This is a genomic window from Halogeometricum pallidum JCM 14848, from assembly GCF_000337095.1.
Classification (GTDB): Archaea; Halobacteriota; Halobacteria; order Halobacteriales; family Haloferacaceae; genus Halogeometricum; species Halogeometricum pallidum.
This window is the reverse complement of sequence record NZ_AOIV01000037.1, coordinates 57,162-114,832: the sequence shown is the minus strand read 5'-3', so window position 1 is coordinate 114,832 and position 57,671 is coordinate 57,162. Positions and strand designations below refer to the sequence as shown.

Genomic DNA, 57,671 nt, shown 5'->3' with positions numbered 1-57,671 from the left:
GGAAGACTCCGCCGGGCGCCGGCCGAGCGACAAAGACGCCATCGTGAGCGCGCCGTTGGGCGACGGAATGGAGGTGCTTGCGACGGTGAACCAGTACCCGGGAACGGGTCACCGCGACTGGAACGGCGCGCTCGTCGAAGACACGTCGGCGTTCAGGCTGGACGTCGAGCAGTTCTACGACATGCACACGCTCCTGTGGGACGCCAACGTCGGCCAGACGCTCGACGTGCGAAACGACGCCGTCGCCAGCGCGGTGTCCTACGAGTCGCCGCGCGTCCCCGAAGTGCACGTGCGCAACCAGTTCGAGTTCGACGACGGCGCGGCGGCGACGCTCGACCAAGACATCCTCGTCGCCGTCGACTCCGCGTCGCTGTTCGTCCGTAACCGCGCGCGGTTCTCCACGCCGTCGACGCGGACTCTCTACACGCTGTTCGGCCTCGGCATCCACGACGGTACCAGTGCCGACGACGTGGACGAGGCGTTCGTCGTCCACGACCACGGCTACGACTTCGTCGTCGCGCACGATTCGGGGCGCTATCTCGCCGTCGCGCAGCGCCGTCCCTCGACCGGACAGACGACGTTCGATGGGTGTCGAATCGGTCGACAGGGCGTCACCTCGGGTCCGGACAGGAGCGCGTGGCGCGACATCTACGAGGAGAACGACGGCCTCGTCGACGACAACCACCACTTGGACGGGAAAGTCGACGCCGGGTTCGGCCTGTTCGTCGACGACGTCACCGACGTGACGTGGTGGACGGCCGTCGGTTTCGGCGAGAGCGAACTCGAAGCGCGGGAGAACGCCCTGACGACCCTGTGGAGCGGCTATCGCGCCGAGCGCTCGACGTTCGCCGCCGTCTGGGAGAGTTGGCACGGAAACCGAGACGGCTGCCCGGTCGAGGACGCCTTCGCGGCGGAGACGTACGAACTCTCGCTGACGGCGATGAAGTGCGCGCAGGACCGTCGGGGCGGCATCATCGCCGGCGCATTCAAACCGAAAGAGTTCGCCTACCGCTTCGTCTGGCCTCGAGACCTCGTCATCTGCATCCAGGCGCTTCTCGCGGCCGGCGCCACCACCGAAGCGTTAGAGGCCCTCGATTGGCTCTCGCACGCCCAGATTACGAACGACGTGACCGACGCGCGCGGTATCGACCGTCGAGGGACGTGGTGGCAGAACTACTACGCGGATCAGACCCCTCACTGGCGGGCACTCCAACTCGACCAAGTCGGCGGACCCATCTACGCCCACTGGCTCTGTTGGCGGGCGACGGGCGACGACTCGGTGCTGGCGGCCTACTACGACACGAGTCGCCGCGCCGCCGACTTCCTCCTCGGCTGGGACGACGGCGGCTTTCCGGGGAAACACCAGGACCCCTGGGAGGAGATATGGGGGTACACGACCGAGGGAAGCGCCGCCGCGATAGCCGGTCTGCGTTCGATGGCCGCGCTGGCCGACTCGGTGGGCGAAGACGACTACGCGGCGGAGTGTCGCGAGACGGCGGCGATGTGGGCCGAGCGCTTCGACGACCACTGTTTTAAGCGGGGCGCCCTGCTCGGCGATCACTACGTCACCGCGGACGACCCCGAACCGCGGGACGACCCGCCCGCCGACCGCAGACCCGACGCGGCGGCGTTCATGGCCTACTGGCCGTGGAACGCCGTGCCCGCCGACAGCGAGGCGATGCAGTCGACCGTCGCCTGCGCCGACGACCCGGCGTGGCGCGCCGACCGCGACCCCTGCGTCGGGCGTTACCCGGGCGACGACTACACGCCGACGAACACCGCAGAGGACGGCGGATGGCCGCTCTGTGAGGCGTACGCCGACGTGGTGCGCTGGCGGAGCGGTGTCGACGAGGACGCCGTCGCGGACCACGTCTTCGAGCACAGTCGCGCGTGGCGGACCGCGGCGGGCCTCCTTCCCGAACGCGTTGACGGCGGCGGCCAGGTGCGGTGGAACGCGAACCTCCAGTGGAGTCAGGCAACGTACGTCCTCCTCGTAGAAAGCCTCGCACGCGGCGAACCGTACGGTCTCGCGCCGGGAGAGTGAGGTGCGGAGAAAAGCGACCCGTCAGTCCGACGCGGATTTCGGCTTCGATTCCGCGTCCGAGTCGGAGGTCGAGTCCGCCGCCCGCACCCCGACGGTCCGGGAGTCCCGGCCGGCGAGGAGTCGGTCGGCCCACTCGGCGTCGAGGAAGACGGCCCCTTCGCGGACCTCCGGTGAGAGCGACGCGACGGCCTCGACCGCTTCGGCGCCGTCGAGAACGACCCGGTCCCCGTTACGGATACCCCGCGACGCGGCGTCGTCGGGGTGGACGAGGAGTTCGGGCGCGTCGCCGTCGTCCGCCCCCGAACCGCCCTCGTTGACCTGTTTTCGGGTGAGCACGACGAGGCCGGGGGACGAGTCGTCGGCGTCGTCGGCGTCCTCCTCGGTGTCGTCGGTCGCGTCTACGGGGAGCAACGGCGCGCGTTTCTCGCCGTTCATGAACCGGTCCCGGTGGAGGACGCCGACGCCCTCCGTCGCCCCCTCGGGGAACGGCCAGCGCTGGCTGCCGGATTCGAGTCCCGCGTAGGACATCCCGGCGTACAGCGGGTTCACCCGCGTTATCTCCTCGAAGACCCCCTCGGGCGTCTCGGGCGCGAACGCGGTCCCCGTCAGCCGTCGGCCGAGTTCCCGCACGATGTCGAGGTCGCGCCGGGCCGAATCGGGGGGCGAGGCCGCCGCGCGCATCCGCTGGACCTGTCGGTCGAGGTTCGTCACCGTCCCGTCCTTCTCGGCCCACGCGCTCCCCGGCAGGACCACGTCGGCGTGCTCGACCGTCTCGCTCGGCGCGATGTCCTGCACGAGGAGGAAGTCCAGCGACTCGAACTTGCGCGCGACGAACTGCGTCTCCATCCGCGTCACCGCCGGGTTCTCGCCGAGGACGTACGCGCCGCGCACGTCGTCGCCGAAGGCGCGGACCGCTTCGAGTTCCGACAGACCGGGGTCGGTCGGCGGGTCGACGCCCCACTCGGCGGCGACGCGTTCGCGCGCCTCGGGGTCGTCCACGGGGTCGAACCCGGGAAGCGTCGTCGGCCGCATTCCCACGTCGTTCGCGCCCTGTTCGTTGTTGAGGCCGCGGAGAACGTTCATCCCGGCGCCGCGGCGGCCGACGTTCCCCGTCAGGAGCAGGAGGTTCAACAGAGCGTCCACCGTGGCCGTGCCGCGGTGGTCGGGAGCCTCCGCGCCCGTGCCGACGATGACCGCGGTTCCGTCCGCGTCGCCGACGGCGCGAGCCACCCGGCGGATTTTCTCTGCGTCGACGCCGGTCCGTTCGACGCCGGCGTCGACGTCGAACTCCTCGAAGGAGTCGGCGAACGCCTCGAAGCCGGTGGTCCGCTCTTCGACGAACTCGCGGTCGACCGCGTCGAGTTCGAGTAGTTCCGCGAGGAGGAGACGCACGAGAAGCGCGTCGGTTCCGGGTCGGGCCGCGAGGTGGACGTCCGCCGCGCGCGTCGTCCGATTCGCGCGGGGGTCGACGTGGACCAGCGTCGCGCCGTCGTTGACGGCGGGGCGGACGTAACTGTCGAAGGCGATGGGTTGCTGGGCCGCCGGGTTCGACCCGACGACGAGGAACACGTCCGCCTCCGAGATGTCCTCAAGCGTGTTCGTCATGGCGCCGCACCCGAAGCGGCGCGTCGTCGCCGTCACCGCCGAGCGGTGACAGATGCGCGCGCGGTTGTCGACGTTGTTCGTCCCGAGCGTCCGCGCCAGTTTGCCGAACAGGTAGTTCTCCTCGTTCGTACAACGGGGCGCGCCGAGGAACGCGAGCGAGTCCGGGCCGTGCGCGTCGACGAGGCCCCCGAGTTCCCGTTCGACGCGGTCCAGCGCCTCTTCCCACGACGCCGGCACGAGCGTCCCGTCCTCTCGAACCAGCGGCGTCGTCAGGCGGTCCTCGTCGAGGCCGTCGAACGCCTCGATGCCCTTCGGACAGAGGCGACCCTCGGGGTTGACCGGCGCGCCCTCGCGGCCGACGGCGCCGCCGGTGCGGTCGCTGTAGCGGAGGCCGCACCCGACCGAACAGGACGGGCAGACGGTGTCGACGGGAGCGTACCGTCGGGTCGTCTCGTCCGCGTCGGACGGGGTGTCAGCCTCGGATTCGGGGTCGGACTCGGATTTCGGTTCGGACGCGCGTTGCCGGCTCATGGTCGGTCCGCGTCACTCCTCCTTCGGCGACTCTTTCGGGATATCTCCGGTGAGGAAGTTGTAGACGACCCCCAGGCCGGAGACCACGAAGATGAGCAGCAGATTCAGCGCTGCGTTCGGAACGATGGTCTTCGTCCGGAAGATGCGACTCCCGCAGGAGGGACACTGCGCGTCCCCCGCGTCGAACCGCGTGTCGCAGACGGTGCAGTCGTGCACGTCGTGTTCGTCGTCGCTCTCGACCCCGACGGGGCCGTTCGCGAGTCCGAACAGTCGCTTGAACTGGTAAGTGAAGTCCATGGGTGAGTCTCAGCCGTCGTCCGAGGGCTGCTCCACGCTGGAGTGCTCCGATTCGACGTGTTCGCGCATCTCCCCTTCCGAGTCGAACGACTCGTGACAGAACTGACACTCGTGGTCCTGCGCGGTGGGGTTCTCCGGGTTCTGTTCGGGCGTATCCTTCTCGTCGTAGTCGTCTTCGGTCATGGTTGTATTGGATCTCTGGTTCAGTCGTCCGCGCTCTCGGGACTCGACGTGCTCGTGTCGTCGTCGACGGCCGTGGGGCGGTCCCGCGGCACCACCTTCACGTCCGTCACCTTGAACTCGGGGACGTGCGCCTGCTCGTCGAGGTGGCTCTCGTCGGTCAGTTNGGCACCACCTTCACGTCCGTCACCTTGAACTCGGGGACGTGCGCCTGCTCGTCGAGGTGGCTCTCGTCGGTCAGTTCGTTCACGACGTCGGTGCCGTCTCCGAGGACGTGCATCGGGACGAACACGGTGTCGGGGCCGATGCGGTCTGTCACCTGCGCCATCGCCTCTATCTCGCCCTTGCGCGAGGTGATGCGCACCGGGTCCTCGTCGGCAATGCCGAGCGATTCGGCCGTCTCGGGGTTGATTTCGACGAACAGTTCGTCGGTGTACGAGCGGATGCCCTCCTCGCGGTTGGTCATCGTGCCCGTGTGGTACTGGTAGAGGACGCGCCCCGTCGTCAGTTTGATCGGGTAGTCGCCGTCGTCCATATCGCGTTCGGCCGGACCCGTGATGTCCGTCGGGAACATGTGCGCCAGTCCGTCGGCCGTGTTGAACTGCTCTTTGTAGAGGTGCGGCGTCCCCGGGTGGTCCTCGTCCCAGACGGGCCACTGNGTGATGTCCGTCGGGAACATGTGCGCCAGTCCGTCGGCCGTGTTGAACTGCTCTTTGTAGAGGTGCGGCGTCCCCGGGTGGTCCTCGTCCCAGACGGGCCACTGTAGCTCCTCGCCGTCTTCGAGTCGCTCGTGCGTGACGCCGCCGTAGATGGGCGTGAGGTCGTTTATCTCGTCCATGATGTCGCTGGGCGAGTCGTAACCCCACTCGAAGCCGAAGCGCTCGGCGAGTTCCTGGGTGATGACCCAGTCGGGTTTCGCCTCGCCCGGCGGGTCGACGGCGCGCTTGACGNCCCCACTCGAAGCCGAAGCGCTCGGCGAGTTCCTGGGTGATGACCCAGTCGGGTTTCGCCTCGCCCGGCGGGTCGACGGCGCGCTTGACGAGTTGGACGTGGCGGGTCGAACTCGTGTACGTCCCGTTCGTCTCGACGTGACCCGTAGCCGGCAGGACCACGTCGGCGTACTCCGCCGTCTCCGTCAGGAAGATGTCCTGGACGGCGAGGAAGTCCAGTTCCTCGAGAACCTCCTCGGCGTGGTCGACGTTCGGTTCGGAGATGACCGGGTTCTCCCCCTCGACGAACATCGTCTTGATGTTCCCGCGGTCCGCGGCGAGGAACTGCTCGGTGATGGTGAGACCCACCTCGTCCGGCAGGTCCTCGACGCCGTAGTAGTCCTCGAACTTCTCGCGGGNGGGAAGTTCCCGGGGACCGGACCCATGTCGCCGCCGCCGCCCTGCACGTTGTTCTGCCCGCGGAACGGCGCCAGCCCCGACTTCTCGGTGCCGACGTGTCCCGTCACTAAGGCGAGGTTCGCCATCGAGATGATGTTCTCCGTCCCGTGGCTGTGCTCGGTCAGCCCGAGCGTCCAACAGAACGTACAGCTATCGGCCGTGGCGATGGCCTCGGCGGCCCTTTTCAGCTTCTCCGGCGGGACGCCCGCGTGCTCTTCGACGAACTCGGGCGTGAACTTCTGGACGCCCTCCTTCACTTCGTCGAAGCCGACGGTCCGGTTCTCGATGAACTCGTCGTCCTGCAGGTCCTCTTCGAGGATGTGTCGGGTCAGCCCGTTGATCCAGACCGTGTCGTAACCGGGCTGGACGCGGGCGTACTGCGTCGCGTACTCGGCTATCTGCACCTTCCGGGGGTCGAAGACGTACGCTTCGGCGCCCTCTTTGAGGTTCTGCTTGATGTCCGTCCCCAGCACGGGGTGGGCCTCGGTCGTGTTCGAACCGGTGATGAGATAGCAGTCGGTGTTGCTGAGCGCTTCGGTGCCGACCGAACCGGCGCCGTAGCCGACCGTCTGCGAGAGACCGGCCACCGTCGGCGAGTGGCAGAGCCGGTTGCAGTTGTCGATGTTGTTGGTCTTGAGAACCTGGCGGGACAGCTTCTGCATCAGGTAGTTCGCCTCGTTCGACGTCTTCGAGGAGGAGACGAGTCCCAGCGCGTCGGGTCCGTACTCGTCTTTCGTCTCCTGCAGTTCCTCGGCGACGCGGTCCAGCGCCTCCTCCCACGACGCCTCGCGGAACTCGCCGTCCTCCTTGATGAGCGGCGTCGTGAGGCGGTCCTCGTCGTTCGCGTAGCCGTAGCCGAACTTCCCCTTCACGCAGGTCGAGATGCCGTTGATGGGGGCCTTCTCGGCGTTCGGCCGGATGCCCAGCACCTCGTCGTCCTTCGAGAGCACGTCGAACCGGCAGCCGACGGCGCAGTAGCCGCAGGTGGTGTCGGTGACGTCGACGTCGTTGAGTCGGTAGTCGCTGATGGCGTCGGCCATGTCGAAGAGCCGACCCTCCGACATCGTGTTCGCCGCGAACGACTCCGCGAGGTGTTCGGCCGGTGCGAACGGGCCGCTATGTCCCTCGTTCGACCCGTGACTCGGCGTCGTCTCGCTTCGCTCCTGTGCGGACTGCGCCATCTCCTTCGCCTTGGCCATGTAGCCCGCGACGCCGGATTTCTTCTCTTCGGCGGCGTTCGTCTCGTCCGGTTGCTGTTTGCTCATTAGTTCTCACTCATGTTCGGCCGCTCGTCCTTCTTCATGGGGGTCATCTGGCGGGGCTGGTGCTCGTAGTCCCCACCGATGACCTTCCCGATGCTGTTCTTCTGGTTGAAGCCCGGAAGCGGGATGGTCGCCATGTCGGTCAGACCCTGTTCGACGAGCGCACCCGTCGGGCACACCGTCGCGCAGTGACCACAGGAGACGCACGTCGACTCCATCATCGTCTCCGCGCCGTTCTGGAACGCGATGCGCGTGTCCGGACCGCTCCCCTCGATACGGAGAACGCCCTCGACCTGCACGTCGTTGCAGGCTTCGACGCAGCGGTTACAGAGGATGCACTTGTTGCGGTCTATCTGGATGAACGGCGAGGAGTCGTCTATTGGTTCGTACGCGTCCCGGTCGTCGAAGACGCCGTAGCGCGGTTCCTCCACGTTTTCCTCGATGGAGGCGTCCTGCAGTTCACAGCGGCCGTTCTGTCCGCAGGTCGTACACCGCAGGTTGTGGTCGCCGAGGATGAGGTCGAGGTTCACGTCGCGCGCTTCCTCGGCCTCCTCGGTTCCCGTGTGGACGGTGAGTCCGTCCTCGGCCGGGAAACTGCACGAGGGCACCATCCCGTGCTCGTCCGTGTCGACCATGCAGGTTCGACACTCGCTTCGCGGACCGATTCGGTCGGCGTCCTCGTTGTCCTCGTCGTAGTTACAGAGGGCGGGGACGGAGCTATCGGGCTCTATCTCGTCGATGGCGTCGTAGATGGTCGCCCCTTCGGGCAGGGTGACCGTCTGGCCGTCGACGGTGATCCGCGTCTCCTCGGTGCCTCGGGTCCCGACCGTGGGGTCGTTCGCCGTTCCGGTCTGGAAGTCGTCGGACACCGGGGTGCCCGGTCGCGGGTCTGTGACGTTCGGCACGGACGGAAGTGGTTCGGTCTCGGTACTGCTCGTCTGGCTCGCGGATTGCTCCGTACTCATATTCTGTATCGGGTTCCCTGGTTCGGTTCGCCACCCGCGCCGGGTGCGGCGTCAGCGCGGTTCGCGCGCGAGTCCGCGTGCCCGACTGAGAACCACCGCGAGCGTCGGGTCGTCCGCCCCGACGCCGGCCCCGGTCCGGCACGAGAGACTCCGCTGGCGTTCGTCTCGTGGCCCGGCGGGCGGTACCCGACCGCCGATTGAGCGTCGCGCCACGCCATCAATTAACATTCTCGTCTATCGGCGCAAAAAAATTTGGGCCGGAACCAACGAAATTCCGGGAGGGCGGGAGGACAGTCTGTACCTGTCAGTCGAGTCCGTACGTAGACTCCCGGCCGCGCTTCGGTCACCGTACGCGCCGGTCACGGCCGGGTGTCAGACGGCTGAGAAAACAGTCGGCGACAGACCCCCGCCACACACCTTCGGTTACGTTCTCGAACAGGTCCCTCTTCGTTGAGGTCCGGTGAGCACCACCTCGGAGAGAAACCGTGCACCAAGCGGACAGAACGATTATAGCACTGGATCCGACAGAAGTAATCGCATTTCGGCGCGGTGAGAATTACGGCAGTACCGATTCGACTCGTCGCGCGGGTCTTCGAACGTATCCGTTATATATCCGCGATTCAGTCGAATATCGATGGTTACAGTCTTCGGAGTTCGACGAAGGGATTGTCTCATCAGGCAGCAAGCGTTCAAATTCTGAGGTAGAGTATAATAGTACATTGTTCGCTTCTGAACTCATGAGGTGAAGATTACAGTTTTTTTAAGTCTAAATAAATATAAATAGTGTAGACTAGCCTTTAGAAGTAGATATTAAAATGCTATTGTGAGAATCGAGTTGAAGAAAGGATATTACAATTATATTTATTCAAGTCGTCCGGCGGATCCCGTTCGCACGTTCCCGCCATTCCGTATTAGAGAACGGTGTTCGGAAATTCCCGCGGTTCGCCGCAGACGTTTATCGAGCGAGCAGAGCGATGAAACGAGAGAGAAAACTGCCCATCGTATCTCCTCGTCTCTTGTGCAGTCGGATTCACCAACGGTAGCCAGTAGGGGGATAGTTCCTGCGCGGATACCGTTACAGTACTACGTTCGTAATGTGTATGAGAGCGTCCGAATGAGGAGGTCGGAAGTATGTTCTCCATTTCAGAACGGATTGGAAGTTCCGAGAGCAGAGACCGGAGCATCCTCCGAAAGGGAGGGCGCTCATCCGAGTTATTCCGACGTTTCGGCTGCTGTTGGATTCGAGGGAAAAAACGATCCGTTCCGACGTAGAGAACGGACGAGGGCGAGCATTCGCCGAACGCCCGCAGAGGTCCACGAAAAATCGAGTCCTGTCCGTTGAGTTCACGTCGCTCCCGCCGTCAGGAGTCCGACGACGCTCGCCGGTCCGTGTCGGTCGCGTTCGGCCGTTCAGACGGTGACGGTGTCGTTGACGAGGCGACCGATGCGGTCGATGTCGATGGAGACAGTGTCACCCTCACTGAGCGTGAACGACTCCGGGGGGACGAGCGCCGTCCCCGTCAGCAGCACCAGCGTCTCCGGGAGGTTGTTGTGACGGCGGAGGTACTCGACCAGTTTCTCGCAGGTGGTCGCCATCTCGCTGGTCGACGTGGAGTCCTCGTAGACGACCTCCCCGTCGCGTTCGATGGTGAGCGACATCGAGAGGTCGTGCGGGTCGGTGACGACTTCGTCGGTGGCGACGCAGGGACCGAGCGAACAGCAGCGGTCGTACACCTTCGCCTGCGGGAGGTAGAGGGGATTCTGGCCCTCGATATCCCGACTGGACACGTCGTTGCCGACGGTGTAACCGACAACCTGCTCGCGGTGAAGGACGACGCCGAGTTCCGGTTCGGGGACGTCCCACTCGGAGTCGCCGCGGACGCCGATAGCGTCGTTCGGACCGACCGTCCGAGACGGCGTCGCCTTCAGGAACAGTTCGGGTCGCTCGCTGTCGTAGACGTCGATGTACACCTCCGGTTTGCCGCTCTCGGCCTCGCGCGCCTGCTCGCTGATGCTGTACGTGACGCCCGCCGCCCACACCTCATCGGGGACGACCGGCAAGAGCGCCTCACCGTCGAGGTCGCTCAGGTCGTGGCGGACGGCGTCCGGGATCCGGTCGCGGGCGATATCGTCGACCGACCGGTCGCTGGCGTTCGCCGCGCGGGCTAGCGCCGTGAACGAGCCGAGGTCGTCCGAGGCCGTCGTCAGGTCATATGCGTTCTCTTCGTCGTCGACGACGACGAGGGAATCCGAGCGCTGCCGAGACTCTCCACCGGGGAGTCGGTAGTATCGCATACGCAGTGATGAACAGATGTGAATAAAAGAGTATCGGGGATTTCGGCGGTGGAGGCTACGACAGGGGGAAGAGCGTCGAGAACAGGAGGACGGACGCGATACCGGTGAACGACAGGACCGTCGTCAGCGCCGTCCACGTCTTCAGCGTCTCCGCCTGCGTGAGGCCGCCGACCTCCTTCATCAGCCAGAACCCGGAGTCGTTGTACCACGAGCAGATGATTCCGCCGGCGCCGATGGCCATCACGAGGTAGGCGGGGTGGACGGACAGTTGGTTAGTCAGCGGCGCCATGATGGCGGCGGTGGTGAGCATCGCGGCCGTGGCAGAACCCTGCGCGACGCGGATGATGGCGGCGATGAGCCACGCCGTGATGAGGAGGCCGATGCCGAGGCCCTGTAGGCTGCCGGCGATGTAAGAACCGATTCCCGAGGCGGCCAACAGCGCGCCGAACGCGCCGCCCATCGCCGTGATGGCCGCGATGTTGCCTCCGCTCTTCAGCGCCTCCGTCAGTTCGTCCTCCCACTGCGAGCGCGTCAGTTCGGACCACCGCAGGTAGGTCAGCGCCGCCGCGATAGCNTTCAGCGCCTCCGTCAGTTCGTCCTCCCACTGCGAGCGCGTCAGTTCGGACCACCGCAGGTAGGTCAGCGCCGCCGCGATAGCCGCGATGGTCAGCGCGACGTTCTTGTTCCCGATGAACGCGACAGTGGCCTCGAACGTCCCGAGAACCGGGTACACCGACGCGAAGGTGTCGACGACGGTCTTCGACGCCACGAGGACGACGGCGAGGAGTATCGGGAGCGCCGCCTCGAACACGCCCGGGATGTTCTCGGCCGAGCGGTTCGCGCGCTCCATCAGTTCCTCGGTGCTCGTTCCCATCGCGTCCCGGAGGGGTATCTCCACTCGGTTGTTTATCCAGTGGCCGAACACGAGTCCGGCGACCGTCGCGGACGGGATGGCGACGGCGACGCCGACGAGCATCGTCATCCCGAGGTTGACGCCGATTGCGCTGGCGACGGCCAGCGGACCGGGCGTCGGCGGGATGAACACGTGCGCCGCGGAACCGCCGGCACCGACGGCGACGAGGTACAGCGCGTAGTTCTTCCCGCGGCGCGCGCGCATCGAACGGGCCAGGGGCGCGAGCAGGAAGAGAACGCTGTCGAAGAAGACGGGAATCGCGAGGACGGTGCTGCTTCCCCAGAGGGCGTACTCGCTGTTGTCCTTGCCGAGAGCCGACTGAAAACCGCGGACGATGCGCTGTGCGGACCCGGCCTCGAGCATCGCCTTTCCGATGATGGCGGCCATCAGGATGGGAATGCCGATGCCGGCCATCCCGTTCCCGAACGCCGTCGCCGTCCGCGTCGCCGCGTCGGCCAGCGAGAAATCGGCCACGAACGCGGCGTTGATGAGGCCGACGGAGAACGCCGCCAACGTCAGTCCGACGAACGCCGGGAGGTCCCAGACGACTAAGAACAGTACGACCAGCAGGAGGCCCGCCACGAATGTGAGCAGCGGACTGTGCGCAAACTCGACTACCATATCTCGAACTGCGCTTCTGCTCCGCATCGGAAAATAGTTTTTATTTATTCAATAGCATGTTCTTTAGTCTAATTACTGAAACTGAAACTAAATCCGAGAGGATTACCTAAGAGGTCACTCTACGGACCTCGAACCGTCCGGCGCGCGTCGAGGTGAAGAACGGGTGTCGCACCCGGGAGTTCCGCCGTTCGCGTCCGGGTCGTCCGAGCGGTCGCGTGTCCGTCCGCTCGCTTCTCACTCCCGCAGCACGGACACGTCGAACACGGGTTTGCAGGTGCCGCCGGAGAGGAACGTCTCGAACGCCTCGTCTGCATCGAGCAGGCTGAAGCGGTCGTCGAGGAACGTCGCGTGGTCCACGTCGCCGGACTCGATGAGTCGGAACGAGTTCTCGAAGTCCTCGTACATCGACGCGTAGGAACACTGGAGGTCGATTTCTGACCTGACGAGCGGCGAGTACGGCATCGTCGTCTCCCCCGTCTGTCCCACGAGCACGATCTGTCCGCCTTTCCGAACCTGCTCGACGGCCATGGTCAGCCCCGAGGGGTGGCCGGTCGTATCGAACACCACGTCGTAGCCGATGCCGTCGGTCAGTTCCTCCCGGCGGGCCGCCATGTCGTCCGCCTCGACGTTGAGCGTCTGAAAGCCGAGTTCCTCGGCTAACGGGAGGCGGTACTCGGTGTCCTGCCCGACGCCCGCGACGACGACGTCGCCGCCCTGCGCGTCGGCTATCTGGGCGGTCAGTTGGCCGATGGGTCCCGGACCGGCGACCAACACGCGGTCGCCCGCTCCCACGCGCGAGTTCTGTATCACGGCGCGCGCGCCGATGCTCGTCGGTTCGACCAGCGCCGCGTGCTTCGGATCGACGCCGTCGGGTACGGCATGGAGCGCCGTTTCGGGGACCGCGATGTAACCCGCGTACGCCCCGTCGTGGTCGACGCCCGTTATCACGGCGTTCTGACAGACGTTCTCCTCGCCGATTTCGCACTGGTAGCAGTCGCCGCAGCCCCGAATCGGGCGCTCGACGACGCGGTCGCCGACCGCGAACTTCGTGACGGCGTCACCGACTTCGATGACGCGCCCGGTGTACTCGTGGCCGATGACGTTCGGCAACTCCATCCGCTCGAACGCCGATTCGAACTCGTAGATGCCGGCGTCGCTTCCGCAGAGGCCCGCGTAGTCGACCTCTATCAGCGCTTCGTCGGCAGCGGGTGTCGGCCGTTCGACGTCGACGAGTTCCAGCGAACCGTGACTGCGGCTCGTCTTGGTGAGTCCTCGCATAGGTTCGACTCCCGGCGGAAGGGTAATCAGCGTGTCGGTCGGCACAGCCCTCGGCCGTTCCGCACCGGCGGCCGGTCGGCAACCACAGGCATAAAGAGCGACGGGAGCGTCGTCGAAGGTATGGATTCGTACGAGCACACGCCGGTTACCGTCGAGGACAAGCGTGCAGTCGTCGTCGGCGGCACCAGCGGCATCGGAGAGGCCATCGCGCTCGGGTTCGCCAGCGAAGGCGCGGACGTGGTGGCGACGAGTCGGAGCGAGGAGAAAGTGGAGTCGACGGCGGCGGCCATCCGCGACCGCGGGGTCGACACGGCGAGCGTGACCTGCGACGTGACGGACGCCGAGTCGCTGGAACGCGTCCGCGACCGGGCGGTCGAGGAACTCGGCGGTGTCGACATCGTCGTCGCCTCGCAGGGGGCCATCTCCCGGGAGACGGTCCGCGACATCTCCGAGGAGGACTGGGACTTCGTGACCGACGTGGCCCTCGACGGCGTCCGCCGGGTCACGCAGGCGTTCGCGCCCGCCCTCGAAGCGAGCGAGTCGGGAGCCATCGTCAACATCTCCTCGCTGGCGGCCAGCCTCGCTATGTCGAACCTTCCCGCCTACTCCGCCGCGAAGGGCGGCGTCGAGGCGTTCACCCGAGCGTCCGCGAAGGAACTCGCTCCCGACGTGCGGGTGAACGCCATCGCCCCCGGGTTCGTCATCACGCCGCAGAACGAGGAGACGTACGCCGAGGGAACGGAGAAGCGCGAGCGAATCGACGAACGCGCTCCCCTCGGACGCGTCGCCGACCGCGAGGAGATAGTCGGCGCGGCCGTCTATCTCGCCAGCGACGCCGCCTCCTACGTCACCGGCGAAGTCGCCACCGTCGACGGCGGGTTCGGCGACAGCGCGTTCTGAGGCGGGGCACCCCCTCCGTTCCGCACCCGTCGCTGAGGGCGCGAACGCGAGAAAAGAGACCGCAACGGCGTTCGGATCGCGTCCGACCGGTTCGTTACGCCTCGTCGAAGAGTTCCTCGCCCTCGACCATGTGCTCCCCCACGGCGTCGAGGTCGAGCGTCAGGCCGAGACCGGGTTCCTCGGGAATCTCCATACGACCGTCCTCGATGAGGTCGTCCTCCTCGACGAGGTCCTCCCACCAGCCGAGTTCGTAGGAGTGGTACTCGACGGCCAGCGAGTTCGGGATGGCCGCGCCCACCTGCGCCGAGGCCATCGTCCCGATGGGCGAGGAGACGTTGTGCATCGCGACGGGGATGTAGTACATGTCCGCGAGGTCCGCTATCTTCCGCGTCTCGCGCATGCCGCCGACGCGCGGGAGGTCCGGCGCGATGATGTCGACCGCCTGCGGTTGCAGCAGGGAGAGTTGACCGAACTTCCGGTAGACGTTCTCCCCGACGGCGATGGGCGTCGTCGTGGAGTCGGTCACCTTCTGCTGCACCTCGTGGTTCTCCGGCGGCACGGGGTCTTCGAGCCACCACACGTCGTAATCTTCGAGGGCGCGCGCGAGGCGCTTCGCCGACCCGCCCGTGAACGACCAGTGGCAGTCGAAGGCGACGTCCGCGCGGTCGCCGACGGCCTCGGTGACCGCCTCGACGATGTCGACCTTGTGGTCTATCTCGGGGTTGCGCAGGTGACGGTTCGCGCGGTCCTTCTCGTGACCGGACGGTACGTCAAGGTCGAACTTGATGGCGTCGTAGCCCAGGTCCTCGACGACGCGCACGCCCTCTTCCGCGCAGGCCTGCGGGTCCGCCTCGTTCTCGGTGTGGAGGTCGCAGTAGATGCGCACCTCGTCGCGGTACTTCCCGCCGACCAACTGGTAGGCCGGCACGTCGAGGAGTTTCCCGGCGACGTCGTGCAGGGCGATTTCGATGCCCGAGATGGCGGAGATGACCTTCCCGGAGACGGAGCCCTCGCCGGACATCTTCTGGACGAGGTGTTCGTACAGGCGGTCGATGTCGAGTGGGTTCTCGCCGACGAGGAACGGTTTCATCCGCTCGATGATGGCGTCGTCGCCGCCGCCCCAGTAGGACTCGCCGGTCCCCACGACGCCGGCGTCGGTGTAGACGCGGACGAGAATCCACGGGTAGTTGCCGTCGACCATCGTCGTCTGTACGTCCGTTATCTCCGCGTCGCGGACGCCGCCGCGTTCGTTGGTGATGCCCATCGTCTCCGCCGAGAGGTCCCGCATCGTGTACTCCGCGTTCGGGTCGCGTAGCTTTGCGTAGTCGACCATTACGTGCGTATATCCCCAAAGCCGATAGTAAAGCTTGTGGATACGGACCCGCGCGGCGACGCCGAAGCACAGGCGACGCCGTTATTGCACTCCCGGGAGACGGAGGCGATATGAACCGATACGAACCGGAGTGCGTCGACGGCGTCCTCGTTCTCGTCGCGGACGAGGACCGACTGGAAGTCGGCACCGTCGACGACGTGGTGGACGCCGTCGGCGGCGAGACGTACGCAATCGAGTACGACGAGCGACAGCGGACGCAGCCGTGGTTGGACACCGACGACGGCGTCCTCGAAGTCGACGTGCGCGAGACGGCGACGTCGCTGAACCACACCCCCGAGACGGTCTCGGAACTCCGCGAGTACGACATGACGACGGAGAAGTACGGCCTTCCCGCCCGGACCGTCGAGTTCGCGGACCGCCTCGTCGACATCCTCGAACGGCAGGGCAGAGAGGGAGAAAAAGAGTAAGTCCGCGCGGTCGTCCGCTTGGTACGGCCGGTCCTTCGACTCAGTTCACCGACACGGTTTCGCCCGTCTCGGCCGCCTCGTAGATGGCCGCGAGGGTCCGCATGTCGAGGAGGCCGTGTTCGGCGTCGGCCGCGAACGGTTCCCCTCTGAGGACCCGGTCGGCGAAGTAGTCCAACTCCTCGATCATCTCGTCGCCGAACACGTCGCTGCGTTCGTCCTCTATCTCGATTTCGCGTCCGTCCGCCGTTCGGTAGCGGAGGTGCTGGTCGGACATGCCGAGATAGGAGTGCTCCAAGGAGAGCTCCCCCTCGGTGCCGACGATGCGGAGGTGTCCAGAGAGGGAGGCGTTCTGACTGGCGGTGCAGGCGGCGTACGTTCCGTCGTCGAACTGCACCGTGAACGTCGCGTACTGGTCGGGCACCTTCTCGAACGCCTCGTCCTCCGAGCGCATCTGCGCCGTCACGCTCACCGGGTCGGCGTCGAGGACGAATCGCGCGGTGTTCAGCGGGTAGACCCCGAGGTCCATCACCGACGCGCCGTAGCCGGCGAGTTCGGGGTCGAGACGCCACTGGTCGGGACTGCCGGAGACGAACTCCAACATCCGTTGGCCCATGTGGCCGTGGACGAGCACCGGGTCGCCGACGGCGCCGTTCGCGACGAGTTCGCGCATCCGACGCACCTGCGGGTCGGTCTGCATCCGATAGGCGACCATCAGCGGCACGTCCTCGGTGGCCGCGACGAGTTCCTCTGCCCGTTCGCTCGTCGCCTCCATCGGCTTCTCGCAGAGGACGGCCTTTCCGTGTTCGGCGGCCGCCTCGGCGTACGGGAGGTGCTTCGCGTTCGGCGTGCAGACGTAGACGGCGTCGTACTCGTCAACCGCCTCGCCGTCGACGAACTCGTCGTACGTGAGCGTCGCCGCCACGCTCTCGGTGTCCGCAGCGACTTCCTCGCCCTTCTCGCGACTGCTGCTGACGAGCACCGTCGTCTCGCAGAACTTCGAGTCCTCGGTTGCGGGAATCGTCTGCTCGCGCGTCCACCATCCGAGACCGACCATGGCGAGGCGGAGCGTCCCCTCCTCCAACTCCTCCCAATCGCGGTCGCGGAGACCGTGTAGGTAATCGTCGACTGACATGGTACCGAGGTTCGGGCCGACCGGCAAAAGTGTAGTGGACGGCGTCTTGCGGTCGGGTAGAGCGACCGGCGACCGTGATACGGTGTGACAGAATCGTAAGAGTAGTATGAGAGAATGGTGAAGGGGTAGGTGATGTCCGATACAGCGAAAAACTACGTGAACGGAGAGTGGGTCGAGTCGGAGACCGGCGAGACAATCGACGTGCAGAACCCGGCAAATCCGAGCGAGACCGTCGCGACGTACCAGAAGTCCGACGGATCGGACGCGAAGGAGGCCGTCGAGGCCGCCGTCGCGGCGAAAGCGGAGTGGGCGAACACGCCCGGCCCCGAACGCGGACGGATCCTCCGCGAGGCCGGAACGCTCCTCGGTCAGCGCAAGGAGGAACTGACCGACAAACTGGTCGCCGAGGAGGGGAAGGCCCGCGGCGAGGCGTCCGGCGAAGTACAGCGCGCGATAGATATCTTCCACTACTTCTCGGCGAAGGCCTCCGACCTCGGCGGCACCGTGAAGGGCGCGAGCGGGCAGAACACGAACCTCTACACGCGCGAGATGCCCGTCGGCGTCGCCGCCCTCGTCACGCCGTGGAACTACCCCATCGCCATCCCCGCGTGGAAACTCGCGCCGGCGCTAGCGGCGGGCAACGCCGTCGTCCTCAAGCCCGCGTCGTTAGCGCCCGGCGTCGTCATCGAAATCGCCCGCGCACTCGACGAGGCGGGTCTGCCCGACGGCGTGCTCAACGTCGTCACCGGCCCCGGCAGCGCGGTCGGCAGCGAGTTCATCGAGAACGAGGGCACCGACGCCGTCTCCTTCACCGGCAGCAGCCAGGTGGGTGAGATGGTGTACGAGCAGGCGACCGACGCCGGTAAGCGCGTCCAAACCGAACTCGGCGGCAAGAACCCGACGGTCGTGATGGATTCCGCGGACCCCGCCGAGGCGGCCGACATCGTCGCGAACGGAGGGTTCGGTACGACCGGCCAGTCCTGTACCGCCTGCTCCCGCGCCATCGTCCACGAGGACGTGTACGACGAGTTCGTCGACGAACTCGTCGACCGCGCCGAGTCCATCGACATCGGCCCCGGCAACGAGCACGAGATGGGCCCGCAGGTCAGCGAGGACGAACTGAACTCCACGCTGGAGTACGTCGATATCGCGCAGGACGAGGGTGCGACGCTCGCGGCCGGGGGCGGCGTCCCCGAGGGTGACGACGTCGAAGAGGGGTACTTCGTCGAACCCGCCGTCTTCACCGACGTGACGAACGACATGCGTATCGCCCAAGAAGAGGTGTTCGGTCCCGTCGTCGCCGTCATCAAGGTATCGGACTTCGAGGAAGGACTGGACGTCGCCAACGACGTGGAGTACGGCCTCTCGGCGAGCGTCGTCACCGACGACCACACGGAGGCGAACCGCTTCGTCGAGGAGGCGGAAGCGGGCGTCGTGAAGGTCAACGATAAGACGACCGGTCTGGAACTGCACGTCCCCTTCGGCGGCGTCAAGCGTTCCTCCTCGGAGACGTGGCGCGAACAGGGCGACGCCGGACTCGACTTCTACACCATCGAGAAGACCGTCTACGACAGCTACTGAGCCCGAACGTCCGCTGAATCCGAGCGAGCCATCGACCGTCGGACGGGACGCGGGTCGGTGTGCCGCCGCGCCGTCTTTCTCACGGTACGCAGTTTGGGAAGTAACCGAACCGTCTCCTCTCTCTCTCGGCGTCGATCGCCTCGTATTCAGTCATGACGGAGACGTACACCCGCCACACCACTCCGAACAACAGGCTAAACGACCCGGATAGTCCCCTGAACATAATAAGAGGGACGGCGATATCGTTCGCACCGGCGCGAACCGCACCACTCGGCTGGCGGCACCGGATAGACAGACGAACGAACGGCAGACCACCACAGAAACACGATGAGTGAATACACGCAGACAACAGACGAGATCGAGCTATCGGACGTCGAAATCGAAGACGAGTTCTGGTCGCCCTGGGTGACCCGGAACCGCGACGTGACGGTCGAATACCAGTACGAACAGCTCGAGGAATCGGGGACGCTGGAGAACTTCCGCCGCGCCCGCGACGGGAAAGAAGAGGGCTTCCAAGGGATGTGGTTCCAGGACAGCGACGCCTACAAGTGGCTCGAAGCGGCGAGCTACGAACTCGCGAAGAGCGACGATCCCGAGCTTCGAGAGCGGGCCGACGACGTGATCGAGCTAGTCGCCGCCGCACAGGAGGACTCCGGCTACGTCAACACGTACTTCCAACTCGTCGAGCCGGGGATGAAGTGGACGAACCTCAACATCATGCACGAGCTGTACTGCGCCGGTCATCTGATCGAGGCCGCCGTCGCTCACTACGAGGCCACCGGCGAGGAGTCACTGCTCGACGTGGCCGTCGATTTCGCTGACCACGTGGACGACGTCTTCGGCGACCAGATCGACGGCGTTCCGGGGCACGAAGGGATCGAACTCGCACTCGTCAGACTCTACCGGGTTACGGACGACGAGCGCTATCTGGACCTCGCACGGTACTTCGTCGACCTCCGAGGCCACGACGACCGCCTCAAGTGGGAACTCGAGCACTCCGACGAAATCGGCGGCCGGTCGTGGGACGACGGCGCTCTCATCCCCGCCGCGGGCGGAGGGAGCCTGTTCCTCGACGAGGACGGCGAGTACGTCGGCACGTACGCGCAGGCCCACGCGCCCGTTAGGGAACAGGAGAAGGTCGAAGGGCACTCGGTGCGAGCGATGTACCTCTTCGCGGGAGTCACCGACCTCGTGGCGGAGACGGACGACGAGGAGTTGTTCGAGTCGATGAAACGCCTCTGGGAGAACATGACGACGAAGCGGATGTACGTGACCGGAGGCATCGGCCCCGAACGCGAGCACGAGGGCTTCAGCGAGGACTACGACCTCAGGAACGAGGACGCCTACGCCGAGACGTGCGCGGCCATCGGGAGCATCTTCTGGAATCAACGGCTGCTCGAACTCACGGGCGAGGCGAAGTACGCGGATTTGATCGAGCGGACGTTGTACAACGGATTCCTCGCCGGCGTCTCGCTGGACGGGACGCGGTTCTTCTACGAGAACCCCCTGGAGAGTTCGGGCGACCACCATCGCAAGGGATGGTTCACCTGTGCCTGCTGTCCGCCGAACGCCGCGCGCCTGTTCGCGTCGCTCGGGCGGTACGTCTACTCGAACGTCGACGGGGTACTCACCGTCAACCAGTACGTCGGCAGCACGGTAACGACGACCGTCGGCGGGACCGAAGTCGAACTCACCCAGTCGAGTTCGCTGCCCTGGTCTGGTGAAGTTACGCTCACTGTCGACGCTGACGAGGCGGTCCCGATCCGCCTTCGGGTCCCCGCGTGGGCGACCGACGCGTCCGTCTCGATCGACGGCGAGGAAGCGGAACGGAGCGACGACGGCGCCTACGTCGAACTCGACGGCGAGTGGAACGGCGACCGGATCACGGTCCGCTTCGGGCAGGAAACCGAACTGGTTCGCGCCCACCCGGCGGTCGAGAGCGATGCGGGCCGGGTCGCCGTCGAACGGGGTCCGCTCGTCTACTGCGCCGAAGCGGTCGACAACGATCGACCGCTCCATCAGTACGCACTCGCTTCGAACGCCGTCATCGACGCAAAGCGTCGCGACGACCTGCTCGGTGGAGTGACTGTCCTTGAGGCCGATGGCGAGGTGCCGGCGCTGGACGGGTGGGACGGAACGCTGTACCGCCCCGACGACGAGACGGACACCGAGTCCGCACGGCTGAGGATGGTGCCCTACTACGCGTGGGACAACCGAGAACCCGGCGAGATGCAGGTGTGGACCCGCGCCGAGTAGCGATCTCGACGAGGTCGACGTAACAGCGGCGCAATTCACCCGCAACTACGTGTTTTAGACTTCGTCCGCGGAACACCGACGACCGAAAGAACTGAATAACCGAACTGGGAAGATATCGACGGCCGTCACTCTCGTCTCGGACGTGCAGTCGACGGCTTCGCGGCATCGTAGCTCCGAACGTGCTGTCCCGGCGTCACCCGCCCCGGTGACGCCAGCTTTCGTTCTTCGCGTCGGTCCGTAGGCGACCTCACGAACCCGGTCCGAGTTACGTCGCCACCACCGGGACGGTGCCGAACGGCCGACGTTCCGTTTTCGTGAGCCCCCGTTCTCTGTTACAGAACGCTCTTCGGGTCCGAAGCGAGGGCGCGTTACGATGTTACGAGCGTAACATCCCTCGTCAGCGATGCGAGCGCCCCGAATCGATCGGGAGTGATGTCGGAACGGGACGGTTCCGTTCTGAGCTGGAAAACGGGGCGCGTCAGTAGTTGATGTTCAGTTCGACCACGTTCGCCGCGCTGAGGACCCGTTCGGGGAGTTCGCCGTGTAGGTCCTCGTCGCTGACGCGACTTGCCGGCGCGGAGACGCTGATGGCGCCCAGTACCTCGCCGGAGGAGGCTTTCACCGGGGCGGCCAGACACCGCAGTCCGGCCAATCGTTCCCCGTCGTCGATGGCGTAGCCCCGTTCGCGCACGTCGTCGAGGGCGTCGGACAGTTCCTCTCGGGTGCCGATGCTCTTCGGCGTCTCCCGTTCGAGTCCGTGGCGGTCGACGATTTCGTCCACGCGGGACTCGGGGAGGTACGCGAGGATGGCCTTCCCGAGCGCCGTCGTGTGGAGGTACGCCCGCATCCCCGCGTACGTGTCCAGGTCGACGGCGTCTTCCCCCTTCGAGCGCATCAGGTAAACGCCCATTCCCTGCTCTTCGACGAGCAGGTTCGCGAGTTCGCCCGTCTCGTCGGCGAGCGCCTTCACCTCGGGTTCGGCGACCTGATAGAACTCCATCGACTTGCGCACGTAGCCGCCGACTTCGAGGAACTTCAGTCCGAGTTGGTACTCGTCACCTCGCTTCAGGACGTAGCCGTGCTCCTGCAGCGTCGTCAGGTGGTTGTGCACGCCGCTTTTGCCCATATCGAGGTTGCTCGCCAGTTCGGTCACTCCGCAGCGACCCCGCTGCCGCAACTCCTCGACGACGGCCAGCGTCTTTTCGGTGGTCCGCACCGGGTGTTTTGCGCCCATGTGTCGACTGTCACAATCTTTCCGGGCATAAGCGTTCTGGTCTAGAGAACGCCGAGTCGGGGAGAGAAACGAGTCAGGAGACGGCAACGGTGTCCTCTTCGTCGACTACGCTTCGCCCTTTCGTGACGGCGACCAGGGCGTCCGTCGACCGGTCGTCCGGGAACGAGAGATGGACGACGTTCTCGTTGCCCATCGGTTCGACGACGGTCACCACCATCTCGAGCTCGTGAACCGGGTCGTCGCCGGCCCGTCCCCGGGGGCGAACTCCCACGTCCTCCGGGCGGACGCCTAAGACGGCGTCGTCCCCCACCCGTCGAAGGCACGCCCGACCACAATCATTATACAACCCACTGCGTAGTAGTTAACGGGTAATCATGAGCGAAGTACGATTTGAGCACGTGCGGAAGGTGTACGAGGGCGACATCGTGGCGGTCGAGGACTTCTCTCTGGACATCGAGGACGGAGAGTTCATCACGGTCGTCGGTCCCTCCGGATCGGGGAAATCGACGCTGCTGCGGATGCTCGCCGGACTCGAAGAGATATCCGGCGGAAAAATCAGTATCGGCGACCGGATGGTGAACGACGTGCCGGCGCAGGACCGCAACGTCGCGATGGTGTTTCAGAACTACGCGCTGTACCCCCACATGACGGTCAGGAAGAACATGTCGTACGGACTGAAGCTGACATCTGATCTCTCGAGCGAGGAGATAACCGACCGCGTCGAGGAGGCGGCGGAGATGATGGGTATCGAGGACCAACTCGACAAGAAACCCGCCGGACTCTCGGGCGGCCAACAACAGCGTGTCGCGACGGGCCGAGCGATAGTCCGAGAGCCGGAAGTGTTCCTGATGGACGAACCGCTGTCGAACCTCGACGCGAAACTCCGCGCGCACATGCGGACGGAGCTCCAACGGATTCAGGACGACTTGGAGACCACGACGGTGTACGTCACGCACGACCAAGAGGAGGCGCTCACGATGTCCGATCGGGTGGTAATCCTCGACGGAGGGAACCTCCAGCAGGTGGGGACGCCCAAGGAGGTGTTCAACCGGCCCGCCAACCTGTTCGTCGCCGACTTCATCGGGTCGCCGTCGATGAACTTCTTCGACGTGGAACTCCAGGGCTCTACGCTCACGGGCGAAGCGCTCTCCTACGAGGTGTCGCCCGAGACGAGAGAGCGCATCAACGAGCGAGCCTCCTCGGATACCCTCGTGCTCGGCGTCCGGCCGGAACACATCCACTTCACCGAGCGGGACTCCGCCGACGCGATATCGGCTCAACTCGACGTCCACGAACCCGTCGGCGACGATAACTACTTCTACCTCCGGTCGAACGGCGTCGAGTTCACCATGCGCGTGATGGGGGATTACCACTACGACGAGGGCGACGAGATATCCGTCACGTTCGACGAAGCGAAGATGCACATCTTCGACCGCGCGAGCGGCAACAACGTGATGGTGGACACGGGCCGAGTCGACGAGCAGACGCGCGAACCGACCGCGCAGCGAACGTGAGTCCCTTCGGGGACTGTTTCCGCGACGCCCGTTCCGAACGTCCGTAACGCCGAAGCTCTCCTTCGGTCCGAGCCGTTCTCCGCTCGAATACCGGTAGCTCCGCGTTCCCCTCGTCGGTGCGACTCCGTTACTCGGATCGGAGCTCCGAAACCGAACCGCAGAGCCGAAATCGGAGTCGGACGCCAACCGTCGCCCGGGCTAACGCCGGGCGCTCTCGTAGGGCGACCAGTGGTCCTCCGCCGCCTCCGATTTCGGCGGCGGACCGAGCAGGGCTTCGAGGTGGAACGCCGCCACCATGCCGCCGAAGACGACGACGAACGCGATGGTGAGCGCGCCGGTCACGGCGAACAGGACGATCGTTCCCATTCCGATCATCACCGCTCCGAGCGCGTTCCGTCCGGTCCACCTGATCCCGGCTCTGACCGCGGGTTCGAGGTCCTCGCCGGCGGCGAGGCCGGCGAACGTCGGAATCAGCACGAGCGCGGTGTACGCCGCGGCGTACGTCGTGATAACCCCGAGAACGAGCGCGACGGTCGATCGCTCGAGGAGGTAGCGCCGGGCGTACAGTCCCGCGATGGCCGCGAACGCGAGCGGAACCCCGGAGAGTAACGTGGCCGAGAGGCCGTGGCGCTTGAGCGTTGCCGCGACCCGCTCCCGGTCGAACGTGTATCCCTCGCGGAGCGACGTGACCGCCGCGTACGCGCCGAGCGTCGCGGGGCCGACGGTGACGAGAGGGACCGAACAGAGGAACCAGAGCGCGCTTATCGCGACGAGTCGCGGACCGTGCTCGTAGAAAAACCGCACCGCGGAAACGAACGACCGATACACCGTTTTCGTGTCAGCGTCCCTCATCCCTCCAACGAGGGACGGGGACCGTTAACAGTGTTACGTCACGCCCTGCATCTCGACGGCCGTCATGAGCTGTTCCTGCAGGAGGAGGAACAGGATGAACAGCGGGCCCGAGGCGACGACGGCGGACGCCATCGTCAGCGCAGGCTGAATCGTGAAGTTGTCTCGGAGGACGACTACCCCGATGGGAAGCGTGTAAGCGGCCTCGCTCTGGAGCACGATGAGCGGCCAGAGGAACTGATTCCAGCTCCAGACGAACATGAACAGCGCAAGGGCGGTCAGGATGGACTTCGACAGCGGAAGTATCATCCGCGTGTAGATGCGGAAGTTGGAGAAGCCGTCGAGTTGGGCCGCCTCCTGCAGTTCGTACGGGATGTCGCGGAAGAACTGCACGAGGAGGAACACCCCGAGCGGTCCGGCCGCGAACGGCAGGATGACCGCGAGGTAGTTGTTGATCAGCCCCAGTTCCGCGATGACGAGGTACAGCGGGATGATGTTGACGAACCCCGGCACCATGAAGCTCGCGACGATGAGCGCGAGCAGGTAGCGCTGTCCCTTCCACTCGAGTCGGGTGAGCGAGAAGGCGATCATCGAGTCGATCAACAGCACGAGTAGCGTCGTGATAGACGATATCAGCAGCGTGTTCAGCCCCCACTGGAGAATCTGCGAGGTGGCGAACAGTTGGATGTACGAACCCAGCGTGATCGGGTTGGGAATCCAGTTCATCCCCGTCGCGACGGCCGCCTCCGACGTCTTGAGCGACGTGGAGATCATGTACGCGTAAGGGATGACGAACACCAGCGCCGCCCCGTACATCGCGACGTGGACGAGGACGTTCCGCATCGAGAACCCGGTCGTCGTGGACGACCCGACCTCTTCTTGGCGCTGGCTCTGATCCGCGGTCGCTTCACTCATTGTCGCCTCCGAGCAGGTAGTAGTTCGCGATTGAAACGCCGACGAGAATCGCCGTCAGCACGTACCCGATCGCGGACGCGTAACCGAAGCTCCGCTGGTTGAACGCCGCCTGATACAGGTACATCACGAGCGTTTCGGTCGCCTGCCCCGGACCGCCCGCGGTCATCACGTACGGTTGACCGTACACCTGGAACGCCCAGATGAGGTTGATGACGATGACGAAGAAGATGGCGCCGCGCATCTGCGGGACGGTCACGTCCCGGAACTGCCGCCACGTCCCCGCGCCGTCGAGTTTGGCCGCCTCGTAGAGATACTCCGGGACGCTCTGTCTCGCCGACAGCAGGATGACGAAGCTGAACCCGACCAGCCACCAGACGGTCGTCAGCGCGATGGCGGGCATCGCGAACAGTCGCGACTGGAGCCACTGGGGCGGGTTCGACATCACCATTCCGAGGTAGTAGTTGATGACTCCGTACTGCGTCGAGTAGAGGTCGGTCCAGAGGATGGCCGCGACCGACACCGTCAGGATGTAGGGGCTGAAGAAGATGGCCCGCAGGAAGCCCTGCCCCTTGATGTCGCGGTTGACGCCGAGGGCGAGGCCGAGACCGACCAGGAGAATCGACGGTACGGTGAGGACCGCGAAGTACGCCGTGTTGAAGAGGGCGTTTTGGAACTGCTCGTCTGCGAGCAGTCGCGCGTAGTTGTCCAGCCCGATAAACGTCGATTCGGCGGGCGCGAGCGCGTTCCAATCGAAGAGGCTCATGTATCCGCCGATAAGTAGCGGAAGGAGCAGGAACACGCCGAAGATAATCAGGTAGGGCGAGGCGAACAGGACGCCCTCCATCAGTTCCCGTCCGGAGCGACTTTCGGGGGTTATTCCGTCGAGTTTGTCTGTTGTTGCCATGGTGTGTGTCTGTGTGGTTTCTGTATCGGTTGTCGGTTCGAGTTACTGTATGGCCGAGTTCCACGCTTCGACGCCCTGCTGAATGGCCGCATCGACGGGAGTGTTCTGGGCGTAGGCGTCGGTGATCCACGTCCAGTTGCTCGTCGCGTACATGTCAGCGTTTCCGAGTTGGGGCCAGTAGGCGAGGTGTCCGTCGGCGGCCATCTCCGCGAAGTATTTTAGCGTCTTGTCCCACAGCACCGACTTCCGGAGCGCGTCGCTGTTGAGGATGGGGCTGTACGCCGGGAGGTGGCCCGCCTGTGCGCCCCACGAGGGGTTCTCCTGCGTGATCCACTCCGCCGCGTCGACCGAGAGCTGTACCCGTTCGTCGCTCAGGTTTGGCTGCTTGGGGACGACGATGGTGTGGCTGTCCGCCGTCGACCGGAGCTGCTGAGCCTCCGGGAAGACGCGGGGTTTGTCGAACCCCCACTCGTAGTTCTGCTCCTGCATAACGCTCACGTACCACGTTCCGTTGACGGTCATCGCGACCGATCCGTTCCGGATGCCCCGGGCAACCCGGTCGGCGGAGATGTCGGGGCGGTCCCACCCCCGTTCGCCGGAGATGCTGGCGAGGAAGTCGAGGGACCGCGTTCCGGCGTCCCCCCCGAACGTCACCTCGGTGTGGTCGTCGTTGAACATGCTCCCCTCGTACTGGTGAAGTCCCATGAACCACTGTCTGAACCCGCCGCCGCCGCCCCAGTAGGGGTCGGGACTGAAGGGCAGCGCGTCGGTGTTTTCGAGGATGGCGTTGCACGCCTCTTGGAACTTCGAGAAGCTATCGATGGGCGGTTCCACGCCCGCCTCGCGGAGGAGGTCAATGTTGTAGTACAGGCCCACGGGGTGAGAGTCCATGGGCACCGCGTACTGGCCGCCGTCGATACGGCAGGCGTCGAGGATGGTATCCACGTAGTCGTTCGAGTTCAAGTTGTCGCTGATGTCGACGAGCGCGTCCTGAAACTGACGGAGATACGACGCGTGCGAGATGGCGATGTCGGGGGGCTTCCCCCCGGTCATCGATGTGAACAGACGGGTGTAGTGTTCGGCCCACGGGGTCCGCTGGCGGTTGATGCGGACGTTCTCGCCGAGCGGACGTTGCTCGTTGAACTTGTCGATGATCGACGCCATTATCTCGCCGTCGCCGCCGCCGAACAGTGTCCAGTAGTCGAGTACGGTTTCGTTACTACTCTGCCCACCAGCGACGCCCATACAGCCCCCGAGGCCGCCGATACCGACCGCACCCGCCGCGGCGACGAATCGGCGGCGACCGAGGCTGTCGGACGCTCCGCTCGGACTGGTAGTATCGTCTTCCGCGCGCTTCGTGGTATCGGATACCATTTCCCTAGAACGGCTATGCTTAATTATAATAAATGTTCTCTCTCGGGTTCGATCATGTTCTGCGGTTCCGTCGCGCGAGCGTCCCGAATCCGTTCGTTCGTCGCCGATACGGAGCGGGCCGTTCAGTTGGCGGATTCGTCGACGAGTGCAAAGCATGATATGGTACGGCAGAGCACAGGAAGTCATGCAACGGACGACGCTCACGCGCGACCCGACGCGCGAACTCTCCGGCGACTGGGAGTTCGCGACCGACCCCGAGGACGACGGCCGGACGGAGGGGTGGTACGACCCCGACGCGGCGTGGGAGGACCCCCGCGAGGTGTCGGTCCCCCACTCCTGGCAGGAAGAAGCGGATCTCCGGGAGTACGTCGGCGTCGCGTGGTACCGGCGAACGGTGGACTTGGACGCCGTCGACGACGACCGGCGGGCGGTGCTGTACTTCGGTGCCGCCGACTACGACGCCACCGTCTGGGTCAACGGCGAACGCGTCGGTTGCAACCGCGAGGGGTATCTCCCCTTCAGGTTCGACGTCACCGACGCGCTGGTCGCCGGGGAGAATACGGTCGCGGTCCGGGTCGAAGACCCCGAGGATATCTCCGAGATTCCCCACGGGAAGCAGGGCGAACCGTGGTACACCCGCGTCAGCGGACTCTGGCAGCGGGTCGACCTCGCGGTCGTTCCCGAAGTTCGGGTTCGCGACGCCCGCGTCACGCCGGACCTGAGCGACGACACCGCCCGGGTCGACGTGTCCGTGACGGCCCCCGAGGAAGGGGAGCCGTTGGCGGACCTCTCCGCGGACGTCCGGATTCGCTCGGACGGGACGGAGGTGGCGAGTCGGACGGCCCCGGTCGGCGACGACGGAACGGCGAGCGTAACCCTCGCACTCGACGACCCCGACTACTGGACGCCCGACACCCCCCACCTGTACGAGGTGGCCGTTGACCTCGGCCGCGGCGGCGACCGAATCGACGCCTACGCCGACACGTTCGGCATGCGGAGCGTCGAACGGTCGGAGGACGAACTCTTCCTCAACGGCGACCCGCTATTCGTCCGGGGGGCGCTGGACCAGGCGTTCTACCCCGACACGTTCTACCGCCCCGCCGACCTCGGCACGTTCGAAACGGAGATTCGCGCCGCGAAGGAGATGGGGTTCAACCTCCTCAGAAAGCACATCAAGCCCGCCCACCCGCGGTTTCTCGAACTCGCCGACGAGATTGGGATGCTCGTCTGGGAGGAGCCCGCGAATCCGAGCGCCTACTCCGAGGCGTCCCGCGAGGCCGTCCGCGACCAGTTCGCGGGGCTGGTCGAACGCGACTTCAACCGGCCGAGCGTGATCGCGTGGAGCCTCTACAACGAGGAGTGGGGAATCGGGGGACTCTACGAAGACGAAGAGGAGTCGCTGTGGACCGACGGCGAGAAACAGGAGTTCCTCGCGTCGTTCTTCGAGTCGGCGCGCGAGCGCGATCCGACCCGACTGGTGTGCGACAACTCCGGGTGGGCGCACGTGGTCACCGACCTCAACGACTACCACGAGTACTTCGTCGTCCCCGACCGCGCCGACGCGTGGCGCGAGCAACTCGACCGCATCGTCGACGACCCCGCGGAGAACTACGGCGTCGACGACCCCGACCCGGCCCCGCTCCTGATTTCGGAGTTCGGCACGTGGGGGCTTCCGTCGGTCGACGCGCTCGAATCCCACTACGACGGCGAGCCCCACTGGTACCGCCACGGCTTCCTCTCGGGGTTGAAGTCGCCCGCGGGCGTCCGCGACCGGTTCGAGGCGAGCCACCTCTCGGACACCTTCGACGATCTCGACGACCTGGCCGACGCGTGGCAGCGTCGAGAATGTCTCTCGATCGCCGAGAGTATCGCTGACATGCGGAGTCACGAGGGCGTCGCCGGCTACGTCGTCACCGAGTTGACCGACATCGAGTGGGAGTTCAACGGCCTCCTCGACTACCTCCGCGAGGAGAAGGCATCCGTCGACGCGTTCGCGCGAGCCAACGCGCCGGTCGCGGTACAGGTTCGCCCCGACGCGCACGTATACTGGGACGACGGGCGGGTCGAAGCAGACCTCGCGGTCGTCAACGACACTGGCGAGCGCATCGAAGGGACGCTCCGGTGGGAGGCGTTCGGTGAGACGGGCGAAACCGGGGTCTCGGTCGAGCCGTTCGGAAACGAGCGGCTCGCGGGCGGGATTTCGGTCGACGCACCGTCCGTCGAAGGTGTCCGCGACGGGTCGGTGAGCGCCGAACTCGTCGGAGCGACGGTCGACGCCGCGGACGAGGCGTCGCTCACGGTCGTCTCGCGCAACGTCGGTCTCGACGACCGCACCGTCTACACCGACCACGACGGCCTCCGGCGCGCGTTGGCGGACGATGACGGACCGTCGGTCGTCGACGACCCCGAGGACTGCGACGTGGCGTTCGTCACCCGAGTCGACGACGCGACCCGCGAGTTCGTCGAGGCCGGCGGCGCGGCGGCGCTCCTCCCCGACTCCGAGGGTCGGATGGACGGGTCCGACGAGTTCTCCTTCACCGACCTCCCCGAGGAGGAGAGCTGGAACCTCTGCGCGTCGTTCGTCTCCCAGACGCTCCTCCTGGACGTCGACGTCGTTCCGGGGTGGGCGTTCGAGGGTCTCTACCCCTACGCGTACGCCGTGGACTCCGATCCCGCTGGCGAGACGTTCGCGGGATACACCGAAGGCTGGCTCGCCAACACCGGCGCCGTCGCGCTCTCGCGGTCGGCGGGCGACGGACAACTCGGGGCGTGCACCCTCCGCGTCACCGACGGCTACGGCTCGCACCCCACCGCGACCGCGGTGCTCGCGGCGCTGGCGGACGAACTCTGCGACGACGCCTGAGTTCCGACTCCTCGGCGCATTCGGTCGAAAAAGGCTCGACGGATGGAGACCGTCCGACTACCGGACCGAGATGCCCGCGACCGCTCCGGGTGCGAGGTCCGCGACGAGACTCCCCTCTTCGACGGAGACGTCGAGTTCCTGGCGCGCGAACTCCTCGGCGTTGTCGGCGGTGACCTCGACGTCGAGTTCGTTGTCGGCGAACAGCACCTCCGCCTCCACGTCGGCCGCGTCGGCGTCGAGGCCTTCGAGCGACACCTCGACGGTCCGGCTCTCGCGGACGTCGAGGTTGGTGAGGGTGACGAACGTGCCGTCGTCGTCGAGGGACGCTGAAGCGCCGACAAGCGGGAGCTCCTCGTCGTCGACGTCGCGCTCGGGCGCGTCGACGGAGGTGGTGACCGCGTCGTTCCCCTTGTGGGGGGCGTAGAGATCGAACACGCGGTAGGTCGGTCGCGCCCACGCGTCGTCGCCGTCGGTCTCGACGAGACACTGGAGCACGTTGACCGTCTGGGCGATGTTCGACATCGTCATCACGTCGGCGTGGTGGTTGAAGACGTCGAGCATCGCGGCGGCCGACAGCGCGTCGAGTGCGGTTCCGGGCTGTTCGAGACCGTTCTCCGAGACGGCCTCGGTGTGCCACGTCCCCCACTCGTCGATGATGATGCCGATGTCGTCGGTGGTCGCGACCGCGTTGACCGCCGCGGCGATCCGTTCGATGTGGTGGTTCATCTCGAGCGCCTCGACCAGCATCTGCTCGTAGTCGTCTTCGTCCGTCTCGGAGTCGACGACGCTCATCGTCCGCCCGTAGTAGTGGTGGAGCGTGAGATGGTCGAGCGGGAAGTGCACGCCCCACGCGCTGTTTCCGACCTCCTCCATGAATCGGTGGTTCCACTCGTGGTCCTCGAACCCGCACGCGATGAGTTCGAGGTCGTCCTCGAGCATCAGATTGTCCATGCTCCCGACGTACGTTGCAAACCGGCGGTACTCGCGCGCGTACTGCTCGGGGCTCATTCGACCGCCACAGCCCCAGTTCTCGTTGCCGATTCCCCAGTATTTCACGCCGTACCCGTCCTCGTGGCCGTTCTCTCGGCGTCGGTCGGCGAGTTCGGTGTCCCCCTCGTAGTTGCAGTACTCCACCCAGTCGGCCGCCTCCTGTGGGTCCCCCGACCCGACGTTGGCCGCGAGGTAAGGCTCGGTGTCGAGTCGCTCGCAGAGCCGCAGAAATTCGTCGGTTCCGAACTCGTTGGACTCCTCGGGCACCTCGTCGGTATCCTGCGCCCAGAAGAGGTTGCGACGGCGGGGTCGGTCCTCGACGGGTCCGACGCCGTCCTCCCAGTGGTAGTCGTCCGCGAAGCAGCCGCCCGGCCACCGGAGTACGGGCATCTCCAGGTCCTCGAGGAGCGAGACCACGTCGTCGCGGTAGCCGTCCTCGTCGTCGTTCTCGCTACGCCAGACGCCGTCGTAGACACACCGTCCGAGATGTTCCGAGAAATGGCTGTGAACTTCGGGTTCGATCCGATCGATGACTGCTTGGGTATGGACTGTAACCTGCGCGTCTGTCATACGGTCATTCGGTGATTGCGCGGGAGGCATAAATCGATCGGTCGTTTCGGTCGTATTAGGTGTTCGCGGCCGTGACTTTCATCGAACCTTGGAACCGAGTTCGCTCGGATCGGACCGACAAACCGAGAGAAACCGGTGAATCGGTTCTACCATCGAGAACGCAGTTTTGGCGAGAAAAAACCCCGTGTGGACGAGTACGAGGACATCTCGATGGCAGAAATGTCTCCGAGCATTCGTTTTGAACCAGAGAACGAGGATACGCGAGCACGAGAGAGTCTCGCTATCACAGAATACGGACGTAACGAGAGTCGAGCGAGGTATTCTCGGAGAGATATCGGTGGCGAATGTGGTGGAGCGTCCTTTACATTACAAAACTATGAATGTAAGGAAATAGCGTGCTAAGCGATTGCGAGGAAAGGTTCGTGACTGTGATTGTCTCACTCTGCGTCGTCGCGTTCTCGTATCCAGAACGAGAGTGTTCGGACGAGGACTGTGGACGAACGCGCGATGCCACCGTTACCGAGGTGGATTCGCGATGTTCCTCGTCGACGGTAGCGGACCGAGAGCACGGGGAAAGCGCGGGTGCACGACTCGGAGGGCCCGTAGAACGTCGATAAGGCGAAGACGACGAACGTTACGGGTGGTAGTACCGCCAACTCACCGAAAGTCAGGAGTACAGTGATCCGCCCGCGTTACAACGAGGCACATCGAGTCAAGACCGACAGAGACGTGCGACTAGGAGAAATGCGCCTATCTTTATCTGACCCGTTCTATGGGGATTTCATCGAAATAGGTCTATATTAGGCGCAGAAGGACACTACCACAGCATCTCAATACCCAGGGTACGTACCTTAGATTGTCAAATCCCCAAATAGTCCTAAATTTGGGGTTTTAGAGTACTTACACTACCTATTAACGACCTAAATCGCCAAAATAGAATTGTATTTCGAATATGAATAGATGTCTGCAGATAGACCACCGGGATATATGCGAACGCACTCAATATGTGAGTACACAAAATCAGGCTTACCTCGAATTTCGGCCCATCCGTTAGCCAAGCCGCGAGTATCTATCGGTGGCCGACATCGAAAGACGGGGAGACTCGATCCGCGACTGTAGTGCGAGAGAACAGACGCTTCAGAGACTATAGGTTCACTCGGCAATGCGGTCGAGCGGGTCGCCTAGGAGTCGCCCACACCGGCGCTTCCGCACGACCTCGGGACCGGACTGCTGAGAACGGCGACCGGTCGAACGGACCGGAAGGAAACCGGGATATATCGGCGCGACGACGGATAGGGAGAGCACTCGTGTACGACGAACGCACTTCAAGACGGCACCTCCTCCGCGGCGTCGCGGTGACGACCGCGGCGGGCCCTCTCGTGGCCGGTTGCATCGGCGATGGAGGGGGGACGAACGACGCGGCGACGCCCCGGGGCGACACCGAACCGAACGACCGGACGTTCGACGGGTGGTTAGACGGCGTCGAAGGCGCGGATTCCCTCGTCGACCGGACGGACGCCTCGGACGTTCGCGTGCGCGTCGGCACCGAGGGGAACGGCGGCTACTTCGCGTTTGCCCCCGTCGTCCTCCGCGTCTCGTCGGGGACGACGGTCACGTGGGAGTGGACGGGGGTCGGCAGCGCCCACAACGTCGTCGCCAAGGACGGGTCGTTCCGGAGCGAACTCACGGGCGACGAGGGAACGACGTTCTCGCACGAATTCGACGCGTCGGGCGTCGCGAAGTACGCCTGCCTGCCGCACCGGTCGCTCGGCATGAAGGGCGTCGTCGTCGTCGAATAATTCGAACGAGCGCGCCGAGCGTACGACTCCCGGTAAGTCCGCGTGCGCCGTTACCGGTCGCCCGACGCGGTCACCGAGTCGTCGGTAGCCGGGCCACTCGCCGCACACCCGACGTACACGTCGTGCCGGTATCGGCAGTTCTGACAGAAGAACTGCGCGTAGCCGGCCGACTGGGTTCCACTGAACAGCAGTTCGTCGCCGCAGTCCGGACACCATTCGGGGGGCACGTCCTGCGGTCGTTCGAGACTCATGAAAGGACTGATAATCGGAGAAGAGTTTCAATCTATCGGTCAATAAAATGCTAACACTCGCGGGTAGGATTGCGTACCGACTTCTCGAATATTTTTCACGACGACGCGGACTGGGGTCGTCGGTCGACCGTCCGGTCGGGGGTCGCAGGGTTTGCGGAACATACCCAATCCGTGCGCTAAGATACCAATAGTGAGAATTTCACGATAAGTATTATAACATTGTATGCGACAGGTAAGATAGAGCTTCAGTCGATCCGAGAGATGCGTTCGGTAACCCCGACGCGGCGGTCGCTCGGAGGGCTGTCGACCGGGAGAACACCTATGTCACAAACGTCATCCAACGGAGGAACTCACGCAGTGGGAGACCCGCACGTTCGCGAGAGCGCGACGCTGGAGATCGTGTCGCTCGTCGCAGAAGCGAAGGGCTGCCAACCGTGGGAGCTCCGACCGCTCTCGCGCGTGACTGACCCTGACGCCATCGAGAACCTGTTGCAGGCGTCCTCGAACGCGCGCTTCGAGATCAGTTTCGACTACGAGGGCGGCCGCGTGACGGTGACGTCCGACGGCGGCATCGCCTACGAGTTCCCCGAGAAATCCTCGGCGTAACGGCCCGTCGGACGGCGGGGCTGAGACGCCGCCCGCGGCCGAAACGTCGTCTTTTGTCGAGTCGGAATTCGAAGAGCGCGACGACTCGCGTCGAGAGACGGGCCCCCCGCTCAGGGTTTGACGAGAACTTTCACCGCCTCGCGGTCGTCCATCGCGGCGTAACCCTCCGGAACGCCGTCCAGGTCGACGGTCTTCGTGAACACCGGGGAGGGGTCAAGCGTCCCCTGCAGCACGTCCGCCATCAGTTCGTCGGCGTAGGCGCGGACGGGGGCGACGCCGCCGCGCAGGGAGATGTTGTTCCCGAAGAACTCGTGCAGGTCCAAGCCGTCGCCCATGCCGTGCGGGACGCCGACGTAGCCGACGGTGCCGCCGGGGCGGCAGACGCCCGTGGCCGTCTCCATCGCCGAGGTGGCGCCGACGCACTCCAAGACGTGGTTCACGCCGCCCTTCGTCATCTCGTTCACCCGTTCTATCGCCTCCTCGCCGCGTTCGGTGACGAGGTCCGTCGCACCGAACTCCTCGGCGATTTCGAGGCGGTCTTCGTGGTGGCCTACGGCGATGATGCGCTCCGCGCCGAGTCTCCGCGCCGCGAGGACGCCGCAGAGTCCGACGGCCCCGTCGCCGACGACGGCGCAGGTCGAACCCGCCTCGACGCCCGCGTTGACCGCGGCGTGGTGGCCCGTCCCCATCACGTCCGTGAGAGGAAGGAGCGCTTCGAGCGTATCCTCGTCGTCGGCGTGGCGGTCCGGAACGCGGACGAGCGTGCCGTCGGCGTGCGGACAGCGCACGAGTTCGCCCTGTGCCCCGCCGTTGTCGCCGCCCCACGAGTCGCCGTTGACGCAGGAGGTGTGGAGCCCCTTGCGACAGTACTCACAGGAGCCGCAACTGATGACGAACGGAGCGAACACCCGGTCTCCGGGTTCGACCGACCGCACCTTCTCGCCGACTTCCTCGACGATGCCCATCGGTTCGTGGCCGACCGGGGAGGGTGCGTCCCGGTCGCTCCGACCGCGGTAGAACCAGAGGTCCGACCCGCAGACGGCGGTGTGCGTCACCCGAACGACGGCGCCCCGCGGCGAGTCGAGTTCCGGGTCCTCGACGTCTTCGACGCGGATGTCCTCGGGACCGTGGTAGACGGCTGCGCGCATACGGCGACTGCACGCGAGGGACGCAAAAATCCCCGCACTGCGGCGGCGATTTCTGGCAGCGACTCGGCGCGCTTGCGGCGGCCGAATCTTCGAGCCGAGGCCGAAGGAAGAGGAGGCGAACCCCGACCTCGTTCTCGCTTCTTCCGTCGGGTCGGCCTCAGAGCGCCGCGTCGACGAACTGCTCGACGATGAGGTCTTCGGCCGTCCGCAGTCGGTACTGCACCGTCGACCGGGGCACGTCCAGCAGCGACGCCAACTCCGCGACGGTCACGTCCCGCGGGCGGGAGTAGTAGCCGTGCTCGACGGCCGCTTCGAGCACCTCCCAGTGGGCGGGCGACAACTGCGCGGCGACCCGCGAGTCGACGTCCCAGTTGCCGGCGCGGGAGAGGTGCGACACTTCGAGAGCGAGCCCCTCCCGGAGGTTCGACTCGATGGCGTCGTACAGGTCGCCGATGGGTTGTTCGCCGGGGTAGAGGATGCGCCAGCGGTACTCGCCGTCGGTGCGCCGGGACTCGAAGACGACGCCGTCGCCGAGGTGGTCGACGACGTGGTGGGGGATGGAGTGACAGCGGTGGACCTCCTCCCGGTACGCAGTCTCAGCGCCACCGCGGGGTACGGCATCCGGAAGCGGGACCTCCAACTCATGTTCTTCGACGGGAAGTTTCCGACTCGGGCGAACGCCGACGAGATGAACGTCGAAGAACAGACCGTCGACGTCCTCGAACGAGTCGAGACGGCCGCCCGACGCGCCGGCGTGGAGATGAACGACGTACTCCGAACGACCGTCTACACGACCGACGTAGACCGCACCGACGACATCGAGGCGGCGTACGAGTCCTACTTCGCGGACCGACGGCCCGCGATGACCGTCGTCGGCGTGGCCGACCTGCCGGACGAGGCGGCCGTCCAGATAGAAGCGACGGCCGTCGAGCGCTGACGAGCGACGCGTCCTCCTCGATTCTTTAGGCACGCCGAAAAATCGGAACGTCTATAACTTTTTAGGGTAGCCTAAATCTCATGGCACGAGACGACGAGAGGTTCGAGAGGCCGACGCGACGGAGGTACCTGACGTACGGCGGCGCGGTGATGAGCGCCGGACTGCTGGCCGGGTGTACCGCGGGGAGCGAATCCGTCCCGGCGGCGACGGATGGGGGCGCGACGGCGACAGCGACGGAGTCATCGACCGCGACCGAGGCGGAGGAGTCGGCCGCGGCGGGAGAGGGGTCCTATACCGTGTCGATGGAACCGGTGGGCGAGGTTAGATTCGAGTCGGTACCCGAACGTTGGGTCGCCTACGACGGCGGCTACGCGGACATGGCCGTCGCGTTAGGGCACGGCGGCGGAATCGCCGGCATCGGGGGCGCGGACCGCTACTACACCGACGTCTACGACGAACTGCCCGGCGTGAGCGTCGACCGAGAGACGATAGAGGGACATCCGGAGGTCCGGACGAAAGAGGAGTTCTACGAACTCGACGCCGACGTGCACCTGTACGACCCGTACATGCTCGTCAACTGGTTCGACTGGAGCGAGGACGACGTCGAGGAGGTGGCGACGAACGTCGCGCCGTTCTTCGGGAACCTCATCTTCCGGCGCTCGGACGAGTGGCACGACTATCGGTACTACACCCTGTACGAAGCGTTCGAGAAGGTGGCGCGACTGTTCCGCGAGGAGGCGCGTTACGAAGCGTTCGCCGCCCTCCACGAGGAGTTTCTCTCGAACCTGCGGTCGCAGTTGCCGCCGGCGTCCGAACGGCCGAACGTCTTTCTCACCTACGAGGGCACCGACGAACCCGAGACGTTCTCGCCGTACCGCCTGCACGACAAGGGGACGAGCAAGAAGCAGTGGCGCGACCTGGGCGTCACCGACGCCCTCGACGGCACCGACATCGAGAACCTGAGCACGACCAACCGCGGCGAACTCGACTACGAGACCCTGCTCGAAGTCGACCCGGACGTGATACTGATCCGCGGCCACGAACGCGACTCGGCGACCGAGTTCCGGGACACGGTGCTGGCGTACATGCGCGACCACGCGGTGGGCGGCGAACTGACGGCCGTACGGGAGGGACGCGTCTACCGCGGCGGCTACCTCAACCAGGGGCCCATCCACAACCTGTTTCTCACCGAACGCGCCGCGAAACAGCTCTATCCGGACGTGTTCGGCGAGGTGACCGGCGACGCGGAGCTGTTCGACCGGCAGCGAGTCGCGGATATCGTCGCCGGGGAGTTCTGAGCGGGTCGGCGGACGCCGACCTTCGGTTCCCCGTCTCTCCGGCCCGAAACAAAGCACCTATTGGCCCGCCCGGAGTCGTCCGGTGCATGAGCGACACGAGTGTGAAGAACGAAGAATCGATTCGTAACGACGGGCGGGCCGGGCCCCTCCGAATCGCCGTCGTGGGCGGCGGCTACATCGGAACGACGGTCGGCGAGGGGTTCGTCGAGCACGAGGACGCGAGCGTCGTCGCCCTCGTCGACATCGACGAGTCGGTGTTGGCGGAGGCCGGCGAGGAGTTGCAAGTCGACTCGGATTCCCGCTACACCGACTACGAGACGATGCTCGACGCGGAGTCGTTGGACGCCGTCCTCATCGGGACGCCCCACACCCTGCACTACGACCAGATTCTCGCGGCGTTCGACCGCGACCTGCACGTGCTCTGCGATAAGCCCCTGACGACCGACCTCGACCAGGCCCGCGACCTGGTCGAACGCGACGAGGAGCGAGAGAAGGTGCTGATGGTTGGCTACCAGCGTCACCTCTACGAGGCGTTCATTCAGGCCCGCGAGGTGTGGAACGAGGAGGACCGCGAACCGCGCTGGATAACCGCCGAGGTGTCGCAGGACTGGGTCGACCGTTTCGAGGGCGCCTGGCGGCAGAACCCCGCCCTCTCCGGCGGCGGCTACCTCTACGACACGGGGAGTCACCTGCTCGACGGCGTGCTCTGGAGCACCCGACTCACCCCCGAGGCGGTGTCGGCCAACATGCACTTTCTCGACGACGACGAGCAGGTCGACGGTCGCGCGAACGTCACGATTCGGTTCACGAACGGCGCCACGGCGACGTTCTCGCTGTCGGGCGAGACGCCGTGCATGCGCGAGCACATCCGGATGTGGGACGAGCAGGGCGCGGTAGCGCTCGACAGCAAAGACTGGGAGCCGAGCGAGTACGTCGAGATAGACGAGGAGAGCGGCGAGCACCGCCCGCGACTCCTGCGCAGCGAACAGCAGACGAAGGCCGAGGCGTTCCTCGAAGCGATACGGACGGACGAGGAACCCGTGGCGACCGCTCTGGACGGCCTGCGGGTGACGGCCGTCACCGAGGCGGCCTACGAGTCCGCCCGGAACGACGGGTCGTTCGTCGCCGTCGACCCCGACGACGTGGCCCTCGACTGACGCCGGTCGGTCGGACCGTCCGCGACGACGGACCTGTTCGCCGCGTCGAGGCCGTCGCCTCCCGCACCCGGTGAGGTTGCCGAATCCGAAATCTCTTTGCTTGTTTAGGTTGGCCTAAAGTCATGGAGGGCCGGAGCGCGCGGACGGCGGCTGCGGACATCGAGACGCACGTAGACCGCGCGACGGCCCGCGTTCGGGAGGAGCGAACCGCGCTCGAAGAGAAGAGCGCGGCTTACGAGTCGTTCGTCCGGCGGGTCGCGGCGGTGCCGACGGAGCCGGCGCCTTCGGGGCCACCGAGGGCGACGACCGCGGCCGGAACGAAGTTTCGCGCGGAGACGGCGGGAAACGACCGCTGTCGGGCGGTCCGGGAGGCGTTCGCGGAGACGATTCGCCCGCACAGCGTCGCCGACATGGACGCCCCGGAGTCGCTCTCGACGACCATCCGGAGCGAACTCACCGACTCCGTCGCCGACGTTCTCGCGACGACGACCGAGGCGGCGTTCACCCCGGAGGCAAAGCGGGCCGTCGTCGCGGAAGCGCGGACGCAACGGGCGGGCGTCGCGGTCACCGACCGAGCGCTCGACCGGGAGGCGGCGTCGCTCGACGACGCCGCGGACGTCGTCGAGGAGGTCACCGCGTGGGTCGCCGAGGCGGAGCGGACGCCGCTCTCGGAACTCGGGTTCGACGCGCTCCGGAGTCGACACCGAACCCTCGCGGCGCACCGCGAGCGGTGCGAGGAGGCGGTCGCAGACAGACAGGCGTTCCTGCGGGAGTCGACCGGGCGGTCGGCGGCCGTCGAGGTGGACCACCGGACGCTGGCGCGGTACCTGTATCAGGAACTCCCCGTCAGATACCCCGCGCTGAGCACCGTGGCGCGTCTCGACGGCGTCTGCGAGTCGTGTCAGCGGGCGGTGCGGGCGCACCTCGTCCGGCGCGCCTGAGCGCGCGACAGCGGTGCCATCGCCGTCTGGGCCGGATCGAGAGTCGCCGGGGTCGGGACGATTCCCTTCGACGCTCCGTCTACTCCACGCCGCCGACGCCCGAGGCGGCGTCGGGCAGGTCGTGCGCCGTCGCGTCGAGTCCGAGGGCTTCGAGCGCCTCCGCGAGGTGTTCGTCCTTCGCGTACTCCGCGCCGTCGGCCTCGCGTATCTCCTGGGTCTTCGCGAGCACCTCGGCGCGTCGGTCGTCGGGGATGTCGTATTTGTCCGTCGAGAGTTCGATGACGAGGCCGTTGTTGTCGTTGGTGTACAGCGAGTAGAAGATGCCGCGGTCGAAGATGTTGTAGTTGCGGCCGTCGTCCTCGATGGCCTCCACCATCTCGCCGAACTCCTCGGGGGCGACGCTGAAACAGAGGTGGTGGACGGAGCCGACGCCCCCGCGCTGGCCCATCCGATTGGACTGCCGGTCGTCGCTGACGAAGAACGTCACGATGCGGCCGTCGCCGGTGTCGAAGAACAGGTGCGTCTGCGAGGGGTCGTCGAGGTTCGGTTGGCGGAGGACGAGCCGCATCCCCAGCAGGTCGCGGTAGAAGGCGACGGTGTCCTCCTCGTTGCTTCCCCAGATGGTCACGTGGTCGGTGCCGGTGGTATGAAAGGGGCTGTCCGGGAGTTCAGCGGTGACGGGGTTGTCTTCGCTCATATCCGGACGTACACGAGGAACGACAATAAGTCGGGTAGTAACACCCGAGTCTCCCCGTGCAGCGCGTGACAGTGCGGTCCGGCCGCGCGTCGGCGGGGACGCGTCTCGGTACCGGCGAAACCCTCAGTTGTACAAACACATTTTGCGCTGAGGCGAGTGTGCCGCGGTATGGCAAACGTAATCGTCGTCGGAGGCGGCCCCGCCGGCCTGAGCGCCGCGATGTTCGCACAGAAGAACGGCCTCGAAACCACCGTGTGCGACACCGACAAGACGTGGATGCACAAGGCCCACCTGTTCAACTACCCCGGAATCGGTTCGCAGGACGGCACCGTGTTCTTAGATACGCTCCGCCGACAGGTCGACACGTTCGGCGTCGAACGAGAGGAGGCCGAGGTGACCGACGTGTCGTCGGACGGCGACGGCTTCGCGGTCACGGTCGACGGCGAGGAACGCGAGGCCGACTATCTCGTCCTCGCGACCGGCGCGAAGCGCGACCTCGCGGAGTCGCTGGGCTGTGAACTGACCGACGAGGACACCGTCGACGTCGGCGTGACGATGGAGACGAGCGTCGAGGGCGCGTACGCCACGGGTGCGATGGTCCGCAGCGAGGAGTGGCAGGCCGTCATCGCCGCCGGCGACGGCGCCGCCGCCGCTCTGAACATCCTCTCGACGGAGAAGGGCGAGAACTACCACGACTTCGACGTGCCGGCGGACGCCGACGAGACGTTCGGCGGCATGGTCGACGACGTCTGAGCCGTCGCCGCACGGCCCGGTTTTTCTCTACAGTTCGACAGTTTCGCCCCGTCCGAACGGAAACTGCAAAGAGCGTCGGACGCGGTGGGAGTACCGGACCGTGCGATACCACCGAAGCGCAGTGCTCGTCGCCCTCGTCGTTGTCGCGCTCACCGGGAGCATCCTGCTCGGGGCGCCCGGAAGCGAAGAGACGGTGCTGCCGCGGGAGGACCAACTCATCCAACCGGAGGATACCGGGACGCAGGTGTGGCCCTACACGAGTCGGAGTCGGTCGACTACGGGGCGGACTCTCGCGCTCAACGTTCTCATCATCGGCGACCCCGACCAGACGAGACGCGCGCTGAAACGCCGCGCGGAGACCAATTGGACGGCCGTCGTCGACGACGACAACGCGACCATCGGCGAGTCGGAGTGGCAACCGGCCCGCGGCGCCTCGCGCTACACGTACGTCACCGTCGACCCGAACATCACCGGCCGCTGGTTCCAGTCGGAGTACCAGTTGGCGACCGGCACCTACCTCGGTCAGCGGGTGCACATCCGGGCGTACCCGGCTCCCTCGGGTAACTGGACCGCGTTCCAGGCGCACACCGAATACTGGGACTGGCTTCGCCTGCGGCACACCGTCACCGGCGTCGCACCCGGCGCCCGCTTTCTCGAACGCGACCTGCGCGACGAACCGTTCATCGAGCGAATCAGCCGCGAGTACCACGGCCTCGGCGGCGGCGGCAGCGACGGCTGGATCACGATAATCGAACTCGCCTCGGCCGCCGGCGCGGCCGGCGCCGTCGCCTCCGTCGTGCCGCTCGACCCTCGACACCGCGACGTCGCAGACGCCGCCGTCCTGCCGGTGACGCTCGCGGGACTCATCTTGGGCGTCCGGTCGGCCGGCATCGCACTCGAACACGCGATTCCGGGCGTCACGCCGAAACTGTTCGCTGCAGTGCTCTACCCAGTCATCGTCGCCGGGCCGCCGTTCCTCGTCACCATGTTCGCGCGCGACCGACCGGCGACGCGGTCGGCGCTCCTCGCCGCCGCCGGACTGGGCGCTGGAATCGTCCTCGACCTCGGCGCCGTCGGCGCCAACGCCGTTTCCGTGCAGTTCGTCCTTCACCGCGTCGCGCTGGTAAGCGCGCTCGGCCTGTTCGCCGTGGGCGTCGCGCGCCAGGACAGACAGACCATCAGCGGCGGAGCCGTGGCGTGGCTCGTCGCGCTGGGACTGCCGCTGTTCGGCATCTTGTGAGGCGGCGGCATGGAGTAAGGAGGGATTGCTCTCCGGGCGGCTACTCGCCGCCGGTCGCGCGGTAGATGGCGACGCCGTCGTTCTCGAAGGCGAGTTCCCAGCGCGGCGAGGCCTCGAAGGAGCGTTCGAGCGTTCCGAACTGGACCTCGCTGACGCCGCGGACCGTGTAGTGTCCCTTCGGAACGTAGACGTAGTCGGGGCGCGCGTCGACCGAGTGCATGGCCGTCTCGACGCACCCGGCGCTCTGGCAGGTCGAGCCGTTGACGAAGGCGTCGATGTGTCGTTCGAACTTCCCGGGGTCCTCCCACTCGACGCCCCACATGCCGACCAGAATCGTCCGCTGCGTCAGCGCCGGGAACCACTCGGCGCCGTCGCCGAGGACGACGAACGTCGCGTCCGGCGGCGTCTCCGTCTCGGCCCACGCCATCGCGTCCACCGCCTCGTCGTCGAGGAACTCGGGCGTGGAGGGGTCCGACGGGAGCGTGTTCTGATAGGCCATGACCGTCCCCCCGCCGAGGGACGCGACGACGACGAGCACCGCGACGCTCGCGGCGCGCCAGTCGACGCCGCCCGTCCGTCCGCCGACCGACCGGGCGAACCGCTCGGAGAGGGAGAAGCGCCGGACGGCGTCGAAGGCGGCGGCGACGAGGGCGAACGTTCCGACGGTGTAGACGAACCGGGGCTGCTGGAACAGCAGTTCCGCGACGACCACCCACGCCGGGAGGAGCAGGTCCCGGCGGACGACGAGGAGGTACGCGGCGGCGAGCAGGGGAACGAGCGTGTACATCGAGATGCCGCCGAATATCGCCTCGACACCGCCGCCGATGCCGCCGTGGGTCCCCGCGGCCGAGGTGAACACGCCCGGTCCGTGCGTGGAGACGGCCCAGAGGAGCCACGGGCTGGCGATGACCGCGCCGCCTACGCCGACGGCTGCGCCGCGGACGAGACCGACGAGCGACCGGTCGAGCGCGAGCCAGAGCAGCAGGTAGCTCACGACGGTGAACAGGGTGTACGTCGGGTGCGACAGCACCGTCATCCCGAAGACGACGACCCCCGCGACCAGCGCACGGCGGTCGCCGGTCGTGAACAGCCGGTAGCCCGCGCAGATGGCCGTCAGCGCGTACAGGAAGGCGAAGCCGCGGACGACCCCGCCCGCCGAGAGATGCCACTCCAGTATCTGCGGGTTCAGCGCGACGCCCGCCGCCGCGACGGTCCCCGCCGGCCGCGAGTCGAGGAGGTCGCGGGCGAGCACGTACACGGGAATCTGCACGGCGACGACGGCCACCGCGGGAAGGAAGCGGGCCACGGCGACCGGTCCGAAGCCCACGTCGCGGAGCAGGGCGAACACGTAGAACTGCAGGGGCGGATAGGCGAACGGAACGCCGTCGGCCGTGTAGCCGGGGATGCGCGCCGGCGGGAGGTAGCCGTTAGCGACGATTTCGCGTGCGATCTGCGCGTACAGTCCCGCGCCGTAGGCGGGGTAGGGGTTCGTCGCGAGGTACACGGCGACGGAGACCAACGCCGGGAGAACCGCCAGCGCGAGCCACGTGCGGTCGCGCGCGTCGAACGGAGGGTCGTCCTCGAAGCGGACCGACCGGGCGAACCGGGAACGGAGCGAAGCGTCTGCCACGTCTACTTCCTCCGGATGCGGACCGGCAACTGAAAGCTAACGGTACGGCTCGACCAGCGGTACTCCAGCGTCCCCCACGCCAGCAGCGACCCGAGGAGCGCCAGGACGGCGAGACCTTCGAGGAGGCCCACCCAACGCGGGAAGGCGTACGCGATGGCGTTGCGCACGGTCGCCGGGACCAGCGACGCGACGCGCGAGGTCAGCGTCGGTTCGAGTTCGGACGCCGTCCGCGAGGGGAGGCCGAGGCTCGCGGCGCTCTGCCCGCCGGCGCTCTCGTCGCCCGTGCCCAATCGCTCGGACTCGTACGGGAACCCGATGGACGCGGTCCAGACGACTTCGCCCTCCTCGTCGACCTCGAACGTGCGGTCGCCGTTCGAGTCGGTTATCAGGGTGTGACCGTTCGGCAGTCGGTCGGCGTCGCGCGGCCACTGCATCCGCCGGTCGGTCCACGTCCACGACTGGACCCACTCGCCGCCTCGCCGCTGGTACTCGATGACGCGGCCGTTCTCGGAGTCGGCGACGAGCAGCGCCGGCCCGCCGTCCTCGGCGGGGATGAAGTCGGGGTTGTGCTGCTCGTACAGCGTCGAGTGGTTGCCGTCGCTCCCGAGCGTCCACTCCTTCATCAGCCCCTCCTGCGGGTCGATGAAGACCACCTGGTCGTGGTTTCGAAGGCTCACCATCACGGCCGACTCGCCGTCGACGGTGACGGACTCCACGTCGTTGAGATGCGTCCAGTCCTCGGGGAACGGCCCGCCGCTGGTCGCCACGTCGAAGTCGGACTGCGCGTCCCACTCCCACGTCGTTAGATTCGTGGTCGTGTTGACGACGAACACGCGGTCCTGGTAGATGTCGGCGACGAGGAGGCGGTCGGGGCCGACGCGGTCCACGTCGTGCCACCGCGTCGAGTGTTTCCCCGGCGTGATGCGGCTGAACAGTTCGGTGGACTCGCCGGTGGTGAGGTTCACGCGTTCGACGCCGTTGCGGGTGCAGACCGTCTCGCCGCACTCGTCGGCGTCGAGGTGGTCGGCGTAGACGAACTCGACCGTCGCCGTGGTGTTCGGGACGCGGTCGACGTCCCAGTAGCGCGTGTGGTCGTTCTGATAGTAGTAGATGCTACCGTCGGGCGCGAAGGCCGTGAGTTCGGCCTGCGCGCGGGGGCTGTCGCTCTCGTCGCTCACGAACGCGTTTGAGTCCGTCGCCACGACGGTGATGTCGTCGCGCGGGGCGACGACCGAGGTTCGGTCGCCCGTTCGGAACGCCTGCTCGACCGCCGGGTCGCCCGTCACCCGGTCGTTGCTGCGCTGTGCGTCCACGTAGCCGACGACGAGGACGACCGAAGAGACGAGGACCAACGACGCGAACAGACCGCGGAGCACTCGCCGATTTGGTGCCATTACGCGGCAGTTCTGCCGTGGAGGTAATAAGGAAGGCGTCTTACGGTCGCCGGTCAGAAGCGGGGCGCGTCAGGGGTCTCCGACATTCCCGACTCCGTCGCGCTGCCGGCTGTTTCTCCCGCGTCAGACGACCGCCGGCCGGCGGCCACCGCGAGTGCGGCGAACCCCCAGAGGAGGGCGGCCCCCCACCCCGAGTGAACCGACGCCGCGACGGCCAGCCGCTCGGTTGCGAGCGGGTAGAGCCACGCGACGCCGCTCTTCGTGAACGAGTCGACGAGGAGGTGCGAGCAGAGTCCGAGCGCCGCCGCTCGGGCCGACCAGCGCGGGCGCCGCGCGAGAGCGACGACGGCCGCGGCGGCCGCGGCGAAGGCGAGCGTGTGTGTCAGTCCGCGGTGGTCGAACGGGAACGTCCACGCGAGCGGGAACAGCAGGTCGACGTCCGGGAGGACGGCGCCGACGACGCCGGCGCGCGGCGGCCGGTCGGTGAACGCGGAGACGAGCGCGTAGCCGACGGCGGCGTGTGTCACGACGGCGAACAGGAGGTACGCGAGGTGTTCGAGACCGGGACCTGAGAGCGACACGACCGGCAGTACGGCGAGTGTACTTATGAAAACGGGGTTCGTAGATCAGAGACGAACGTCGGCTCGGATTCCCAACGGATAAGAGCGAGCCGAGAGGAGTGAGGAGAAGAGATGCCACAGTCGTCGCCCTCCGCAGTCCGTCGGCGAGCCGTCCTCGGGACGCTCGCGACAGGCGTGACTGCACTCTCCGGCGGATGTGTGCGTCGGTTGCGGACGGTCGCGGGCTGGCGGTCGGCGAACCAGGTCTCCCTCGATATCAAAACCGTCCCGGCCGACGCCGACCCCTACGCCCTGCGCCTCGCCCGTCAGGTCGCGGCGTGGTTCCGCGCGGCCGGTATCGACGCGCAGGTCACGCCGATGGCGAGCGAGGAACTGCTCCGGCAGGTACTGGTGCAGAACGACTTCGAGCTGTTCGTCGCACGGCTCCCCGACCAGTTTCACGAACCCGACGGGCTCTACTCGCTCCTGCACTCGCGGTTCGCCGACGCCCCCGGTTGGCAGAACCCGTTCGGCTACGCGAACCTCGACGTCGACGACCTGCTGGAGACCCAGCGGACGACGACCGGCGCGGAGCGACGCGAGGCGGTGTACGAACTCCAGCGGAGCATCGCGCGGACCCAGCCGTTCACCCTCCTCGCGTTCCCGGACGACATCCGCGCGGCGCGCACCGACAACTACCGGAACTGGCGAACCGCCGACCTCAACTCCCCGCTGGGCTATCTATCGCTGGCGCGCAGCGACGGCGACGCCACTCCCGCGGCCGGCGCGTCGACGCTCAACGGGGGCGACGGAACGGTCAGAGCGACGTCGAACTCCAACTCGTCGTCGCCGATCACGTCCTCGACGGCGACACCGACCCTAACTCCGACGGCGACACCGACTGAGACGCCGACCCGAACCGACGGTACGACCGGGGCGAGCGAGGCGCGCACGCTCCGAACGGCGACGACCGACAAGCGGGCGACGGAGAATCTCAACCCCCTGTCGGTCGAGTACCGCCGCGACGGGCTCATCACGGGCCTCCTGTACGACTCGCTCGGCGTCGAGACGGGCGATGGCGTCGAGGCGTGGCTGGCCGAGTCGTGGGCGTTCTCCGGCGGCGGGAACGCGCCGAGCGCGTCGGTGCGGCTCCGACCGGACCTGACGTGGCACGACGGCGAGTCGCTCACCGCCGAGGACGTGGCGTTCACGCACCGCCTCCTCGCGGACACGTCGATGGAAACGGGAACGACGACCGAGGACGAGGGCGACACGCGCATCCCCGCGCCGCGGTTCCAGGGACGGAACAGCCTCGTCGCCGACGTGCGCGCGACCGGAACGCACACCGTCGAGTTCGACTTCGTCGAGTGCGAACCCAAACTGGCGACGCGGGCGTTCACCGTGCCGGTCCTCCCGAAGCACATCTGGCAGGAGCGGACGTCGCGGGCGTCGGTCAGCGGCATCGAAATCGGGCCCGCAACCGAGGCCATCGTGACGAACAACATCCCGCCGGTCGGGAGCGGCCCGTTCGCGTTCGCCCAGAACACCCCGCGGGAGTCGCTCGTGCTCGAACGGTTCGACGAGCACTTCCTCTTCGAGGCGTCGACGGAGGCGGGCTTCCCGGCCCAGCCCCCCGAGTTCGAACGGCTGTCCGTGCAGGTCGTCGGCTCCGACATGACGGCCGTCGAGATGGTCGCGGACGCCGACGCCGACGTGACCGGCACGACGGTCGGCGCCTCGACCGTCCCCCGCATCGGCCGCGCGCCGGACCTCGAACTGCTCGTCGGCCGCTCGGAGACGCCGTTCATCCTCGGGCACAACGCCGGCCGGCCGCCGATGACGAATCCCCGGTTCAGGAACACGCTGGCTCGACTCGTCGACCAATCGTTCCTCGTGGACGACGTGTTCGGCGGCTACGCGCGGCCCGCGATGAGTCCGCTCGCCGGGACCGGGTGGGTCCCCGACGACCTGCGGTGGGACGGAGAAAACTCCGTGACGCCGTTCTTCGGAACCGACGGCGAACTGAACGCCGACCGAGCGAGGGAGGCGTTCCGCGACGCGGGCTATCAGTACTCCGACGGGAAGCTGTTGGAGGGGAACTGATGGCGCTCCTCGACGTCGTCCTGCAGGTCGGCGCGGGCGTGTTCGCGCTCCTCGTCACGGCCGCGGTGCTCGTCGTCGGGCCGTCGCGGCTCCGAACCGCTCCTCGAACGGTCCGGGCGAACGCGCGCGCGGTCGCCCCGGTGTTTATCGCCCTCGTCGTCGTCCTCGCGGCCAACGGCGTCATCCGCGATATCGGCGTCGAACTGTCGTGGCTCATCGGACTGAACATCACCGGCTACATCCACGCCATCGAGGGGAGCACCGTCGCGTTCGTGCAGTCGTTCGCGACGCCGGCGCTGACGGCGTACTTCGGGTTCGTCTACATCTTCGGTTACGTGTTCCTCCTCGTGTTTCCGCTGGCGGCGTACGCGATGTACGAGGAGTCCCGTCCCCTCCGCGTCGTCCTGTTCGCCTACATCACCAACTACGGCGTCGGCCTGCTCTGCTACATCCTCTTCGTCGCCTACGGGCCGCGGAACTTCATGCCGGATATGGTGCAACCGCTCCTGTACAACAGTTGGCCGCAGGCGCAGTTGCTGACGAGTCAGGTGAACGTGAACACGAACGTCTTCCCGTCGCTGCACACCTCGCTGTCGGGCACCGTCGCGCTCCTCGCGTGGCGGTTCCGCGGCGTCTACCCGCGGTGGACGCCCGTCGCCGTCTTCCTCGGGGTGTCCATCGCCGTCTCGACGATGTACCTCGGCATCCACTGGGCGACGGACGTGGCCGCCGGCGCGCTCGTCGCGTTCGCGAGCGTCGAGGCGGCGAGTCGCGCCGCCGACCGCCAGGAACGGGGCGAGAGCCTGATGCCGAGCCGACTCCGAGAACTACGCGAGTAGCCGAATCGAAGCGGGAGGGTCTCTATCCCCCCGCCCCGAAACTCCGCCTCAGAACGGGTAGTCGCGCTCGTCGCGCTGGATCGATATCCACTTCGTCTCGGTCAGTTCTTCGAGGATGGTCTCGCTGTTGTACCCGCCCATCCCGGAGGCCGCGGTGCCCGAGAAGGGGACGTGCGCCTCGTCGTTGATAGGTTGGTCGTTGATGTGGACGTGTCCCGTCTCCATGCGGTCGGCGACGTCCATCGCGGTGTCGAGGTCACCGGCGTGGACGGACCCCGAGAGACCGTACTCGGTAGCGTTGGCTATCTCGACGGCCTCGTCCACGTCGGAGAACGGGATGACCGGCGCGATGGGGCCGAAGTGCTCGTTGCACGCGGCGGCCATGTCGTTCGTCACGTCCGAGAGGACGGTCGGTTCGACGACCAGCGAATCCTCGACGCCCTCCAGTTCGACCGTCTCGCCGCCGGTTTCGAGCGTCGCGCCCGCTTCGACCGTCTCCTCGACGTAGCCGAGCATCTCGTCTCGCTGGGACTCGTCGACGATGGGGCCGACGACGGTGTCCCCGTCGTGTGCGCTCCCGGCCGGCAGATCCTCGGCGCGTTCGACGAGGCGTTCGACGTACTCGTCGTAGACGCTCTCGTGGACGACGTGGCGGTTGATGGAGATGCACACCTGCCCTTGGTGGACGAACGACCCGAACACCGCGCCGTCGAGAGCCCTGTCGAGGTCCGCGTCCTCGGTGACGACGTGGGCGTTGTTGCCGCCGAGTTCCATCGTCTGCACGGCGAGGTTCTCCGCGGCGGTGGCGGCGACGCCGCGCCCGACTTCGGTCGACCCCGTGAACGCGACGGCGTCGCTCTCGGGGTGGCCGGCGACGGCGTCGCCGATGTCGGAGCCGCGGCCGGTGACGACGTTCAGGACGCCGTCGGGCAGGCCCGCCGCCTCGAACAGTTTCGCCACGAGGAGGCCGCCGAGGACGGGCGTGTTCGTCGCCGGCTTGAGAACGACGCTGTTGCCGAGGGCGATGGCGGGCGCGACGGCCCGAATCGAGAGGTTCAGCGGGAAGTTCCACGGCGAGATGACCGTGACGACGCCCTTCGGCTTTCGCTGGACGATGTTCTCCTTGCCGGGGATGTTGGACTGCTTGTGCTCGCCCGACATCCGGTTGGGCAGCGTCGCCGCCTCGTTCAGGTGGTCGCTCGTGATGGCGACTGACGTGTGACCCATCACGGACGTCCCGCCCGCCTCGTCGGCGAACAGTTCGACGATAGCTTCTTCGTTCGCCTCCAGTTCCTGCAGGGCGTTCCGAACCACCTCGGCCCGCCGAGCGGGCGGTTGCTCGGCCCACTCCGCCTGTGCGGCCGCCGCGGCCTCGTACGCCTCGTCCACGTCGGCTTCCGTCGCCGCCGGTACCTCGGTCACGGCCTCGCGCGTCGAAGGGTTCTCGTCAGCGATGGTGTCGCCGTCGTGCGACCGCCACTCGCCGTCGACGTACAGCGCGTTCCAGTCGGCGTCGATGGAGTAGTCTGTGGGCATCTGTACCATCCCGTACGGGACGTGGGGTAAAGCGACGGGCGAAACGAGAGAGAACGCTCGCTACCGCCACGTTCAAGTCGCTCGTGGGAGTGATGCGGTTGGTTACGGACGTGTAACCGGGTGACACTCACGCCCTAAAATGGCTATATGGGTGGCGTTCGTACACCCGGTGTGGTCGGTCGGACCGACTCGACGCGCGTCGTGCCAGAAGAGTCGGCGGCCGAGCCGAACACAGTTCTATGTCACAGGCACAACAGACCGCAGCGACCATCGACGACCTCCCTCCCAGCGCAAAGTTCGTCCGCTACGTGCTCGAGCAGGAGTCGAACCTGACGCAGACGGATCTGACCGAGCGAACGCACCTCTCGACGCGGACCGTCCGCGACGCCCTCCGGAAACTGGAGGGGGCCGACATCGTCCAGGAGGACGTCTGCCTCCGAGACGCCCGAAGGCGCGTTTACTCGCTGGACGACGCGAACTGACCGCGACGACACCCGTTCCCGACGGACGCTAACGAGACGCATATCCTCAGAGCGGTGTCTCCGCGAAGAGGGGCGGATACTCGCCGCCATCGGACGACGGGCTTCTGACGGCGCCGTCGGGGCGAGAGCGGGGAGGAGTTCAGCGACGGACGCGCAGCAGTCCGAGTCGGCCGGCGGCGAACCCCATCGCGGCGCCCGCGAAGTGAGCGACGAGGGCGCTTCCGGGCGCGCTGAACGAGAACGTCAGCGCCAACGCGACGGCCGCGACGACGGCGATGACCGCGCGCGGCGGGAGGCGGAGCGTCCCAAAGAGCGCGTCTGCGGCGGGGTTGGCCGCGAGGACGTAGCCGACGAGCGCGAACGCCGCGCCGCTGGCGCCGAGCACCGAGGTGCGCGCGCCGAGCAGTCCGCTCGCCCAGACGTGCGCGATGCCAGCCAGCGCCCCGGTGACGACGAAGAAGGCGTGAAAGCGGAGCCGCGTCGTCGACGCGGAGACGAGCGTCCCGGCGACGGCGACGACGACGGCGTTCGAGAGCAGGTGTGCCGGGCTGGCGTGGGCGTAGACGCTCGTCAGCAGCGCCCACGGCGGGAGCCACACCGGCGGCCCGAGGGCGAACAGTCCCAGCAGACCCACGAGCGAGGCTCCCCACGCGAGCACGGAGACGACGAGCATGGCGAGGAGCGTCTCGACGACGGGGTTGCCGAGGAGGACACCGCCGGGGGACCGCCGGCCGCGGCCGGCGCCGTAGGTGGTGGAAGGCACGGTTCTCGGCGACCGTCGGTCCCGGCGGAGCAAAGCTCTTCTCCCGCGGAGCGTCGGTGACGGCGCGCGTCCGGTCGGGTCCGGTCGCGCTACGCTTCCGGTCGGTCCGTGTCAGCCGTTGGGCCCGCGGTCCGACCCGTCGGCCGACGTCCGCCCGCGTTCGGTCCCGACGTCGCCCGTGTGGCAGAGTTGCCCTTCGAAGCGGGCGCCCGTCCGCGCGGCCACGAACGTCGCGTCGGGGGCGTCGAGGGCGTCGGACGACCCCGACGCATCACCTCGGTCCGCGCCTCGGCGCTTCGCCTTCCGGAGGCGCGAGAACTGCCGGTGGACGCCGGCCAGGTAGGCCGCGAGGAGGAAGCCCGCGCCGGCGACGGCGACGGCGACGGGCGGGAGCGGTCCGGTGAGCGCCTGGACGATCCCGAGGACGAGTCCGACGGCGCCGGCGACGACGAACAGGATGGCCACCGTGACGAACAGGGCGGCGCGGGCGTTCGCCGCCGCGTTGAACCGTATCCAGTCGGCGTAGCTCCGGACGAGCGTCCGGCGGAACGCCCGTTCGCAGTCGGCTTCGGCGGCGCGCTCTAAATCCGCCGCCGAGGCGCCGGCGACGCGGGGCGAGGCGGTGTAGGTGATGCCCGCGGCCACGGCGCCCACCGCGAGGAAGGCGAGGCCGCCGCCGAGATACGGCATCGACCGCAGACCGGTCGTCCCGTCGGTCAGCGACAGCACGGAGACGACGACGCCGAGCAGTCCGACGGAAAAGCGGAGCAACCGCATCGCCTTCCGGTCGATGTCTTCGAGCGTGTCGAGTTGCTGGTCCAGCGTCCGCCGGGCCTCGGTCGTCGCTACCCGGAGGGCCGCGGTGGGGTCGTCTTCGGGGAGGGAACCGCCTGGTTCGTCTGACATCGACGGGTCCCACTGCGCACGCCGGTCAGGTTATACTGTCGACCGGTGGCCCGAGCGGTTCGGTGGCGCACCACGGCCGTTCAAGGCGGTGCCGACGGTAGGGTCGGGCGTGACGCTCGAAGTTCACACCGACGAACGCGTCGACGTGAGAGACGTGACGGCGGACGTCGCCGAAGCGGTCCCCGACGGGGTCGACGGCGTCTGCACCGTGTTCGTACAGCACACCACCGCCGGCGTCGTCGTCAACGAGTCCGAGCGCCGCCTCCTCGCGGACGTGGCGGACGCCCTCGAACGACTGGTCCCCCGCGACGGCGGATACGGACACGACGAGTTGGACGGCAACGCCGACGCGCACCTGCGGTCGATGCTGCTCGGGTCGAGCGTCTCGATTCCGGTCGAGGACGGCGAACTCGCCCTCGGGCGGTGGCAGTCGGTGCTGTTCGTCGAGTGCGACGGCCCGCAGACGCGGTCGGTTCGGGTGACGGTGACGGAGTGAACCTCGGGGAAGGAGACTGGAACCGGCGCTATCGACGACGCGTCGTCAGGTCGCCGGCGACTATCTTGCCGCCCTGTTCGAGGAGCGCCGAGGCGTCGTCCCAGCAACTGTACCGGAGTCGGTGGCCGCGGGCGACGACTATGTCGGCCCGTTCGCCGCACTCGTAGCAGCGTTCCCGGGCGGGGGAGCGAATAAGGCGCATCGGTCAGCGAGCCTCGAATGCCCCGTTAGTGCGGATGTCGTTCGGGTCGCGCGTCGCACTCCGATTCGCGTCGGTCATGCTGAGGACGACGAGGCCCACGGTCAAAGCGGTACGCCCCGTCGCCGGGTGGCCGAGCGGACATCCGTGGATATTCTTCAGTTCTCACCAAATGTTTATCCAACAGTGCTATCAACTCACAGACAATGTTCGAGATACGAACGGACCACAACATCACGACCGGACGGACCGGTCCCGTGGTCACGGTTTCGGACGTCCGCCAGATTCACGGGTTCCCCGCCCCCTCCGACGACGACGCCCCCACCGGTTCCGGCCTCACCGTCGCCGTCATGGACTCCGGCGTCGACGAGAGCCACGAGGTGTTCGACGGCATCCCCGTCGAGCACCACAACTTCACCGAAGCGGCCGACGAACCGTACGACGAAGTCGGTCACGGCACCGGCGTCGCGGGCCTCATCGCACAGCTTTCTCCCGGCATCGAGAAGATAGTCGACCTGCGCATCTTCGGCGAAAGCGGGAGCGGCAACGGCCGACCCATCTTCGACGCCTACGAGTGGGCGCGGTCGCACGCCGACGAACTGGCGACCATCAACCTCTCGTGGGGCGCGCAGACGCGCTCGGCCGATATCGACCGCGAGCACGCGAAACTGATGAACGCGGGCGTACAGGACGTGGTGGCGGCCGGGAACACCGGCAACACCAGCGGCAGTCCGGCGACGGCGGACGACGCCTACGGCATCGGCGCGATGAACGAGGAGAAGGAGATGACCCGGTTCAGCAGTTACAACCCCGGCGCGGTCGAGAATCCCGACGTGGTCGGCCTCGGGAAGGACGTGAAACTGCCGCGCGCGTCCGGCACCTCGATGGGGACGGTCCTCGACGAGAACTACGTGAAGGCGAGCGGAACGAGCTTCAGCGCCCCCATCGCCACCGCGGCGATGAACCTTTACATCGAAGCCGAGGACGAGGGGTCACAGCGGCCGTTCGAGCGCACCGCCATCGACATCCCGGGGACGCCGCGGGACGTGTACGGCTACTTCCGCTACGACCGCGCGGTGACCACCGAGGCGACGACGGGCGAGGTGGAGGCGTTCGACCTCCCGTTCACCGACCACGAGGGCGTGGCGCTGCCGAAGGGATGGCTCGAATCGCCGACTCGCGCGGTGTTAGAGCGGGACGAAGAGGGCGAGACGGTCGTCCGGTTCGAGTGAAGACCCGGTCGGAAGAACTCGCTCACTGTCGGCGGGACGACGCCGCCCGCCGGCGACGGACCGCGAGTAAGAGGAGGGTGACGAAGAGAGCGCAGAGAGCGGCGTCGACGGCGGCCGTCGGGAGTAGACCGAGCGAGCGACCGAGGACGGCCGCCAGTCCGGCGAGCGAGAGCGCGACCGAGTAGCGGTCCAGGCGACGAGTCCGCTCCGGACCGACGAGGTCGGTATCGAGGCGTCGCGCCGCCGCCGTGAGTTCGATACCGGCCCAGCGGCGGTCCGCCCGGACGAAACCCGCGTCCGCCAGTTTGACGAGGTGGTTCTGGTGCAACGCCGTGTAGGCGCTCTTTCGCTGCGCCTGCGTGACCTCCGAAACCGGGACGTCGTGCTCGGCCGCGGCGACGTGCTCTGCGAGTTCGCCCACCGAGACGGGGCGGTCGCATCGCCGCAGGTACCGGAGCGCGTGTCGACGGCGCGGGTTGCCGAGCATCTCGTAGAGGTCGTTCTCGCTTATCTCGGCCCCGCCGGACGGCGGAGACGGCTGCGTCGCCAACGGCATGAAAACGTATCCGAATCACCATCATATTGTTATGTCAGAGATATAGAAATGTCCGGCGTCGGCTCGGTCGTACTGGAATGAAACTGATGGCGCCGTTCGAGCGAAACAGCCCGTTTAATCGGCTAAACCGCTCCGATAGGCCGGTCCGGCGACCTGAACGAGGAGCAGAGTTTCTTCGAGGCACAGGTCACCGAGTACCAGAGCGGCGGGTCGCTGGACTGGTGAGGGAGTCCGAGCGCGGTAGTTCGAGCCAACTCTCCGCCGTAGCGAGTCGTTACCGGACCGTAACGACCCGTTACGCGTCGTTATTCGTCCCCAACCGTACGACGGCGTCGCTCAGCACGTCGACGGCGATACCGAGACTGCGCTCGTCGACGTCGAACGTCGAGGAGTGGTGACCGCCCGGGTGGTCGGTTCCCACCACCGAGTACGCCGCGTTTCCGCCGTTCTCCTTCACCGCCTTCATCAGGTACGTCGCGTCCTCGCTGGCGCCGAAGTCGGCGGACGGTATCGTCTCCGACACCTCGGGGTGCGCCCGCGCCGCCGCCTCGACGGCCCCCGCCGTCTCCGGGTCGCTGTCCTCGCGCGGCGCCTCGCCCTCGACGGTTATCGTCGCCTCACAGCCGTGACGCTCGGCCGCGGTCCGAATCACCGTCGAGCACTCCCCGAACATGTACTCCATCAGTTCCGTATCTTCGCCCCTGACCTCCGCCTCGAAGGCGGCGCGTTCGGCGACGACGTTCGTGTGGGCGGGGGCGCCGCCCTCGATGTGACCGACGTTGACGCGCGTGGAGCCGCCGCCGTGACGCGGAACCGCGAACAGGTCCGACGCCGCCGACACCGCGGCCTGAATCGCGTTGTTCCCCGTCTCGGGGTTCTTCGCGGCGTGGGCGGACGCGCCGGAGAACTCGACGCGGAACCGACAGACTGCGAGCGTCTTGACGACGCCGGCGACGACGGTGCCCGTCGGCCTGTCGAGGCCGAGGTGGACGGCGAGGAGGTGGTCCACGTCGTCGAGGTGACCGCCGGTGGCCATCGCCTTCGCGCCGCCGGCCACCTCTTCGGCGGGTTGGAAGAGGAGTTTGAACGTCCCCGAGAAGTCGCCGTGCTTCACGGCTTCGAGGACGCCGAGGCCGATGGTCGCGTGTCCGTCGTGGCCGCAGGCGTGCATCATCCCCTCGTTCTCGGAGCGAAATCCCTCGGCCGCCGGACGGTGGTTCGGGTCGTCCGACTCGGCGACGTGCAACGCGTCCGTGTCGACGCGAAGGGCGACGGTCGGCCCTTCACCCCGTTCGAGGACGGCCACCGCGCCGGTGTACCCGCCGCGAATGCGGTCGAGAACGTCCGGTCTCGCGCCGCGGTCGGTCGCCTTTCGGAACCACCGCTCCAGTTCCGCCTCGGACGGCACCGACAGGCGGTTCTCGGCGTCGGTGACGTCCGGACCGTAGTGGAGTTCGTCGACGCCGATTCGCTCGGCGTAGTCGACGACGCGAGCGGTCGTGACGAACTCGCACCACGCCGGTTCGGGGTAGCGGTGGAACTCCCGTCGCACCGCGGCCAAGTCGTCCCGAATCGCGGTCGGCCCTCCCGACGCCGCCGGTCCGCCGGGTTCCCCGCCGTCCTCAACCATTCAGTCGAGCACCGCCCGGAGTTTCTCGGCGGCGAGGTTGCGCCCCGAGATCTGGAGCACGACGGTCTGTCCCGCCAGTTCGTCGCTCCGTTCGAGCGCCGCCGCGACGGACGCGCAGGCCGCCCCCTCCAACACGAGGTGCTCTTCGAGGAGCATCGTCTCCACCGCCGCCTCGATTCGCTCGTCGCTCACGAGCACCATCTCGGCGAGGCGCTCTCGCAGTATCTCGGTCGTGAGGGCGAACGGAACGCGCGATT

At 66.7% G+C, this 57,671-nt stretch carries 49 protein-coding genes and 2 pseudogenes (2 of these 51 cut by a window edge); 20 read left to right on the top strand and 31 right to left on the bottom strand.

What is annotated here, in order from left to right:
- Positions 1 to 2,044: the 3' portion of a glycoside hydrolase family 15 protein gene (locus C474_RS15005; protein ID WP_008388303.1), read on the top strand. Its footprint begins 5 nt before the window's first position; only the last 2,044 of its 2,049 coding nucleotides appear in the window; its start codon lies off the left edge, out of view; its stop codon occupies positions 2,042 to 2,044.
- 21 nt (positions 2,045 to 2,065) lie between these two features.
- Here C474_RS15005 and C474_RS15000 read toward each other — a convergent pair whose 3' ends face one another.
- From C474_RS15000 to C474_RS14965, 8 genes and pseudogenes are all read right to left on the bottom strand, one after another.
- Positions 2,066 to 4,180 (bottom strand): molybdopterin oxidoreductase family protein, encoded by a 2,115-nt coding sequence (locus tag C474_RS15000; RefSeq protein ID WP_008388301.1) that lies wholly within the window; start codon positions 4,178 to 4,180, stop codon positions 2,066 to 2,068.
- A gap of 12 nt (positions 4,181 to 4,192) precedes the next feature.
- On the bottom strand, positions 4,193 to 4,477 hold the full coding sequence (locus C474_RS14995) for a hypothetical protein (RefSeq protein WP_008388300.1): 285 nt from the start codon (positions 4,475 to 4,477) through the stop codon (positions 4,193 to 4,195).
- Between the two features lie 9 nt (positions 4,478 to 4,486).
- Positions 4,487 to 4,660 (bottom strand): hypothetical protein, encoded by a 174-nt coding sequence (locus C474_RS22690; RefSeq protein WP_169330570.1) that lies wholly within the window; start codon positions 4,658 to 4,660, stop codon positions 4,487 to 4,489.
- A gap of 157 nt (positions 4,661 to 4,817) precedes the next feature.
- A pseudogene (locus C474_RS23605) lies at positions 4,818 to 7,310 on the bottom strand (molybdopterin oxidoreductase family protein).
- Entirely contained in the window at positions 7,310 to 8,272 is a 963-nt protein-coding gene (locus tag C474_RS23160; RefSeq protein ID WP_008388298.1) for a 2Fe-2S iron-sulfur cluster-binding protein, read from the bottom strand. The pseudogene C474_RS23605 and the gene C474_RS23160 overlap by 1 nt, the downstream one beginning before the upstream one ends.
- 1,410 nt (positions 8,273 to 9,682) lie before the next feature.
- Positions 9,683 to 10,567: a fumarylacetoacetate hydrolase family protein gene (locus C474_RS14975; protein ID WP_008388297.1), complete on the bottom strand. Its 885-nt coding sequence runs from the start codon at positions 10,565 to 10,567 to the stop codon at positions 9,683 to 9,685.
- Between the two features lie 55 nt (positions 10,568 to 10,622).
- Positions 10,623 to 12,101: a GntP family permease gene (locus tag C474_RS14970; RefSeq protein ID WP_008388295.1), complete on the bottom strand. Its 1,479-nt coding sequence runs from the start codon at positions 12,099 to 12,101 to the stop codon at positions 10,623 to 10,625.
- Between the two features lie 234 nt (positions 12,102 to 12,335).
- The gene (locus C474_RS14965) at positions 12,336 to 13,379 is read right to left on the bottom strand and encodes a zinc-dependent alcohol dehydrogenase (protein ID WP_008388293.1); all 1,044 of its coding nucleotides are present in this window, start codon (positions 13,377 to 13,379) and stop codon (positions 12,336 to 12,338) included.
- Positions 13,380 to 13,499: 120 nt separating this feature from the next.
- On the opposite strand from C474_RS14965, the gene C474_RS14960 reads away from it, so the two are divergent.
- On the top strand, positions 13,500 to 14,279 hold the full coding sequence (locus C474_RS14960) for an SDR family NAD(P)-dependent oxidoreductase (RefSeq protein ID WP_008388291.1): 780 nt from the start codon (positions 13,500 to 13,502) through the stop codon (positions 14,277 to 14,279).
- A 94-nt stretch (positions 14,280 to 14,373) separates the two neighbouring features.
- Here the strand turns inward: C474_RS14960 and C474_RS14955 are convergent, their stop codons facing one another.
- Complete coding sequence (locus C474_RS14955) at positions 14,374 to 15,612, bottom strand: mandelate racemase/muconate lactonizing enzyme family protein (RefSeq protein WP_008388289.1); 1,239 nt, start codon at positions 15,610 to 15,612, stop codon at positions 14,374 to 14,376.
- Between the two features lie 110 nt (positions 15,613 to 15,722).
- On the opposite strand from C474_RS14955, the gene C474_RS14950 reads away from it, so the two are divergent.
- The gene (locus C474_RS14950) at positions 15,723 to 16,079 is read left to right on the top strand and encodes a hypothetical protein (RefSeq protein ID WP_008388287.1); all 357 of its coding nucleotides are present in this window, start codon (positions 15,723 to 15,725) and stop codon (positions 16,077 to 16,079) included.
- Positions 16,080 to 16,119: 40 nt separating this feature from the next.
- On the opposite strand, the gene gfo6 is transcribed toward C474_RS14950, so the two are convergent.
- Positions 16,120 to 17,211 carry a D-xylose 1-dehydrogenase Gfo6 gene (gene gfo6 / locus C474_RS14945; protein ID WP_008388286.1) on the bottom strand — a complete coding sequence of 364 codons (1,092 nt, stop codon included), beginning with the start codon at positions 17,209 to 17,211 and terminating at the stop codon, positions 16,120 to 16,122.
- 132 nt (positions 17,212 to 17,343) lie between these two features.
- Here gfo6 and xacF point away from each other — a divergent pair, with 132 nt between their 5' ends.
- Both xacF and C474_RS14935 read left to right on the top strand, forming a co-directional pair.
- Positions 17,344 to 18,792: a 2,5-dioxovalerate dehydrogenase gene (gene xacF, locus C474_RS14940; protein WP_008388284.1), complete on the top strand. Its 1,449-nt coding sequence runs from the start codon at positions 17,344 to 17,346 to the stop codon at positions 18,790 to 18,792.
- 327 nt (positions 18,793 to 19,119) lie between these two features.
- Positions 19,120 to 21,048, top strand: coding sequence for a glycoside hydrolase family 127 protein (locus C474_RS14935; protein WP_008388282.1), 1,929 nt, complete (start codon positions 19,120 to 19,122; stop codon positions 21,046 to 21,048).
- A 478-nt stretch (positions 21,049 to 21,526) separates the two neighbouring features.
- Here the strand turns inward: C474_RS14935 and xacR are convergent, their stop codons facing one another.
- Together xacR and C474_RS14925 are read right to left on the bottom strand one after the other, a co-directional pair.
- Entirely contained in the window at positions 21,527 to 22,282 is a 756-nt protein-coding gene (gene xacR / locus C474_RS14930; RefSeq protein ID WP_008388280.1) for an HTH-type transcriptional regulator XacR, read from the bottom strand.
- Positions 22,283 to 22,355: 73 nt separating this feature from the next.
- A complete protein-coding gene (locus C474_RS14925; protein ID WP_008388278.1) occupies positions 22,356 to 22,592 on the bottom strand; it encodes a TOBE domain-containing protein in 237 nt (78 codons plus the stop codon).
- A 64-nt stretch (positions 22,593 to 22,656) separates the two neighbouring features.
- Between C474_RS14925 and C474_RS14920 the strand changes: the two genes are divergently transcribed.
- Positions 22,657 to 23,796, top strand: a complete 1,140-nt coding sequence (locus tag C474_RS14920; protein WP_049917062.1) for an ABC transporter ATP-binding protein — start codon at positions 22,657 to 22,659, stop codon at positions 23,794 to 23,796.
- Positions 23,797 to 23,994: 198 nt separating this feature from the next.
- On the opposite strand, the gene C474_RS14915 is transcribed toward C474_RS14920, so the two are convergent.
- The 4 genes from C474_RS14915 to C474_RS14900 are packed head-to-tail and all read right to left on the bottom strand — an operon-like array spanning position 23,995 to position 27,838.
- Positions 23,995 to 24,648, bottom strand: coding sequence for a hypothetical protein (locus tag C474_RS14915; protein ID WP_008388275.1), 654 nt, complete (start codon positions 24,646 to 24,648; stop codon positions 23,995 to 23,997).
- Between the two features lie 33 nt (positions 24,649 to 24,681).
- Positions 24,682 to 25,560, bottom strand: a complete 879-nt coding sequence (locus C474_RS14910; protein ID WP_008388273.1) for a carbohydrate ABC transporter permease — start codon at positions 25,558 to 25,560, stop codon at positions 24,682 to 24,684.
- Positions 25,553 to 26,464 (bottom strand): carbohydrate ABC transporter permease, encoded by a 912-nt coding sequence (locus tag C474_RS14905; protein ID WP_049917061.1) that lies wholly within the window; start codon positions 26,462 to 26,464, stop codon positions 25,553 to 25,555. The genes C474_RS14910 and C474_RS14905 overlap by 8 nt, the downstream gene beginning before the upstream one ends.
- A 42-nt stretch (positions 26,465 to 26,506) precedes the next feature.
- Positions 26,507 to 27,838: an extracellular solute-binding protein gene (locus C474_RS14900; protein ID WP_008388269.1), complete on the bottom strand. Its 1,332-nt coding sequence runs from the start codon at positions 27,836 to 27,838 to the stop codon at positions 26,507 to 26,509.
- 184 nt (positions 27,839 to 28,022) lie between these two features.
- Here C474_RS14900 and C474_RS14895 point away from each other — a divergent pair, with 184 nt between their 5' ends.
- A complete protein-coding gene (locus C474_RS14895) occupies positions 28,023 to 30,701 on the top strand; it encodes a glycoside hydrolase family 2 protein (protein ID WP_049917060.1) in 2,679 nt (892 codons plus the stop codon).
- Between the two features lie 57 nt (positions 30,702 to 30,758).
- On the opposite strand, the gene C474_RS14890 is transcribed toward C474_RS14895, so the two are convergent.
- A complete protein-coding gene (locus tag C474_RS14890; RefSeq protein ID WP_008388266.1) occupies positions 30,759 to 32,261 on the bottom strand; it encodes an alpha-N-arabinofuranosidase in 1,503 nt (500 codons plus the stop codon).
- 1,307 nt (positions 32,262 to 33,568) lie between these two features.
- Here C474_RS14890 and C474_RS14885 point away from each other — a divergent pair.
- Positions 33,569 to 34,060: a halocyanin domain-containing protein gene (locus tag C474_RS14885; RefSeq protein ID WP_008388265.1), complete on the top strand. Its 492-nt coding sequence runs from the start codon at positions 33,569 to 33,571 to the stop codon at positions 34,058 to 34,060.
- Between the two features lie 50 nt (positions 34,061 to 34,110).
- On the opposite strand, the gene C474_RS14880 is transcribed toward C474_RS14885, so the two are convergent.
- Positions 34,111 to 34,311, bottom strand: coding sequence for an HVO_2142 family zinc finger protein (locus C474_RS14880; protein WP_008388263.1), 201 nt, complete (start codon positions 34,309 to 34,311; stop codon positions 34,111 to 34,113).
- A gap of 357 nt (positions 34,312 to 34,668) precedes the next feature.
- On the opposite strand from C474_RS14880, the gene C474_RS14875 reads away from it, so the two are divergent.
- Positions 34,669 to 34,917: a HalOD1 output domain-containing protein gene (locus tag C474_RS14875; protein WP_008388262.1), complete on the top strand. Its 249-nt coding sequence runs from the start codon at positions 34,669 to 34,671 to the stop codon at positions 34,915 to 34,917.
- 110 nt (positions 34,918 to 35,027) lie between these two features.
- Here the strand turns inward: C474_RS14875 and C474_RS14870 are convergent, their stop codons facing one another.
- Positions 35,028 to 36,065: a zinc-dependent alcohol dehydrogenase family protein gene (locus tag C474_RS14870; RefSeq protein WP_008388260.1), complete on the bottom strand. Its 1,038-nt coding sequence runs from the start codon at positions 36,063 to 36,065 to the stop codon at positions 35,028 to 35,030.
- 157 nt (positions 36,066 to 36,222) lie between these two features.
- A pseudogene (locus C474_RS14865) lies at positions 36,223 to 36,654 on the bottom strand (helix-turn-helix domain-containing protein); the annotation flags it as partial.
- A gap of 54 nt (positions 36,655 to 36,708) precedes the next feature.
- Between C474_RS14865 and C474_RS14860 the strand changes: the two are divergent.
- The 4 genes from C474_RS14860 (at position 36,709) to C474_RS14845 (ending at position 40,398) form a co-directional block, all read left to right on the top strand.
- Positions 36,709 to 37,002 carry a RidA family protein gene (locus C474_RS14860; protein WP_008388256.1) on the top strand — a complete coding sequence of 98 codons (294 nt, stop codon included), beginning with the start codon at positions 36,709 to 36,711 and terminating at the stop codon, positions 37,000 to 37,002.
- A gap of 80 nt (positions 37,003 to 37,082) precedes the next feature.
- Positions 37,083 to 38,300 carry an ABC transporter substrate-binding protein gene (locus C474_RS14855; RefSeq protein WP_008388254.1) on the top strand — a complete coding sequence of 406 codons (1,218 nt, stop codon included), beginning with the start codon at positions 37,083 to 37,085 and terminating at the stop codon, positions 38,298 to 38,300.
- An 86-nt stretch (positions 38,301 to 38,386) separates the two neighbouring features.
- Complete coding sequence (locus C474_RS14850; RefSeq protein ID WP_008388252.1) at positions 38,387 to 39,457, top strand: Gfo/Idh/MocA family protein; 1,071 nt, start codon at positions 38,387 to 38,389, stop codon at positions 39,455 to 39,457.
- A gap of 122 nt (positions 39,458 to 39,579) precedes the next feature.
- On the top strand, positions 39,580 to 40,398 hold the full coding sequence (locus tag C474_RS14845) for a DUF7260 family protein (RefSeq protein WP_008388250.1): 819 nt from the start codon (positions 39,580 to 39,582) through the stop codon (positions 40,396 to 40,398).
- Positions 40,399 to 40,477: 79 nt separating this feature from the next.
- Here C474_RS14845 and C474_RS14840 read toward each other — a convergent pair whose 3' ends face one another.
- Entirely contained in the window at positions 40,478 to 41,095 is a 618-nt protein-coding gene (locus C474_RS14840; protein WP_008388249.1) for a VOC family protein, read from the bottom strand.
- Between the two features lie 168 nt (positions 41,096 to 41,263).
- Here C474_RS14840 and C474_RS14835 point away from each other — a divergent pair, with 168 nt between their 5' ends.
- Positions 41,264 to 41,848 carry an FAD-dependent oxidoreductase gene (locus tag C474_RS14835; RefSeq protein ID WP_008388247.1) on the top strand — a complete coding sequence of 195 codons (585 nt, stop codon included), beginning with the start codon at positions 41,264 to 41,266 and terminating at the stop codon, positions 41,846 to 41,848.
- 100 nt (positions 41,849 to 41,948) lie between these two features.
- Positions 41,949 to 43,088: a hypothetical protein gene (locus tag C474_RS14830; protein WP_152421688.1), complete on the top strand. Its 1,140-nt coding sequence runs from the start codon at positions 41,949 to 41,951 to the stop codon at positions 43,086 to 43,088.
- 40 nt (positions 43,089 to 43,128) lie between these two features.
- Here the strand turns inward: C474_RS14830 and C474_RS14825 are convergent, their stop codons facing one another.
- The 3 genes from C474_RS14825 to C474_RS14815 are packed head-to-tail and all read right to left on the bottom strand — an operon-like array spanning position 43,129 to position 46,693.
- Positions 43,129 to 44,718, bottom strand: coding sequence for a glycosyltransferase family 39 protein (locus C474_RS14825; protein ID WP_008388243.1), 1,590 nt, complete (start codon positions 44,716 to 44,718; stop codon positions 43,129 to 43,131).
- Between the two features lie 2 nt (positions 44,719 to 44,720).
- Positions 44,721 to 46,112, bottom strand: coding sequence for an arylsulfotransferase family protein (locus C474_RS14820; protein WP_049917057.1), 1,392 nt, complete (start codon positions 46,110 to 46,112; stop codon positions 44,721 to 44,723).
- A 53-nt stretch (positions 46,113 to 46,165) separates the two neighbouring features.
- On the bottom strand, positions 46,166 to 46,693 hold the full coding sequence (locus C474_RS14815; protein WP_008388239.1) for a metal-dependent hydrolase: 528 nt from the start codon (positions 46,691 to 46,693) through the stop codon (positions 46,166 to 46,168).
- A 111-nt stretch (positions 46,694 to 46,804) separates the two neighbouring features.
- On the opposite strand from C474_RS14815, the gene C474_RS14810 reads away from it, so the two are divergent.
- Positions 46,805 to 48,775: an ABC transporter substrate-binding protein gene (locus tag C474_RS14810; protein WP_049917056.1), complete on the top strand. Its 1,971-nt coding sequence runs from the start codon at positions 46,805 to 46,807 to the stop codon at positions 48,773 to 48,775.
- Positions 48,775 to 49,614, top strand: a complete 840-nt coding sequence (locus C474_RS14805) for a phosphatase PAP2 family protein (RefSeq protein ID WP_008388236.1) — start codon at positions 48,775 to 48,777, stop codon at positions 49,612 to 49,614. The genes C474_RS14810 and C474_RS14805 overlap by 1 nt, the downstream gene beginning before the upstream one ends.
- Before the next feature lie 48 nt (positions 49,615 to 49,662).
- Here C474_RS14805 and C474_RS14800 read toward each other — a convergent pair whose 3' ends face one another.
- Positions 49,663 to 51,150: an aldehyde dehydrogenase family protein gene (locus tag C474_RS14800; RefSeq protein WP_008388235.1), complete on the bottom strand. Its 1,488-nt coding sequence runs from the start codon at positions 51,148 to 51,150 to the stop codon at positions 49,663 to 49,665.
- Between the two features lie 239 nt (positions 51,151 to 51,389).
- Here C474_RS14800 and C474_RS14795 point away from each other — a divergent pair, with 239 nt between their 5' ends.
- The gene (locus C474_RS14795; RefSeq protein WP_008388233.1) at positions 51,390 to 51,632 is read left to right on the top strand and encodes a winged helix-turn-helix transcriptional regulator; all 243 of its coding nucleotides are present in this window, start codon (positions 51,390 to 51,392) and stop codon (positions 51,630 to 51,632) included.
- A gap of 139 nt (positions 51,633 to 51,771) precedes the next feature.
- On the opposite strand, the gene C474_RS14790 is transcribed toward C474_RS14795, so the two are convergent.
- Together C474_RS14790 and C474_RS14785 are read right to left on the bottom strand one after the other, a co-directional pair.
- A complete protein-coding gene (locus C474_RS14790; protein ID WP_008388231.1) occupies positions 51,772 to 52,395 on the bottom strand; it encodes a rhomboid family intramembrane serine protease in 624 nt (207 codons plus the stop codon).
- Positions 52,396 to 52,506: 111 nt separating this feature from the next.
- Entirely contained in the window at positions 52,507 to 53,301 is a 795-nt protein-coding gene (locus C474_RS14785) for a hypothetical protein (protein WP_008388230.1), read from the bottom strand.
- A 109-nt stretch (positions 53,302 to 53,410) separates the two neighbouring features.
- Here C474_RS14785 and C474_RS22920 point away from each other — a divergent pair, with 109 nt between their 5' ends.
- The gene (locus C474_RS22920; protein WP_008388228.1) at positions 53,411 to 53,797 is read left to right on the top strand and encodes a secondary thiamine-phosphate synthase enzyme YjbQ; all 387 of its coding nucleotides are present in this window, start codon (positions 53,411 to 53,413) and stop codon (positions 53,795 to 53,797) included.
- A 28-nt stretch (positions 53,798 to 53,825) separates the two neighbouring features.
- Here C474_RS22920 and C474_RS22685 read toward each other — a convergent pair whose 3' ends face one another.
- The gene (locus C474_RS22685; protein ID WP_169330569.1) at positions 53,826 to 53,999 is read right to left on the bottom strand and encodes a hypothetical protein; all 174 of its coding nucleotides are present in this window, start codon (positions 53,997 to 53,999) and stop codon (positions 53,826 to 53,828) included.
- Between the two features lie 203 nt (positions 54,000 to 54,202).
- On the opposite strand from C474_RS22685, the gene C474_RS14775 reads away from it, so the two are divergent.
- Positions 54,203 to 55,228 (top strand): S8 family serine peptidase, encoded by a 1,026-nt coding sequence (locus tag C474_RS14775; protein WP_008388226.1) that lies wholly within the window; start codon positions 54,203 to 54,205, stop codon positions 55,226 to 55,228.
- Between the two features lie 22 nt (positions 55,229 to 55,250).
- Here C474_RS14775 and C474_RS14770 read toward each other — a convergent pair whose 3' ends face one another.
- The 3 genes from C474_RS14770 to C474_RS14760 form a co-directional block, all read right to left on the bottom strand.
- Positions 55,251 to 55,784, bottom strand: coding sequence for a DUF7344 domain-containing protein (locus C474_RS14770; protein ID WP_008388224.1), 534 nt, complete (start codon positions 55,782 to 55,784; stop codon positions 55,251 to 55,253).
- A 295-nt stretch (positions 55,785 to 56,079) separates the two neighbouring features.
- The gene (locus C474_RS14765) at positions 56,080 to 57,414 is read right to left on the bottom strand and encodes an amidohydrolase (protein WP_008388222.1); all 1,335 of its coding nucleotides are present in this window, start codon (positions 57,412 to 57,414) and stop codon (positions 56,080 to 56,082) included.
- Positions 57,415 to 57,671: the final stretch of a threonine ammonia-lyase gene (locus C474_RS14760; protein WP_008388219.1), read on the bottom strand. 757 nt of this gene lie beyond the right edge of the window; the window shows 257 of its 1,014 coding nt (coding positions 758-1,014); its start codon lies off the right edge, out of view; its stop codon occupies positions 57,415 to 57,417.

Coding starts and splice junctions, on each gene's coding strand:
- C474_RS22690 (WP_169330570.1), bottom strand. CDS start 4,660: ATGACCGAAGACGACTACGACGAGAAGGATACGCCCGAACAGAACCCG.
- C474_RS14950 (WP_008388287.1), top strand. CDS start 15,723: ATGAACCGATACGAACCGGAGTGCGTCGACGGCGTCCTCGTTCTCGTC.
- C474_RS14895 (WP_049917060.1), top strand. CDS start 28,023: ATGCAACGGACGACGCTCACGCGCGACCCGACGCGCGAACTCTCCGGC.
- C474_RS14850 (WP_008388252.1), top strand. CDS start 38,387: ATGAGCGACACGAGTGTGAAGAACGAAGAATCGATTCGTAACGACGGG.
- C474_RS14870 (WP_008388260.1), bottom strand. CDS start 36,065: ATGCGCGCAGCCGTCTACCACGGTCCCGAGGACATCCGCGTCGAAGAC.
- C474_RS14955 (WP_008388289.1), bottom strand. CDS start 15,612: ATGGTCGACTACGCAAAGCTACGCGACCCGAACGCGGAGTACACGATG.
- C474_RS14890 (WP_008388266.1), bottom strand. CDS start 32,261: ATGACAGACGCGCAGGTTACAGTCCATACCCAAGCAGTCATCGATCGG.
- C474_RS14810 (WP_049917056.1), top strand. CDS start 46,805: ATGCCACAGTCGTCGCCCTCCGCAGTCCGTCGGCGAGCCGTCCTCGGG.
- C474_RS14820 (WP_049917057.1), bottom strand. CDS start 46,112: ATGGCACCAAATCGGCGAGTGCTCCGCGGTCTGTTCGCGTCGTTGGTC.
- C474_RS14785 (WP_008388230.1), bottom strand. CDS start 53,301: ATGTCAGACGAACCAGGCGGTTCCCTCCCCGAAGACGACCCCACCGCG.
- C474_RS22685 (WP_169330569.1), bottom strand. CDS start 53,999: ATGCGCCTTATTCGCTCCCCCGCCCGGGAACGCTGCTACGAGTGCGGC.
- C474_RS14765 (WP_008388222.1), bottom strand. CDS start 57,414: ATGGTTGAGGACGGCGGGGAACCCGGCGGACCGGCGGCGTCGGGAGGG.
- C474_RS14995 (WP_008388300.1), bottom strand. CDS start 4,477: ATGGACTTCACTTACCAGTTCAAGCGACTGTTCGGACTCGCGAACGGC.
- C474_RS14775 (WP_008388226.1), top strand. CDS start 54,203: ATGTTCGAGATACGAACGGACCACAACATCACGACCGGACGGACCGGT.
- C474_RS14840 (WP_008388249.1), bottom strand. CDS start 41,095: ATGAGCGAAGACAACCCCGTCACCGCTGAACTCCCGGACAGCCCCTTT.
- C474_RS14795 (WP_008388233.1), top strand. CDS start 51,390: ATGTCACAGGCACAACAGACCGCAGCGACCATCGACGACCTCCCTCCC.
- C474_RS14905 (WP_049917061.1), bottom strand. CDS start 26,464: ATGGCAACAACAGACAAACTCGACGGAATAACCCCCGAAAGTCGCTCC.
- C474_RS23160 (WP_008388298.1), bottom strand. CDS start 8,272: ATGAGTACGGAGCAATCCGCGAGCCAGACGAGCAGTACCGAGACCGAA.
- C474_RS14915 (WP_008388275.1), bottom strand. CDS start 24,648: ATGAGGGACGCTGACACGAAAACGGTGTATCGGTCGTTCGTTTCCGCG.
- C474_RS14920 (WP_049917062.1), top strand. CDS start 22,657: ATGAGCGAAGTACGATTTGAGCACGTGCGGAAGGTGTACGAGGGCGAC.
- C474_RS14800 (WP_008388235.1), bottom strand. CDS start 51,150: ATGCCCACAGACTACTCCATCGACGCCGACTGGAACGCGCTGTACGTC.
- C474_RS14835 (WP_008388247.1), top strand. CDS start 41,264: ATGGCAAACGTAATCGTCGTCGGAGGCGGCCCCGCCGGCCTGAGCGCC.
- C474_RS14845 (WP_008388250.1), top strand. CDS start 39,580: ATGGAGGGCCGGAGCGCGCGGACGGCGGCTGCGGACATCGAGACGCAC.
- C474_RS14975 (WP_008388297.1), bottom strand. CDS start 10,567: ATGCGATACTACCGACTCCCCGGTGGAGAGTCTCGGCAGCGCTCGGAT.
- C474_RS14855 (WP_008388254.1), top strand. CDS start 37,083: ATGGCACGAGACGACGAGAGGTTCGAGAGGCCGACGCGACGGAGGTAC.
- xacF (WP_008388284.1), top strand. CDS start 17,344: ATGTCCGATACAGCGAAAAACTACGTGAACGGAGAGTGGGTCGAGTCG.
- C474_RS14770 (WP_008388224.1), bottom strand. CDS start 55,784: ATGCCGTTGGCGACGCAGCCGTCTCCGCCGTCCGGCGGGGCCGAGATA.
- C474_RS14960 (WP_008388291.1), top strand. CDS start 13,500: ATGGATTCGTACGAGCACACGCCGGTTACCGTCGAGGACAAGCGTGCA.
- C474_RS14880 (WP_008388263.1), bottom strand. CDS start 34,311: ATGAGTCTCGAACGACCGCAGGACGTGCCCCCCGAATGGTGTCCGGAC.
- C474_RS14805 (WP_008388236.1), top strand. CDS start 48,775: ATGGCGCTCCTCGACGTCGTCCTGCAGGTCGGCGCGGGCGTGTTCGCG.
- C474_RS14935 (WP_008388282.1), top strand. CDS start 19,120: ATGAGTGAATACACGCAGACAACAGACGAGATCGAGCTATCGGACGTC.
- C474_RS14860 (WP_008388256.1), top strand. CDS start 36,709: ATGTTCTTCGACGGGAAGTTTCCGACTCGGGCGAACGCCGACGAGATG.
- xacR (WP_008388280.1), bottom strand. CDS start 22,282: ATGGGCGCAAAACACCCGGTGCGGACCACCGAAAAGACGCTGGCCGTC.
- gfo6 (WP_008388286.1), bottom strand. CDS start 17,211: ATGTCAGTCGACGATTACCTACACGGTCTCCGCGACCGCGATTGGGAG.
- C474_RS14965 (WP_008388293.1), bottom strand. CDS start 13,379: ATGCGAGGACTCACCAAGACGAGCCGCAGTCACGGTTCGCTGGAACTC.
- C474_RS14910 (WP_008388273.1), bottom strand. CDS start 25,560: ATGAGTGAAGCGACCGCGGATCAGAGCCAGCGCCAAGAAGAGGTCGGG.
- C474_RS14900 (WP_008388269.1), bottom strand. CDS start 27,838: ATGGTATCCGATACCACGAAGCGCGCGGAAGACGATACTACCAGTCCG.
- C474_RS15000 (WP_008388301.1), bottom strand. CDS start 4,180: ATGAGCCGGCAACGCGCGTCCGAACCGAAATCCGAGTCCGACCCCGAA.